This window comes from Streptomyces sp. NPDC059080 (assembly GCF_042739975.1).
Lineage (GTDB): Bacteria > Actinomycetota > Actinomycetes > Streptomycetales > Streptomycetaceae > Streptomyces > Streptomyces benahoarensis.
In genome coordinates this window covers 241,922-292,759 of record NZ_JBHYGX010000002.1, presented here as the reverse complement: position 1 = coordinate 292,759, position 50,838 = coordinate 241,922, and the positions used below count along the sequence as shown (strand labels likewise).

43 protein-coding genes and 4 pseudogenes are annotated in these 50,838 nt (G+C 73.6%); 23 read left to right on the top strand and 24 right to left on the bottom strand.

From position 1 onward, the window contains the following. Nucleotides 1-1,142 (top strand): sensor histidine kinase (locus tag ACFWWQ_RS02385; RefSeq protein ID WP_384588760.1); only part of this gene is annotated, 1,142 nt, incomplete at its 5' end. Between the two features lie 90 nt (nt 1,143-1,232). Here ACFWWQ_RS02385 and ACFWWQ_RS02380 read toward each other — a convergent pair. Then, nucleotides 1,233-1,748 (bottom strand): DUF2231 domain-containing protein, encoded by a 516-nt coding sequence (locus ACFWWQ_RS02380; RefSeq protein ID WP_384588757.1) that lies wholly within the window; start codon nt 1,746-1,748, stop codon nt 1,233-1,235. Between the two features lie 372 nt (nt 1,749-2,120). Here ACFWWQ_RS02380 and ACFWWQ_RS02375 point away from each other — a divergent pair, with 372 nt between their 5' ends. The 3 genes and pseudogenes from ACFWWQ_RS02375 to ACFWWQ_RS02365 form a co-directional block, all read left to right on the top strand. Next, complete coding sequence (locus ACFWWQ_RS02375) at nt 2,121-2,855, top strand: response regulator transcription factor (RefSeq protein WP_384588754.1); 735 nt, start codon at nt 2,121-2,123, stop codon at nt 2,853-2,855. Then, on the top strand, nt 2,852-4,276 hold the full coding sequence (locus ACFWWQ_RS02370; RefSeq protein ID WP_384588751.1) for a sensor histidine kinase: 1,425 nt from the start codon (nt 2,852-2,854) through the stop codon (nt 4,274-4,276). Before ACFWWQ_RS02375 ends, ACFWWQ_RS02370 begins: the two co-directional genes overlap by 4 nt. Nucleotides 4,277-4,771: 495 nt before the next feature. Then, nucleotides 4,772-5,215, top strand: a pseudogene (locus tag ACFWWQ_RS02365) (DedA family protein); the annotation flags it as partial. A gap of 288 nt (nt 5,216-5,503) precedes the next feature. Here ACFWWQ_RS02365 and ACFWWQ_RS02360 read toward each other — a convergent pair. Then, entirely contained in the window at nt 5,504-6,550 is a 1,047-nt protein-coding gene (locus tag ACFWWQ_RS02360) for a zinc-binding dehydrogenase (RefSeq protein ID WP_384588748.1), read from the bottom strand. A gap of 38 nt (nt 6,551-6,588) precedes the next feature. Beyond that, a complete protein-coding gene (locus ACFWWQ_RS02355) occupies nt 6,589-9,807 on the bottom strand; it encodes a bifunctional cytochrome P450/NADPH--P450 reductase (RefSeq protein ID WP_384588745.1) in 3,219 nt (1,072 codons plus the stop codon). Nucleotides 9,808-10,213: 406 nt separating this feature from the next. On the opposite strand from ACFWWQ_RS02355, the gene ACFWWQ_RS02350 reads away from it, so the two are divergent. The 3 genes from ACFWWQ_RS02350 to ACFWWQ_RS02340 all read left to right on the top strand — a co-directional run bounded on the left by ACFWWQ_RS02350 (nt 10,214) and on the right by ACFWWQ_RS02340 (nt 13,324). Beyond that, nucleotides 10,214-11,086 carry a YceI family protein gene (locus ACFWWQ_RS02350; RefSeq protein ID WP_384588741.1) on the top strand — a complete coding sequence of 291 codons (873 nt, stop codon included), beginning with the start codon at nt 10,214-10,216 and terminating at the stop codon, nt 11,084-11,086. A 133-nt stretch (nt 11,087-11,219) separates the two neighbouring features. Continuing rightward, nucleotides 11,220-12,767, top strand: a complete 1,548-nt coding sequence (locus ACFWWQ_RS02345) for an MFS transporter (protein ID WP_384588738.1) — start codon at nt 11,220-11,222, stop codon at nt 12,765-12,767. Beyond that, on the top strand, nt 12,764-13,324 hold the full coding sequence (locus ACFWWQ_RS02340; RefSeq protein ID WP_143939639.1) for a TetR/AcrR family transcriptional regulator: 561 nt from the start codon (nt 12,764-12,766) through the stop codon (nt 13,322-13,324). Before ACFWWQ_RS02345 ends, ACFWWQ_RS02340 begins: the two co-directional genes overlap by 4 nt. A gap of 287 nt (nt 13,325-13,611) precedes the next feature. Here ACFWWQ_RS02340 and ACFWWQ_RS02335 read toward each other — a convergent pair whose 3' ends face one another. After that, nucleotides 13,612-15,123, bottom strand: a complete 1,512-nt coding sequence (locus ACFWWQ_RS02335; RefSeq protein WP_384588734.1) for a glycoside hydrolase family 3 protein — start codon at nt 15,121-15,123, stop codon at nt 13,612-13,614. Between the two features lie 501 nt (nt 15,124-15,624). Here ACFWWQ_RS02335 and ACFWWQ_RS02330 point away from each other — a divergent pair. The 5 genes from ACFWWQ_RS02330 to ACFWWQ_RS02310 are packed head-to-tail and all read left to right on the top strand — an operon-like array spanning nt 15,625 to nt 20,934. Then, nucleotides 15,625-16,686, top strand: coding sequence for a phytanoyl-CoA dioxygenase family protein (locus tag ACFWWQ_RS02330; protein WP_384588731.1), 1,062 nt, complete (start codon nt 15,625-15,627; stop codon nt 16,684-16,686). Next, entirely contained in the window at nt 16,668-17,996 is a 1,329-nt protein-coding gene (locus ACFWWQ_RS02325) for a DUF6271 family protein (protein WP_384588727.1), read from the top strand. Before ACFWWQ_RS02330 ends, ACFWWQ_RS02325 begins: the two co-directional genes overlap by 19 nt. Then, the gene (locus ACFWWQ_RS02320; RefSeq protein ID WP_384588723.1) at nt 17,993-19,201 is read left to right on the top strand and encodes an alanine racemase; all 1,209 of its coding nucleotides are present in this window, start codon (nt 17,993-17,995) and stop codon (nt 19,199-19,201) included. The genes ACFWWQ_RS02325 and ACFWWQ_RS02320 overlap by 4 nt, the downstream gene beginning before the upstream one ends. Next, nucleotides 19,191-19,763 (top strand): GNAT family N-acetyltransferase, encoded by a 573-nt coding sequence (locus ACFWWQ_RS02315; RefSeq protein WP_384588720.1) that lies wholly within the window; start codon nt 19,191-19,193, stop codon nt 19,761-19,763. The genes ACFWWQ_RS02320 and ACFWWQ_RS02315 overlap by 11 nt, the downstream gene beginning before the upstream one ends. A 4-nt stretch (nt 19,764-19,767) precedes the next feature. Beyond that, nucleotides 19,768-20,934, top strand: coding sequence for an MFS transporter (locus tag ACFWWQ_RS02310; protein ID WP_384588717.1), 1,167 nt, complete (start codon nt 19,768-19,770; stop codon nt 20,932-20,934). Between the two features lie 45 nt (nt 20,935-20,979). On the opposite strand, the gene ACFWWQ_RS02305 is transcribed toward ACFWWQ_RS02310, so the two are convergent. Further along, nucleotides 20,980-21,390 carry a DUF5997 family protein gene (locus tag ACFWWQ_RS02305; protein ID WP_384588714.1) on the bottom strand — a complete coding sequence of 137 codons (411 nt, stop codon included), beginning with the start codon at nt 21,388-21,390 and terminating at the stop codon, nt 20,980-20,982. A gap of 59 nt (nt 21,391-21,449) precedes the next feature. Between ACFWWQ_RS02305 and ACFWWQ_RS02300 the strand changes: the two genes are divergently transcribed. Further along, entirely contained in the window at nt 21,450-22,226 is a 777-nt protein-coding gene (locus ACFWWQ_RS02300; protein ID WP_384588711.1) for a LysR substrate-binding domain-containing protein, read from the top strand. Between the two features lie 93 nt (nt 22,227-22,319). On the opposite strand, the gene ACFWWQ_RS02295 is transcribed toward ACFWWQ_RS02300, so the two are convergent. Beyond that, nucleotides 22,320-24,515: an FUSC family protein gene (locus tag ACFWWQ_RS02295; RefSeq protein ID WP_384588868.1), complete on the bottom strand. Its 2,196-nt coding sequence runs from the start codon at nt 24,513-24,515 to the stop codon at nt 22,320-22,322. A gap of 211 nt (nt 24,516-24,726) precedes the next feature. Beyond that, complete coding sequence (locus ACFWWQ_RS02290) at nt 24,727-25,485, bottom strand: DeoR/GlpR family DNA-binding transcription regulator (protein WP_384588708.1); 759 nt, start codon at nt 25,483-25,485, stop codon at nt 24,727-24,729. Between the two features lie 72 nt (nt 25,486-25,557). Here ACFWWQ_RS02290 and ACFWWQ_RS02285 point away from each other — a divergent pair, with 72 nt between their 5' ends. From ACFWWQ_RS02285 to ACFWWQ_RS02275, 3 genes are all read left to right on the top strand, one after another. Beyond that, a complete protein-coding gene (locus ACFWWQ_RS02285; RefSeq protein WP_384588705.1) occupies nt 25,558-26,898 on the top strand; it encodes an MFS transporter in 1,341 nt (446 codons plus the stop codon). A gap of 240 nt (nt 26,899-27,138) precedes the next feature. After that, nucleotides 27,139-28,008: a D-alanyl-D-alanine carboxypeptidase family protein gene (locus ACFWWQ_RS02280; protein WP_384588702.1), complete on the top strand. Its 870-nt coding sequence runs from the start codon at nt 27,139-27,141 to the stop codon at nt 28,006-28,008. 256 nt (nt 28,009-28,264) lie between these two features. Beyond that, entirely contained in the window at nt 28,265-28,792 is a 528-nt protein-coding gene (locus ACFWWQ_RS02275; RefSeq protein ID WP_384588699.1) for a DUF4232 domain-containing protein, read from the top strand. Nucleotides 28,793-28,819: 27 nt separating this feature from the next. On the opposite strand, the pseudogene ACFWWQ_RS02270 reads toward ACFWWQ_RS02275, so the two are convergent. From ACFWWQ_RS02270 to ACFWWQ_RS02260, 3 genes and pseudogenes are all read right to left on the bottom strand, one after another. Then, a pseudogene (locus ACFWWQ_RS02270) lies at nt 28,820-29,056 on the bottom strand (chitinase); the annotation flags it as partial. 41 nt (nt 29,057-29,097) lie between these two features. Next, nucleotides 29,098-29,823 carry a class I SAM-dependent methyltransferase gene (locus ACFWWQ_RS02265; RefSeq protein WP_384588696.1) on the bottom strand — a complete coding sequence of 242 codons (726 nt, stop codon included), beginning with the start codon at nt 29,821-29,823 and terminating at the stop codon, nt 29,098-29,100. A gap of 73 nt (nt 29,824-29,896) precedes the next feature. Beyond that, entirely contained in the window at nt 29,897-30,967 is a 1,071-nt protein-coding gene (locus ACFWWQ_RS02260) for an ATP-dependent DNA ligase (protein ID WP_384588693.1), read from the bottom strand. A 74-nt stretch (nt 30,968-31,041) separates the two neighbouring features. Here ACFWWQ_RS02260 and ligD point away from each other — a divergent pair, with 74 nt between their 5' ends. Then, nucleotides 31,042-32,046 carry a non-homologous end-joining DNA ligase gene (gene ligD / locus ACFWWQ_RS02255; protein ID WP_384588690.1) on the top strand — a complete coding sequence of 335 codons (1,005 nt, stop codon included), beginning with the start codon at nt 31,042-31,044 and terminating at the stop codon, nt 32,044-32,046. A gap of 6 nt (nt 32,047-32,052) precedes the next feature. On the opposite strand, the gene ACFWWQ_RS02250 is transcribed toward ligD, so the two are convergent. The 4 genes from ACFWWQ_RS02250 to ACFWWQ_RS02235 all read right to left on the bottom strand — a co-directional run bounded on the left by ACFWWQ_RS02250 (nt 32,053) and on the right by ACFWWQ_RS02235 (nt 35,923). Further along, nucleotides 32,053-32,238 carry a DUF2087 domain-containing protein gene (locus tag ACFWWQ_RS02250; protein ID WP_384588687.1) on the bottom strand — a complete coding sequence of 62 codons (186 nt, stop codon included), beginning with the start codon at nt 32,236-32,238 and terminating at the stop codon, nt 32,053-32,055. Continuing rightward, complete coding sequence (locus ACFWWQ_RS02245) at nt 32,235-32,714, bottom strand: Lrp/AsnC family transcriptional regulator (protein ID WP_384588684.1); 480 nt, start codon at nt 32,712-32,714, stop codon at nt 32,235-32,237. Before ACFWWQ_RS02245 ends, ACFWWQ_RS02250 begins: the two co-directional genes overlap by 4 nt. Before the next feature lie 90 nt (nt 32,715-32,804). Then, a complete protein-coding gene (locus ACFWWQ_RS02240; protein WP_384588681.1) occupies nt 32,805-34,022 on the bottom strand; it encodes a cytochrome P450 in 1,218 nt (405 codons plus the stop codon). 107 nt (nt 34,023-34,129) lie between these two features. Next, nucleotides 34,130-35,923 (bottom strand): coagulation factor 5/8 type domain-containing protein, encoded by a 1,794-nt coding sequence (locus ACFWWQ_RS02235; RefSeq protein ID WP_384588678.1) that lies wholly within the window; start codon nt 35,921-35,923, stop codon nt 34,130-34,132. A gap of 558 nt (nt 35,924-36,481) precedes the next feature. Between ACFWWQ_RS02235 and ACFWWQ_RS02230 the strand changes: the two genes are divergently transcribed. Both ACFWWQ_RS02230 and ACFWWQ_RS02225 read left to right on the top strand, forming a co-directional pair. Beyond that, nucleotides 36,482-37,990 carry an FUSC family protein gene (locus ACFWWQ_RS02230; RefSeq protein ID WP_384588865.1) on the top strand — a complete coding sequence of 503 codons (1,509 nt, stop codon included), beginning with the start codon at nt 36,482-36,484 and terminating at the stop codon, nt 37,988-37,990. Between the two features lie 128 nt (nt 37,991-38,118). Then, nucleotides 38,119-39,183, top strand: coding sequence for a lactonase family protein (locus ACFWWQ_RS02225; RefSeq protein ID WP_384588675.1), 1,065 nt, complete (start codon nt 38,119-38,121; stop codon nt 39,181-39,183). Nucleotides 39,184-39,192: 9 nt separating this feature from the next. Here the strand turns inward: ACFWWQ_RS02225 and ACFWWQ_RS02220 are convergent, their stop codons facing one another. The 4 genes from ACFWWQ_RS02220 to ACFWWQ_RS02205 all read right to left on the bottom strand — a co-directional run bounded on the left by ACFWWQ_RS02220 (nt 39,193) and on the right by ACFWWQ_RS02205 (nt 42,883). After that, a complete protein-coding gene (locus ACFWWQ_RS02220; protein WP_384588672.1) occupies nt 39,193-39,558 on the bottom strand; it encodes a nuclear transport factor 2 family protein in 366 nt (121 codons plus the stop codon). A gap of 211 nt (nt 39,559-39,769) precedes the next feature. Further along, on the bottom strand, nt 39,770-40,726 hold the full coding sequence (locus ACFWWQ_RS02215; protein ID WP_384588669.1) for a hypothetical protein: 957 nt from the start codon (nt 40,724-40,726) through the stop codon (nt 39,770-39,772). Between the two features lie 179 nt (nt 40,727-40,905). Continuing rightward, nucleotides 40,906-41,913, bottom strand: coding sequence for an N-acetylglucosamine kinase (locus ACFWWQ_RS02210; protein ID WP_384588666.1), 1,008 nt, complete (start codon nt 41,911-41,913; stop codon nt 40,906-40,908). Continuing rightward, complete coding sequence (locus ACFWWQ_RS02205) at nt 41,906-42,883, bottom strand: phospholipid scramblase-related protein (RefSeq protein WP_384588663.1); 978 nt, start codon at nt 42,881-42,883, stop codon at nt 41,906-41,908. Before ACFWWQ_RS02205 ends, ACFWWQ_RS02210 begins: the two co-directional genes overlap by 8 nt. 239 nt (nt 42,884-43,122) lie before the next feature. Here ACFWWQ_RS02205 and ACFWWQ_RS02200 point away from each other — a divergent pair, with 239 nt between their 5' ends. Both ACFWWQ_RS02200 and ACFWWQ_RS02195 read left to right on the top strand, forming a co-directional pair. Continuing rightward, nucleotides 43,123-43,800: a uracil-DNA glycosylase gene (locus ACFWWQ_RS02200; RefSeq protein WP_384588660.1), complete on the top strand. Its 678-nt coding sequence runs from the start codon at nt 43,123-43,125 to the stop codon at nt 43,798-43,800. Between the two features lie 59 nt (nt 43,801-43,859). Beyond that, nucleotides 43,860-43,951 (top strand): annotated as a pseudogene (locus tag ACFWWQ_RS02195) (sulfurtransferase); the annotation flags it as partial. A 44-nt stretch (nt 43,952-43,995) separates the two neighbouring features. Here the strand turns inward: ACFWWQ_RS02195 and ACFWWQ_RS02190 are convergent. Together ACFWWQ_RS02190 and ACFWWQ_RS02185 are read right to left on the bottom strand one after the other, a co-directional pair. Next, nucleotides 43,996-45,081 (bottom strand): WD40/YVTN/BNR-like repeat-containing protein, encoded by a 1,086-nt coding sequence (locus ACFWWQ_RS02190; RefSeq protein WP_384588656.1) that lies wholly within the window; start codon nt 45,079-45,081, stop codon nt 43,996-43,998. Between the two features lie 367 nt (nt 45,082-45,448). Further along, complete coding sequence (locus ACFWWQ_RS02185; protein ID WP_384588653.1) at nt 45,449-46,039, bottom strand: DUF4352 domain-containing protein; 591 nt, start codon at nt 46,037-46,039, stop codon at nt 45,449-45,451. A gap of 379 nt (nt 46,040-46,418) precedes the next feature. Between ACFWWQ_RS02185 and ACFWWQ_RS02180 the strand changes: the two genes are divergently transcribed. After that, the gene (locus ACFWWQ_RS02180; RefSeq protein WP_384588650.1) at nt 46,419-47,135 is read left to right on the top strand and encodes a DNA polymerase ligase N-terminal domain-containing protein; all 717 of its coding nucleotides are present in this window, start codon (nt 46,419-46,421) and stop codon (nt 47,133-47,135) included. A gap of 146 nt (nt 47,136-47,281) precedes the next feature. Here ACFWWQ_RS02180 and ACFWWQ_RS02175 read toward each other — a convergent pair whose 3' ends face one another. The 4 genes and pseudogenes from ACFWWQ_RS02175 to ACFWWQ_RS02160 all read right to left on the bottom strand — a co-directional run bounded on the left by ACFWWQ_RS02175 (nt 47,282) and on the right by ACFWWQ_RS02160 (nt 49,292). Then, nucleotides 47,282-47,752, bottom strand: a complete 471-nt coding sequence (locus ACFWWQ_RS02175) for a DUF5709 domain-containing protein (RefSeq protein ID WP_384588647.1) — start codon at nt 47,750-47,752, stop codon at nt 47,282-47,284. A gap of 45 nt (nt 47,753-47,797) precedes the next feature. Beyond that, a pseudogene (locus ACFWWQ_RS02170) lies at nt 47,798-48,159 on the bottom strand (phosphoribosyltransferase family protein); the annotation flags it as partial. A 24-nt stretch (nt 48,160-48,183) separates the two neighbouring features. Then, nucleotides 48,184-48,600 (bottom strand): DUF2795 domain-containing protein, encoded by a 417-nt coding sequence (locus tag ACFWWQ_RS02165; protein ID WP_384588645.1) that lies wholly within the window; start codon nt 48,598-48,600, stop codon nt 48,184-48,186. A 149-nt stretch (nt 48,601-48,749) separates the two neighbouring features. After that, the gene (locus ACFWWQ_RS02160; RefSeq protein ID WP_384588642.1) at nt 48,750-49,292 is read right to left on the bottom strand and encodes a type 1 glutamine amidotransferase domain-containing protein; all 543 of its coding nucleotides are present in this window, start codon (nt 49,290-49,292) and stop codon (nt 48,750-48,752) included. Between the two features lie 561 nt (nt 49,293-49,853). Between ACFWWQ_RS02160 and ACFWWQ_RS02155 the strand changes: the two genes are divergently transcribed. Beyond that, nucleotides 49,854-50,669: a VOC family protein gene (locus ACFWWQ_RS02155; protein ID WP_384588639.1), complete on the top strand. Its 816-nt coding sequence runs from the start codon at nt 49,854-49,856 to the stop codon at nt 50,667-50,669. The last annotated feature ends 169 nt before the right edge of the window (nt 50,670-50,838 follow it).

Genomic DNA, 50,838 nt, shown 5'->3' with positions numbered 1-50,838 from the left:
TCACCCCCCCCCGCGCGGGGCGCGGCGCGCCCCCCGCGACCATCCCCCTCCCCCACCCGGGGCGGCCGGTGGCCACCGGCCGCTGGTCCGGTGAACCCCTGGTCTCCTCATGTCTCGCCACCGGGCGCGCGGAACAGCTCGCGCCGTACGTGGCGCCCGCCGCGCAGCTCTACGTCTCCGCTCCGGCCCGCACCGCGACCACCTTCTTCGCGCTGTCCCCGGCCAACAAGGCGCGGATCGCCGGGGGCGCGGCGCTGGTGCTGCTGGTGACCGTCGTGGCCACCGTCCTGGCGGGCATCCGGCTGGTGCGTCCGCTGCGCGCGCTGACCGCTGCGGTGCAGCGGCTGACGGACGGCGACGAGTCCGCCCAGGTGCGGGTGGTCGGCGGCGACGAGATCGGCCGGCTGTCGGTCGCCTTCAACACGATGGCCGGACGGCGCGCGGAACTGGAGCGGCTCCGCAAGGCGATGGTCAGCGACGTGGCGCACGAGCTGCGCACGCCGCTGAGCAACATCCGGGGCTGGCTGGAGGCGGCGGAGGACGGCGTCGTCGACAACGACGGGGAGCTGCTGGCCTCCGTGCTGGAGGAGGCCCTGCTGCTCCAGCACATCATCGACGACCTGCGTGATCTGTCGGCGGCCGACGCGGGCGAGCTGCGGTTGTCGAAGGTGCCGGTGCCGGTCGCGGACGTGCTGGCACAGACCGCGCACGCGCACCGTGCCGACGCGGAGGCGAGCGGGGTGCGGCTCACCGTCACCGCCGACGAGGCGGCGCTCGTGGACGCGGACCCGGTCCGGCTGCGGCAGATGACCGGCAATCTGCTCTCCAACGCGATCCGGCACACACCACGCGGCGGCACGGTGACCCTGCGTGCACAGGTGAGGGAGGACTCCGTACGGATCGACGTGGCGGACACGGGAGCGGGCATCGCGCCGGACGAACTCCCGCACGTCTTCGAGCGTTTCTGGCGTGCCGAGAAGTCCCGCAGCAGGCAGACCGGCGGCAGCGGCCTGGGCCTGTCGATCGTGCGCAAACTCGCGGAGGCCCACGGCGGCGCCGTCACGGCACACAGCACGCCGGGCGCGGGCTCCGTCTTCCGGCTCACCCTCCCGCTGCTGCCGGAGGCGGGCGCCGACCGCTGACGGCGACGGGCCCGGCGGCGGCCCGGACGGACCACGGTGCCGTCCGGACCGCCGCCGCAGCGGGCGGCCCGTCACCGCGGTCGGTGCCCGTCAGCCGCGATCGGAGTGGGCGGTGGCGGAGTAGCCGTCGTGCCAGGCGGCTTTGGCGCCGGAGTCGCCGATTCGGTAGACCTGTACGCCCGCGCCGACTCCGATGACGACGGACAGCACCGCGGCGGTGAGGCGCAGGGGGAGGGCCACCGCGCTCGTGGATCCCACCGAGTCGGCGGCGTGGCGGGTGGCGCGGCGGTAGGACCACCACACCGCCGTCGACACCAGGAAGAGCGCGAGGGCCCAGGGGAGCAGTTCGTCACCGAGTGCGGTGTGCGCGCGGACCAGGGGGTCGCGGTCCACGTGTCGCTCCAGCCACTCGCCGGCCTGCGTCGTCAGCGGCACGCTGATCAGGGACACCAGCGCGAGGACCGGCAGCGCGAGTCCGAACCGGCGCATGACCGAGGGGAGGACGGCACAGAGGATCAGCGCGAGGGCGGTGAGGGGTACCAGGACCACGACGACATGCACGAGCAGGATGTGTGCGGGGATGCCGTTGATCAGGTCGAGTCCCACGGGGGCTCCTTCGGGGTGGGTGTTCGAGGCCGGGCAGGAGACGCGCAGGGCCGCTGCGGCGCCCTTGTTGGCGAAGCCGCGGTCGCGCCGGTCAGCATGAGGCGGGGCCCGGCCGAGCGGTGCGGGCGCCGGTGGCGCACCCCACGACTCGCGTGCGGACCCCCCGGCTCGCATCCGGGGTGGTGGTGAACGTGGTGGCCATGGGGCTCCTCTCGGCGGGCGCGCTCCGGCGACGGGTGGCTCAGCCTCACAGCCCCACCTCTGTGAACCTTCTGAAACGGAGCTGCGGGCCGTTCTCAGCGCCGATTCAGAGGAAACTCAGAGGCATGCCTCGCCCCGCCGTGGCCTGCGCCGGGGCATGCTGAAGGAACCATGGACGAGCCGCGTACCCCATCGCCCCTGCACCGCCCTGACGGAGAACCCGTACGGATCCTCGTCGTCGACGACGAGCCCGACGTCACCGACGTCCTGGCCGGAGTGATGACCGGCGAGGGCTGGCAGGTCCGCACCGCCGCGGACGGCGCGACGGCGCTCGCCACCGCCCGTGACTTCCGCCCCGACGCGGTGGTCCTGGACCGGATGCTGCCCGACCTGAACGGGCTGGAGGTCCTGCGGGCCCTGCGACGCGAGGAACCGCGCGTGTGCGTGCTCTTCCTGACCGCCCGCGACGCGGTCGAGGACCGCATCGCCGGCATCACCGCAGGCGGTGACGATTACGTCACCAAGCCCTACAGCCTGGAAGAAGTCCTCGCCCGGCTCCGCGGACTCCTCCGACGGGCCGGTATGACCGCCGATCCGGGAACGAACCGGCTCACCGTCGGGGACCTCACCATGGACGAGGAGGCCAGAGAGGTCAGACGCGGTGAGGCCCGCATCGATCTGTCCCGCACCGAGTTCGAACTTCTGCGCTTCCTCATGCGCAATCCGCGCCGGGTGCTGTCCAAGGCCCAGATCCTCGACCGTGTCTGGGCCTACGACTTCGGCGGCCGCTCCCACATCGTCGAGCTCTACATCAGCTATCTCCGCAAGAAGATCGACGCCGGACGCACCCCGATGATCCACACGGTGCGTGGGGTCGGCTACGTCCTCAAGCCGGAAGCACCGTGAGACGCCTGCTGCCCCGCACCCTGCGCGGCCAGCTCACGGCCGGGCTCGTCACGCTGCTCGCCCTCGCCTGCCTCGTCGTCGGCATCGTCACCGCCCTCGCGCTGCGCGACTTCCTCATGGGGCGCCTGGACGAACAGCTCATCGCCTCCCGCGGCCGGTTCGCCGCCAGCCTGGAACACGAGGCCGCGCCCGACGCCGACAACCGCCCCGACACCCGGGGCCAGGCCGATGCCACCTTCGGCGCCCGCCTCCTGAACGGCACCCTCACCCAGGCGGCCGTCGTCCACGACGCCACCGACCACGCCCTCCCCCTCACCCCCGGGGACCGCCGCGCCCTGGCGGAAGTCCACGCCGACGGACGCGGACACAGCATCCGCCTCTCCGCCCTGGGGTCCTACCGCGTCACCGCCGTCCGAGGCGACGACCAGGACATCCTGATCACCGGCCTGCCCCTGCACCCGGTGGAAGAGACCGTGGAACGCCTCGAAGCAGTCGAAGCCATCCTGTTCGGCGTCGCCATCGTGGCCACCGGCATCGCCGGGGCCCAGTGGGTACGGATCTCCCTGCGGCCCCTCCGGAACGTCACCACCCGCGCTGCGGAAGTGGCCGGACTGCCACTCGCCAGCGGTGAGATCGCCATGCCCGGACCGCTGCCCGACACCGACCCCCGCACCGAGGTCGGCCAGGTCAGCACGGCCCTCAACCACATGCTCGGCCACGTCGAGGACGCCCTCACCCGCCGCCAGGCCGGCGAGGAACGCCTGCGGCACTTCGCCGCCGACGCCAGCCACGAACTGCGCACCCCCGTCGCCAACATCCGCGGCCACGCCGAACTCGCCCTACGCCACCGCGGCCCCGTCCCCGCCGACGTCCGCCACGCCCTGGAGCGCATCGACGGCGAGTCGCAGCGCATGACCCGCCTCGTCGACGACCTGCTGCTCCTCGCCCGCCTGGACGCCGGGCGCCCCCTCGAACACGAGCCGGTCGACCTGACCCTGCTGATCCTGAACGCGACGGACGACGCCCGCGCCGCAGGGCCCGGCCACCACTGGTTCCTCGACCTTCCCGAGGAACCCGTCACCGTGACCGGCGACGCCCACCGCCTCCAGCAGGCCATCGGCAACCTCCTCGCCAACGCCCGCACCCACACCCCGCCCGGCACCGACGTGACCATCGCCCTCATCACCGAGCCGAACGGCGTCGCCGTGCAGGTGAGCGACACCGGTCCCGGCATTCCCGAAGAGGTCCGGCCCGAGGTCTTCGGCCGCTTCGTCCGCGCCGACCACGCCCGCTCCCGCACCACCGGCAGCACCGGTCTGGGCCTCGCCATCGTCCACGCCGTCGCCACCGCCCACGGCGGAACCGCCACCGTCACCAGCGGCCCCGGACACACCACCTTCCGCCTCACACTCCCGAACTGACACCGTCCGGTCTGCCGGCGCACCGATGGATCAAGACCGCGAACAACCACCGTGTGCGGGGACAGCTGACAGGGCTACGTGTGACGCTTCCTCGCAGGCAAGGGCGCCATGACGAACCTCTCCCTCACCCCCGCCGCCCCGCCAACAGCTCGCCGAGCCACGGCGCCTGGCGGCGGTCGGGCGCGTCATCCTAGGGAGGCCAAGGAAGGACCTTTTCAAGACAGGGTCAAGCAACGCTCACGCCACCTTCAAGGTTTGCTGAAGCCTTCCGGATGCGGCGATTCATGGTGCTGGGCGGGCGCGGTGGGGCGTGGCCGACGGGGTGCGGCCCGGGTACGGCTGTTCGCTTACCCTGGCGGTGTCGGATGGCCCTGGTCAGGGTCGTATCGGGAAGCCCGGGTGTGGTGGTGTGCCGCGTCGGGGCCGGTAGCCGGTGCCGCCCCGGCGGGACGCGGCCGGCGGTGAGGGCGGAGCGTCGTGGAGAAGGTCGTGCTCATGGCCGCCGGGCTGTACGTCATCGTTCTGCTGCGGGCCGGAGGGACCTTTGCCGTCGGGTGGCTGGCCGGTGCCGGGGTGCGGCGCGGTCGGCTCGCGGAGCGCATGTCCTCGGCCACGTTCGTGCGGGCGGAGCGGGCGATCCAGCGGTGGGGCGCGCCGGTGGTGGCGGTCTCCTTCCTGACCGTCGGATTCCAGACGGCCGCCAACTTTCTCGCGGGGAGCATGCGTATGCCCCTGCCGCGTTATCTGCCCGCGCTGTTCGTGGGCGGGGCGTGCTGGGCGCTGGTCTACGCGACGGTCGGGATCGGTGCGCTGGAGCTGCTGGCGCGGCTGTTCGCCGAGCGGACGGCGCTCGGGGTGGCCGTGGTCGCCGCCCTGCTCGTCGTGGTGTGTGGCGTGGCGGTGTACCGGCGCAGGAACGCCGGGTCGGCCGGGTCCAGGGCGAGGACGGCGCCGAAGGCGAGGGCGCGGTCGCGGGGGGGGGGCGGCGGGGGCCGCCCGGGGGGTGGGGGTGGTGGGGGGGGGGGTGCCGGGGGGCTGCAGGGGGGGGGGGGCCGGGGGGGCCGGCGCGGCCGACGAAGCCTGAGGGGTTGCGGTAGGGCGCGGACGCCGCGCTGCATCGCCGGGCCGCAGGCCCCAGGAACGGCGTGGGCGCCGCACCGCCGGGCCGCAGGCCCCGGGAATCCAAGGCCCCCGGCCTGTCCCGACCTACGGCACCAAAATCAACACCTACGGCACCAAAATCAACCGAATCGGATCGCCGACCTTCTGCTCCAAGCGGCGAACCGCCTCCGCCGCATCAGCCAGCGGAAGGTGATCGGTGATCGACGGCCCCAGATCGAGGCGCCCCATGGCGGTCAGCCGGATCAGTTGGTCGACGTGTTCGGGCGAGGAACCGTAGTGGCCGCGGATCTGGTTGCAGTTCCAGCTGAAGCGGGTGCCGTCGGTGACGGTGAGCGGGTGCGGGGTGAGGCCGGCGAGGACCATGATGCCGCCGCGACGCAGGACCACTGCCGCCTGGTCGCGGATCGCCGGGACCCCGGCGAAGTCGAAGGCGGCGTCCAGGCCGCGGCCACCGGTGGCGCGCCGTACGGCCGCGGCGAAGTCGGGGTCGGCCGGGTCCAGGGCGAGGTCGGCGCCGAAGGCGAGGGCGCGGTCGCGGGCGCCGGGCAGCGGGTCGACGGCGATGACCGGGGCGGCTCCGGCGAGCCGGGCGAGGCGGATGCCGTGGACGCCCAGGCCGCCCGCGCCCCAGACGCCCACGGCCTGCGCGGGGCGGACCGCGCCGGTGTCCACGAGGGCGGCGTACGGGGTGGAGACGGCGTCGGGGATGATCGCCGCCTGGTCGAAGGGGAGGTGGTCGGGGATCGGGGCGAGGGTGTCCTCGCGGGCGAGGGTGTACCGGGCCCAGCCGCCGTCGTAGTCGACGCCGCGGGTGTGCGGGCTCAGGCACGGGGCGCGGCGCATGGCGCAGTTCGTGCACCGGCCGCAGCTCTGGCCCGCCTGGAGCGCCACCCGCATCCCCGGGGCCCAGTCGCCGAGGAGGCCGGGGCCCAGGGTGTGGATCACCCCGGCGACCTCGTGGCCGAGGGTGACCGTCCCGACGGGGACGAACGGCTTCAGGCTGCCGTCGATGAGGTGCACGTCGGAGAGGCACACCCCGGCGGCCTTGACCTCGATCAGTACCTCTCCCGGACCGGGTTCGGGGACGGGGACCTCTTCGACGCGGAACGTGGTGCTGGGGAGGTGCAGACGTCCGGCGAGCATGGTGTTCACGGCGGGAACCTCCGGGTTTCTGTGGTGGGAGGAACGGCTCAGGCGGCCGCGTAGACGTCTTCGACGTACCGGCCGTCGGCGACCAGTGTGTCGAGCCAGGCGGCGGCTTCGGCGGCGTCCGCGCCGGGGGTGTGGGTGAGGTAGAGGGCGCGGAAGGCGTCGCGTACGCCCGGGGCCATGCGGGCGCCGTCGCCGCAGACGTAGACCGCGGCTCCGGCGTCGAGCAGCTTCCATACGTCGTCGGCTTCGGCGGCGATCCGGTGCTGGACGAAGCGCCGGCCGTCGACCGGTGCGGCGCTGAAGGCCGGGCGCATCCGGACCGCACCGGCCAGTTCGGCGGCGCGCAGTTCCCGGGAGTGCAGGTAGTCGGCGTCGGGGGCGTCGCAGCCGAAGTAGCAGAGCGCCGGGGCGAGTGCGGTGCCGTCCGCGGCGAGGGCGAGCCGGTCGGCGACGGCGCCACGGAAGGGGGCCAGGCCGGTACCGGCCGCGATCATGATCAGCGGGGTGTCCGCGTCGTGCCGGATCCGGAAGACCTCCCGGCACGGCTGGATCCGGGCGTACACGGTGTCGCCGGGGCGCACGGTGTGCAGATACCCCGAGCCGGTGCCGCGGTAGGTGCCCCGGCCCGAGCGGGCGGGCGCCTGGAGCAGCGAGACCATCAGGTCGACGTGGTGCGGGTCGCCGGTGGGCGAGGACGAGACGGAGTAGTGGCGCGGCCGGATCGGCTCCAGCAGTTCCAGCAGCACCGGCCAGGTCAGCTCCGCCGCCAGCGCCGGGCTGTCCTCGATGACGTCCAGCAGCCCGCGGTGGTCGGCGGCGCGCGCCTCGGCGTCCTCCGCCAGCGCCTCCAGGGCCTTCCGCTCGGGCGGGCAGGGGTTGAGCCCGGCGAGGACGGTCAGCTGCCCGGCGGTCGGGCGGTCCTGCAACTCGACGTGGCGGGTGAGGAGTTGGCGTACGGTGACCGGCCGGTCGATCGCGAGGCCGTCGCGGCGCGGGCGGTGGGCGGTGATCCGCAGCACGGCGTCCGGGTTCACCCGCAGGACCCGGACGGCCCGCTCGACCAGCTCCGGGTCGTTGGCCGGGAGCACCGTCAGATGGTCCGCGGTGCGGTACGTCTGCCCGTCGGGCAGCGCGAGGCGGACGTGGCGCTTGGCGCGCGGGTGGTCGGGGTGGGTGAGGCTGCCGGTCTCGGTGACCGTCATCGGGACCATGCCGTGCCGGGCGGCCAGCGCGTCCAGCGGACCGCCGGTGACCTCGGTGACGGTGTAGGCGGGGCCCTCCGGCGCGGCGGCGGGGGAGGCGCCGGCGGTGGCCGGATCGCCGTACGCGCCGAGCAGGGCGGTGCGCAGGGCGCCGGTGAACGCGGTGACCGCGCCGTTCAGGTCGCCCGAGGCGTCCGCCTCCGCGCGCTCCAGCAGCCGGGTGCCGCCGAGAGCGGCCAGCCGGTCGTCGATGAGGGTGGGGACGCGCTGGTAGGTGGCGGACCAGTTGCGGTCGCCGACGCCGAGGACGGCGTAGGTGACACCGTCGGCGGCGTCGGGCCCGGCGGTCTCCAGCCAGCGGACGAACTCCGCGGCGTCGTCCGTGGGGCGGCCGTTGTACGAGGCGGCGACGATGACGACGGGCCGGTCGGTGGGCAGGGCGCCGGTGTGGGCGTCGAGCGGGGCGATCGCCGTGGCACAGCCGGTGTCGGTGGCGGCGTCGGCCAGCCGGGCGGCGAAGTCGCGGCAGGTCCCGTAGTTGGAGCCGTGCAGCAGCAGCACTCCGGTGTCCTGCCGTACCCGGGTGGGCAGGGTGCCGCCGTCGGCCGGGGCGTCCTTCTCGCGCACGGCGCCGGTGGGCAGCGTGGCGCGGTGCGCGGCGCGGTCGGCCGGGGTGCGCGGGGCGAGGCCGAGGGTGAAGCCCTCCGGCTTGATGGTGAGCGCCTGCTTGAGGTCCATCGTGTAGTCGGCGTGGTCGAGCAGCCGGTAACGGTGGACCAGCATGGCGAGCAGCATGGTGGCCTCGTGCAGCGCGAACTGCCGCCCGATGCAGGCGCGTTCGCCGGTGCCGAACGGTTTGAAGGCGTGCGGGGAGCGGGCCGCCTCCGCCTCGGGGGAGAAGCGCGAGGGGTCGAACAGCTCGGGGTTGTCGCCCCAGACCGGGTCCCGGTGCAGCATCGGCGTCAGCACCGTCGCCCACTGCCCGGCCCGCAGCGGTACGCCGCCCACCTCGGTGTCGGTGAGCGCCTGCCGGGCGAAGCTGGGGGCGGGCGGGTACATCCGCAGCGTCTCGTTGAGGACCTGGCGGGTGTGGTGCAGGCGGCCGATGTCCTCGAACGTCGGCTCCGGGTCGGGCACGTCGCCCCACAGCTCGTCCACCTCGCGCTGCACCAGCCGCAGCGCGGACGGGTGCTTGAGCAGGTTGTACAGCGCGAAGGACAGGGTGCCCGAGGTGGTTTCGTGCCCGGCGATGAGGAAGGTGATGACCTGGTCGCGGATGTTGGCCAGGTCGAGGCTGGTGCCGTCCGAGGGGTGGGTGACGCCGAGCATCAGCCCCAGCAGATCCTTGCCGTCGGGTGCCGGTGCGCCCGGGGCGGTGCGCGCCGCGATGACCTCGTCCACCACCGACGCCAGATAGGCCGCGTCGGCGCGGAACGCCGCGTCGGTGCGGGTGTGGTCGAGCTCCGGGTCGCGGCTGAGCTTCGTCATCGCCCAGTGCAGACAGCGCACCAGCGCCTCGACGAAGGGGTGCGGCTCGTCCCGGTCGAAGGACCCGAAGTCGAAGCCGAATCCGGTGAGTCCGATGGTGTCCAGCGTCATCCGGGTCATGTCGTCGGGTACGTCGACGGGGGCGCCGTCCGCGCACCGGCGGTCCCAGGCGCCGATCAGCCGGCGGGCGACCCGCAGCATGACCGGGTGGTAGGTCCGCATCGAGCCGAGCGCGAAGGCGGGCATCAGGATGTCGTGCGCCTTGGTCCAGTTGGGCTCGTCGTTGTACGCGGTGAACAGTCCGTCATGGGTGAACTCCCGGACGTTCTCCAGCGCCGGTCCGATCGCCTTGCCGAAGCGCCGCTCGTCGGACAGCTCGGTGACCAGGTCCAGGCTGCTGACGAACAGGGTGTCCCGGCCGTGCTGCCGCTGGACGAAGGCCGGACCGTGCTGCCGGGCCAGGGCCATGGTCCGCAGCAGAGGGGTGCGGGCCGGGGTGTGGGAGATGTCGACGACGGGGATGCCGCCGAGGTCGTCGGGGTGCGGTGGGAGCACAGTCGCGGACATTGAGGCGAACCGCCTTCCGTGAAGCAGGGAGACCGGAACGACCCGCGGGGATCGGTTCCAGCGGTCGTCTCCAGCCTCGCCGTTGGGCGGGGCGCGGCCCGCCAGTGCCCTGCACGATCGTGTAGTGCCCCGGTGTGCACGGGGGTTGCGGAAGTGCCCGGGATGTGGCACGCGGCGGAGTGGGCGGGCGTCCGGGACGGTGGAACGGGGCGGTGGGATCCCGGTGGAGGCGAGGTGCGAGAAAGGTCACCTTTGGGGGGCTCGTGACAGGTCGGTACCGTTTCGCCAGGGCGTCAATGACAGGATAGAAGCGGAAGAGAAGGGAATCCGCGCTATTTGTGCTTCCCTTCCCGTTTTCCGCTCCCGTCCCCCTGCCGGAGCGCACACCCGATAGGCCCGTCCTGCCATGCCGCTCGCCTTCCTCCACCGTCTGCGTGACCGAATGCCGCACCGCCCTGCCTCGCCCCTTCCCGGTGGGGCGGGCGCGTTGGATCTGCGGGTGGACGATCCCGTCGGACTGCCGATGGCGGGCGTGACGGTCTCGGTCCGCAACCTCGGCGCCCAGGAGGTGACGCAGGGGCGGACCGACCCCAACGGGCGGCTGACGGTGACGCTGCGGCCCGGTACGTACCGGCTCGTGGTGACGTCCGACGGCTTCCGCCCGGTGCGGTGCGAGGCCGAGGTGGTGGCGGGCGAACGGACCGCGCCGCGCCCGATCGCCCTGGAGCCCGCCCCGGCGCTGCCGCTGCCCGCCGCCGGGCAGTGGCGGATCGACCCCGACCACAGCGCCATCCGCTTCACCGCCCGGCACATCGGGCTCGCCGAGATCCACGGCCGGTTCAACCGCTTCGAGGGCGGACTGTGGATCGGCGAACGGATGGCGGACTCGCGGGTCGAGGTGGCCATCGAGGCGGCGAGCATCGACACCGGGGTGCGGATGCGGGACGAGCATCTGCGGTCGGCGGAGTTCCTGGACGTGGCGCGGTTCCCGTATCTGCAATTCACAGGGGAGCGGTTCGTGCACAAGGGCGGCGGCCGCTGGGCGGTGCAGGGCGTGCTGCATCTGCACGGCGTCAGTCGCACGGTGCAGCTCGACACCCGCTACCTCGGGATCGGTACGGGCATCGCGGGCGAGACCCGCACCGCCTGCCAGGCCGTCACCGAGCTGCACCGTGAGGACTTCACCCTCGACTGGCGCAAGATGCTGGCCAAGGGCATCGCCGCGATCGGCGCGACGATCCGCGTGGAGCTGGACATCCAGGCGATCCGGCCCGAGTAGCGGCCCGCGGACGCGAGGGCGGAGGCGCACGGTTGCCCACCGTGCGCCGCCGCCCTTTTCCGCGTCGTCCCGGTCCGTGTCCTGCCTCACTCCCGAGGCCGGTGGCGGCCGGAATCACACATGTCATCGTACGATGACATCAGTCGCTGACATCGCGGCGTCGCCGAAACAGGAGGAACTGGCCGTGGAGCCCGCCCGAACAAGGTCCCCGTGGCAGGAGCGGGCGCTGGTGCCCGTGCTGGTGTCGGTCGGGATGCTGGTGGCGATCATCAGCAGCCTGGGCGCGCCGCTGATCCCGACCATCGCGCGGGTCGACCATGTCTCGCTGGAGCTGGCCCAGTGGTCCCTGACGGTGACGATGCTGGTGGGCGCGGTCGTCACGCCGTTGATGGGGCGGCTGGGGGACGGGCCGCACCGGCGCCGGGTGATCCTCGGCGGGCTGGTGCTGACGCTCTCCGGCAGCCTGCTGGCGGCGCTGCCGACGGGCTTCACCGGGCTGCTGGCCGGGCGGGCGCTGCAAGGCGTCGGCATCGCCCTCACCCCGCTGACCATGGCCACCGCCCGTGACGCGCTGCCGCCCGAGCGGGCCCGGCACACGGTGGCGACCCTCTCCCTGACCGCCGCCGCCGGGGTGGGCCTCGGCTACCCGCTCACCGGCTTCCTCGCCCGGTATCTGGGCCTCCACGCCGGATTCTGGTTCGCCGCCCTCGCCTCGGCGCTGGCGCTGGCGGCCCTCGTCGTCGTCCTTCCGCCGTCGCCGCGCAGGGCGCAGCATCCGCTGGACATCACCGGGGCGCTGCTGCTGGCCGCGGGCATGGCCGGGCTGCTCCTGACCACCACCGCGGGCGGCCGCTGGGGCTGGACCTCGCCGCGCCTGATCGGGCTGGCCGGGGCATCCGTGGCGCTGCTCGCCTGGTGGGTGGTGCACGAGCTGCGCACCCCGCACCCGCTCGTCGACATCCGCCTCGTCCGCGACCGGCAGGTACTCGCCGCCGACCTCACCGCGGTGCTCTCCGGCGTCGGGATGTACGTGATGCTGTCGATGGTGCCGCAGTACGTGCAGACGCCGCGGTCCGCGGGGTACGGGTTCGGCGCCTCGGTGGTGATCGCCGGGCTGATCCTCACGCCGTTCTCGGTGGCCAGCATGGTCTCCGGGCGGTTGGTGCGGCTGGCCTCCCGCTCCGTCCCGCCGGGCCGGATGCTGCCGCTGGGCTGTCTGATCTGCCTGGGCGGGACGGCGTTGTTCACCTGTGTGCGGGGCGGGTTGTGGGAGGCGTTCGTCGCCATGGGGCTCATCGGGCTGGGCGCCGGGGTCACCGTGTCCGTGATGCCCGCCCTCATCGTGGGGGCGGTTCCGGCGCACGAGACCAGCAGCGCGTTGAGCTTCAACCAGGTGGTGAAGTACATCGGTTACTCCTCCGGCAGCGCATTCACCGCGGCGGTGCTCGCGGCCCACCCCGGGACCGGCGGGCTGCCCGCCGAGAGCGGCTACCGGGTGGCCGGGCTCGCCGGGTGCGGGGTCTGGGTGGTCACCGCGCTCGTCGGCTATCTGCTGGTGCGCGTCCGGTCCGGGCGGACGGCATCCGGCTCCCTGGGGGCGGCGCCGGTCGCCGCGACGCATAAAGTGGCGGTGACGGAGGGTGAGCCCGCGGGGCGGGAGGATGTGGAGGCACGGCGGTGACCGGCACTCAGGAGGCGCGCCGCAGGGATTCCGCGCGCAGCCGCGAGGCGCTGCTGCGCGCGGCGAGCGAACTCTTCTCGGAGCGCGGCTTCGACCGCACCACGACCCGTGACATCGGCCGCCGCGCGGGCGTGGACCCGGCGCTCATCGCCCGGTACTTCGGTGGCAAGACACAGCTCTACCTCGCCGCGGTCGAGGCCGAACGGGGCGACGCTCCGGTCAGCGACCTCCTCGCGCCGGACCGGCTGCGCCAGGTCCTCGAAGGTGCCGCCCGCCGGGGCCTCGTCCCCATCCTCCAGGTCGGCGTCCAGCCGCTGAGCGACCCGGAGGCGGACGCGGCGGCCCGTGCCGCGCTGCACGACCGGCTCGTCGAGCCGCTGCACCGCCGGTTCGTGGCGGAGGGCCGGGCGCAGCCCCGGCTGCGCGCCGAGATCGTGGTCGCCGCGGTCATCGGCATCGTGCTGGGCCGCAGCTCCGGCGCCTTCGAGGAGTTGGGCGAGGTGGCGTCGGACGATCTGGCGGCGCTGCTCCAGGAGACGCTGCGGGGCGGCGAGTAGGAGCGCGCGGCCCGGTACGCGGACGCGCCGCGGCCCCGGTCCCCGCGGGGAGGTGTATGGGCTGGACGCCGACATCCTGCGGGCCCCGGGCGACGGGGCACCGGTCGTCGTCCCCCGCGCGGGCACACCGCTGCCGACGTCCGCAACCGGCCGGCTGACGGCGCCTGCCGTGCGGTACGGGGCGGCGGACGCGCCACCGCCCCGTACCCCCGCCGGGCCGCGCCCGGCCAGGTCGCGTCCCGCGGTTCGGGAGCCCGGGACCGGCCGCGCTCCGGCCGGACGCCGGGTCAGCGGGGACCGGCCAGGACCTCCGCCGCGGCGACGCCGGAGGCGGCCGTCGCACCGTACGTGAACAGCCGGACCGCCCCGGGCACGTCCGGCCCGGGCAGCCCCATCTCCACCACGACCGCGTCGGGCCGCGCCGTGACGAGAGTGGCGAGCGCATCGGCCATCCAGCCGTGCCGCGCGGCGTCGCGCACCACCACGACCAGCGGGCGCCCCGTGGCCGGGGCCAGCGCCTGCTCCTCCAGCACGCCCGGGCGGCCGGTCACCTCCTGACGGGGGATCCGCACGGACGTGGTGCCGGGCAGCCGCTCGCGCAGCGGCGCGCCGACGCCCCACGGTGTCTCGTCGCCGACCGCGAGGTTGGTGGACGGCACCAGCTCCACCACATGCGCCGGTGCGGCCAGCGGCAGGACACCGTCGCCCGCGCCACTGACCCGCAGGGCGCGCCGCGCGGCGACGAAACCGATGTCGCGGCGGACCGGGTCGGCGGGCACCGAGCGGCGCAGCCCGGCCGACCAGCGGGCGAACTCGCCGACCCGGTCCGCCGCCTCGGCCAGCCGCTCCTCCGGCAGTGTGCCCGCGGAGGCGGCGGCGATCAGCGCGCCGACCAGGAGTTCCGCGGTGTCCTCCCCGGCGTTCTCCCCGCCGACGCAGAGCGCGTCGGCGCCCGCGGCGACGGCCCGCACCGCGGCGCCGTCGATCCCGTAGAGGCCGGTGACCGCGCCCATCTCGATGGCGTCGGTGACGATCAGCCCGTCGAAGCCCAGCTCCCCGCGGAGCAGATCGACGAGGATGCGGCGGCTGAGGGTGGCGGGCAGTTCCCGGTCGTAGGCGGGGACCAGGAGGTGGCCGCTCATCACCGCGCGGACGCCCGCGTCCAGAGCGGCGCGGAACGGCGGCAGCGCCTGCGCCGCGATCTCGTCGGCGGCGGCGTCGTAACTGGGCAGCCCGTGGTGGGAGTCGACGGCGACGTCGCCGTGGCCGGGGAAGTGCTTGGCGCACGCGGCGACCCCGGCCGACTGGAGCCCGCGGACCCAGGAGGAGGCGTGCCGGGAGACGACCTTGGCGTCGACGCCGAACGACCGGACGCCGATGATGGGGTTGTCGGGGTTGGAGTTGACGTCGACGCTGGGCGCGTAGTCCAGGCTCACCCCGGCGGCGTGCAGCTGACGGCCCAGGTCCCGTGCGACGGCCTCGGTCAGCTCGGTGTCGTCGACGGCGCCGAGCGCGAAGTTGCCCGGCCGGGTGGCGCCGGTCGCCGCCTCCAGGCGGGTGACGTCACCGGCCTCCTCGTCGATGGCGATGATCAACTCGGGGTTCTCCGCGCGTAGTTGCGCCGCGAGCTGCGCCACCTGCTCCACGCCGGTGATGTTCCGGGCGAACAGCACCACGGAAGTGAGCCCCTCGCCGATGGCGCGCAGGATCCACGGGGGCGCCACGGTGCCGGTGAACCCGGGCTGGAGGACGGAGAGGGCGAGCCGCCGCAGTTCCTTGCTGTGCATGGTGGAGGACATCGACCGGCCTTCCGGGTAGTGCCGACACATCGCCACGGTGTTCATTGGTACAGGCCAATGGATATTGGCCTGTACCAATTACCGCTGTCAAGGGGCCCCCGCCGCACCTGCCGGCTACCGCCTCGCCGTCCGCCGCCCGCCGCGCCCCCCGCCATGCCTCCCGCGTCTCTCGCTCCGCATGCCAACGGCCTTGAAAAGCGTGGAGATTGACGCTGCGTTGAATACCGGACCACTGTTGACACGCGTCGTGGTCTAGTCCATTTTGGTGTGACGCGAGTGAAGCAAGGGGCGTTTGTGACCCGCCCTGGGCAGCGCGGCACACCCGCCGCCGCTGCCGGGGAGGGCCGCCCTCCTCCCGGTACGGGGCGCCGCGCGGCGCCCCACCGCCACCGACGCGCCCGTCCGGAACCTCCCGCATCCGCTGCCCGCCCCACCGGGCCCGCTGCGGCGTACCCGGGAAACGGCCCCGGCCACCGGACCTTCGAGCCTTGGAGTGCACATATGCCGGTCCCCGACCACCTGCACCGAGCACCCTCCGGCGTCCCCTACTTCAGCGCGGACGCCGACACCTACCTGGCCCGCACCCCGCTGCGCGACCTCGCCAAGACCCGCCCGCTGCGGGTCCTGTCCGAAGCGGACTTCGCCCACTGGCAGACCTACGGTCACGTCGTTGTCAAAGAGGCGATCCCCGCCGCGTCGGCGGCCGGACTCCTCGCCTTCGCCTGGGAGTTCCAGGGCCTCGACCCCGCCCGACCCGACACCTGGTACCGCGACCGCCCCTACCGCTCCGACCTCGACCGGGAACTGCACATCTACGGCTTCGTCGAGGCGTACCACCACCATCTCCTCTGGGACAGCCGGCAGGCGCAGCGGGTCTACGACGCGTTCGTCGACGTCTGGGACTGCGAAGAGCTCTGGGTGACGCTGGACCGCCTCAACCTCAACCCGCCCAATGTCAAAAACCGCGACCGTGCGCTGATCCCCGCCACCGACCGCGGATTCGACATCACGCTCCACTGGGACATCGACACCTCCCTCGGCATCCTGCCGCAGCGCGTCCAGGGAATCATCGCCCTCAACGACACCGACCCCGCATCCGGCGGATTCCAGTGCGCCCCGGAACTCTTCCGCGACTTCGACCGATGGAAAGCCCTCCAGCCACCGGACCGCGACCCCATCCGGCCCCGCATCGACCCCGCCGAAATCCCCGTTGTCCGCCCCGAACTGCGCGCCGGTGACCTGCTGATCTGGAACGGCGCACTCGCCCATGGCGTCGCCCCGAACACCTCCGCCGACGGCGTCCGCGCGGTGCAATACCTCTCGATGATGCCGGCCCTCGAATCCCACGAGGAATTGCGCCGCTCCCGTATCGCTTCCTGGCGCCATCTCCGTACCCCGGAATGGAACGCGACGCTGCTCGGCGACGCCGTACGGCACGAATCCCTCCGTTACGGCCGGGCCGCGCTCCATCCGCTCGGCGCCAGACTGCTGGGCCTCGAATCCTGGAACGGACATCCCACCGCACAGCCGACCGGAGACGGGGCATGGACCGCATCTGTCTGACCCTTCCCACCAACCGGGAATGCACCGCCACCCTCACCGCCCTCGGCGAGGAAGCCGCCTACGCGGCCGACCACTTCGGCGTCGAGGCCGATCTGCTGATCCTCGACTCCGCCGCCGCCCCGGACCGCGCCCGCCACGCCCGCGCGGCCCACGCCGCCGCGAGGGAGCACGTCACCGTCCACCACCTCGACGAAGCCGCCCAACGCGACTTCCTGCGCCGCGTCATCGACGGCGCCGGGCTGCCCAAACCCGACCTGATGCTCGACCTGATGCTCCCGGACCGGCTCTCCTACGGCGCCTGCACCAACCGAGCCTTCCTCCTCGCCGCCGCCCTCGGCTGCCGCTCCGTCCACCGCCGCGACTCCGACAGCCGCTATCAGACCCACCACGGCGAACCCGTTTACCCGATCCACCATGAACTGCTCTCCCTCGGAAAGCGCGCCCGCGACGCCGCCGACGCCGTCACCGAGAATTCCCTCGACGCCCACCACGCCGGCAAACCCGTCGTCATGGCCGGCGCCTCCTTCGTCGGCGAACTCTCCGTCGACATCGGGGAAATCCGCGCGGCCGACCCCGACGTCTACCGGGACATCGTCGGACTCTGGGCCCCCGAACACTGGTCCGCCGAAGAGAAAAGGGAACTGGCGGACGTCTCTTTCCTCGGCGCCGGAACCGATCCCTTCACCGGCGACCATTCGACACTTGCCCTCGTCGACCCCCTGCACGTCGACATGTGCAACATCGGATTCCACCGCATTCAGGAAGACGTCCCGCTGCCCCCGGCCACCGACACCATCGGCAGCGACTATTTCCTCTTCCACCTCGCCCGCAGCGCCACCCTCCCCGGCGTGCTGCACAACCGCCATATCGTCAACTACTACACCGGGGAGCGCCGCACCGACGCCGGATTCCTGGCCTATCAGACCCGGTTCGTGAAATTCCTCCTCTCCATGCTCCACCTCCACCACCTCTACGAGCGGATGGCCCACGCCGGGCCCGCGCTGCTCGACGGCGACGACCGGGTACGCGCCGCCGACATCGCCCTCTTCGCCCGGGAGAGCGCCCGCCTCGACCCGGCGGAGAATCTGCGACGGCTCACCGTCCTCGACCGCTCCTACCGCCGTCTCGGCGGCCGCTACGCGGACTTCGCCGACCGCCTCGCCACACAGCGCGCCCGTTTGCTCGACGAAGCCCGGCGCGACATCGAGGACTTCGCGCTGCTCACCGAGGCATGGCAGCGCCTCGTCGCGGCGAGCGCGGCGACCGCCGTGCACCCCGCCGCCCACCGCCCGGACCGAGGGCGCCGATGAACGGCCCCGGCGCCCGGCTGCGTACCGCCCTCGCCGCCACCGACGACGACCGCCTCCTCCTCGATCTCACCGGCATCGAGGAGAGCTACGACGCGCTGAAGCGCGAACTCCCGGGCATCCACGTCCGGTTCGCCATGAAGGCGTGCCCCGCCGACGAGGTCCTCGCCCACCTCGCCCGGCGCGGCGCGGGCGTCGACGCGGCGAGCCCCCGCGAGATCACCCAGGCCCTCGCCGCCGGTGTCCCGCCCGGCCGAATCCACTACGGCAACACCGTCAAATCCGACCGGGACCTCGCCCACGCCCACCGGCTGGGCATCACCGACTTCGCCACCGACAGCACCGAGGACGTCGCGGCCCTCGCCGCGCACGCCCCCGGCGCCCGCGTCTTCTGCCGCCTCGCCACCGACGGCGACGGCGCCCTCTGGGGCCTCACCGGCAAGAACGGCTGCTCCGCCGACGACGCCGTCCACGTCCTGGAATCCGCCCGGCACGCCGGACTGACCCCCGCCGGGCTCTCCGTCCACGTCGGGTCGCAGCAGATGACCGCCGACGCCTGGCGCACCGCCCTCGACCGCCTCGGCACCGTCCTCGCCGCCCTGCGACGGCGCGGTATCACCCTCGACCACCTCAACCTCGGCGGCGGACTGCCCGCCCTCGGCTACCGCGACCGGCACGGCAGGGACCTCGACCCGCCGCTCGACAAGATCCTCGCGGTTCTCCGCGAGGGCATGCGGCGCCTCGCCGACGACGCCGGTCACCCGCTGGACTTCCGTATCGAACCGGGCCGCCACCTCGTCGCCGACCACGGTGCCATCCGCGCCCACGTCAGCCGCCTCGCCACCCGCCGCGCCCCCGACGGCACGCCCCGCCCCTGGCTCTATCTCAGCTGCGGCAAGTTCAACGGCCTCTACGAGATGGACGCCGTGCAGTACCGCCTGGTCTTCCCCACCCGGCCGGACAGCCGCACCGTGCCCGCCGTCGTCGCCGGGCCGACCTGCGACAGCGACGACGCGTTCTCGCCCGACCACCTCGTCCCCGTCCCCGCGGACGCCGCCTCCGGCGACCCCGTCTGGATTCTCTCCAGCGGCGCCTACGCCCTCAGCTACCTGACCCGCGAGTTCAACGGCTTCGCCCCGCTCCCGTACAGCTGCGTCACCGACGACGGCCCCACCGCATCCGAAAGGGATCCGGCAGATGAGTCCTGACCTGCGGATACGGCAGCTCGCCGACGGCGACTGGGACGCCCTCACCGCCCTGGAGGCGGCCACCTACGCCCCCCTCGGCCTCTCCGAGGGCCGCGCCGCCCTCCAGTCCCGGGCCCGCGTCTCCCCGGCGACCTGTTTCGTCGCCGAGAGCGGCGAGCGGCTTGCGGGCTATCTGCTGGCCCTGCCCTACCCACCCCACGCCCACCCGCGGCTCACCCGCGCCGAGCAACGCCCCTTCGTCTCCCGCAACCTCCACCTCCACGACCTCGCCATCGCCCCGCCGCAGCGCCGCCGTGGCCTGGCCCGGCTGCTGCTGCACCACCTGACGGCCACCGCCACCGCGCACGGCTACGAACAGATCTCGCTGATCGCCGTCGGCGGAAGCCACCCCTTCTGGACGGCCCGCGGCTTCGCCCCCGACCACCGGGCCGCCGCCCCCGGCCCCGACTACGGGCCGGACGCCGTCAGCATGGTCCGCCCCCTGCCCGCGCGCGCCGGACGCGCCACCGGAGTGCGGCGCCCCGTACGCCACCGCCCCGCCGCGCCCCACGAAGTGAGCTGATCGCGTGTTCCGACTCGACGACCCGTTCCGCCGCGCCCTGTGCGCCATCGCCGCGCTCTTCTGCTGCCTCGGCTTCCAGTACGCCACCTGGACCGCGCGGCTACCGCAGCTCAAGCACGACCTCGGGCTGAGCGCCGCCGAGGTCGGGCTGCTGCTGATGGCCGCCGGGGTGGGCGCCGCGGCGTCGTTCCCGCTGGTCGCGGCCCTGATGCGGCGCCTGGGCTCGCACCGTCTCGCACCGCTGGCAGCCCTCGGCCTGGCGGCGGCGCTCCTCGCGCTGGCCGCCGCGCCGAACTACCCGGTCGCCCTGGCGGTCATGTGCGTCGACGGGGTCCTGGTGGGCTGCCTGAACGTCGCGATGAACGCCCAGGGTGCTGCCCTGGAAGCCGCGCACGAGCGCACCGCCATGGCCCGGCTGCACGCGGTCTTCAGCGGCGGCTCCCTGGCCGCGGCGCTGCTGGCCTCCGCCACCCACGCGATCACCCCGTCCGTGGCCACGCACTTCGCCGTCGCCGCCGTACTGCTGGTCGCGCTGGTCGCCTTCGCGGCGCCGCGGCTGCTGCGGGAGGAGCCGCCCCCGGCGGCCGACGAGAAGGAGAGGACGGAGCGGCCCCGCGGCGGCTGGCGCCTGCCGACGGCCGTGACGCTGTGGATGTGCTGCGCGATGGTGTTCGGCACCCTCACGGAGGGCGTCATGAACGACTGGTCCGCGCTCTACCTGACGGACGTGACGCACGCCGCCGCGGAGATCGCGCCGCTCGGCATCGCCGTCGTCTCCGGAATGATGGTGGTGGCGCGGCTCTTCGCCGACGGCTGGCGCAGCCGCTTCGGCGACGGCCGCGTCGTATGCGTCGGCGCCGCCCTCGCGGGCGCCGGGCTCGCCCTGGCGCTGCTGAGCGGCGGCGTCGCCCCGGCACTGCTCGGCTTCGCCTGCGTCGGCCTGGGCGTCGCCGCGGTCACCCCGTGCGTCTACGTCGCCGCGGCGCGGCAGGGCTCGGACGCCCTCACCCTCGTCGCCGCCATGGGCACCACCGGGCTGCTCGCCGGCCCGCCGCTCATCGGCTTCCTGGCGGGCGCCGCAGGGTTGGTCTGGGGGATGTCCGCCGTCGCCGCCTCGGCGCTGGTGGTCGCGGTGTGCGCCACCCGCATCCGCTGGCCGCGGCCCGCCTGAGCGGACGCGTCGCCGGGCGGCGGGGCCCGGCGACGCGGCGGGGGCTCAGGACTGTGCGTCCTTGGCTTCCTTCTTCGCCTGCTCCGCCGCCTGCTTCTCCTTGATGCGCACGGTTTCCTTGCGCACCTCGGCCTGGGTGGCGCGCTCGCGCACCAGCCACTCCGGCTGCTCCTGCTTCAGCGCGTCGATCTGCTCGGTGGTCAGCGGCTCGGTGACGCCGCCCCGGGCGAGGCCCGCGATGGAGACGCCGAGCTTCGCCGCCACCACCGGACGCGGGTGCGGGCCGTCGCGGCGCAGGTCCGCCAGCCACTGCGGCGGCTCGGCCTGCAGCGCGTTCAGCTCCGCGCGGGAGACGACGCCCTCCTGGAACGCGGCGGGCGTGGCCTCGAGGTACACGCCCAGCTTCTTGGCCGCCGTCGCGGGCTTCATGGTCTGGGTGGTCTGCTGGGACTTCATGAGGTCAAGGGTATCGAGCGCCGGGGCGGCCGCCGACCACGACCGGATACCCTTGCGGCGTGACAGGCTCGGAAGTATCCCCGTCGTTCCGCCTCGTGTACGTCCCCGGCGTGATCCCCGGTAAATGGGTGCGGATCTGGCAGGAGCGGCTGCCGGACGTCCCCCTCACCCTCGTACCGGTGTCCGCCGCCGACGCCCCCGCGGCGCTGCGCGCCCGCGACGCGGAGGCGGGCTTCGTCCGGCTGCCCGTCGACGACGACCTCCACGCCATCCCGCTCTACACCGAGACGACCGTCGTCGTGGTCCCCAAGGATCATCTGCTCACCGCGGCCGAGGAGGTCACCACGGCCGATCTGGCCGACGAGACGGTGCTGCACCCCCTCGACGACACCCTCGGCTGGGAGACACCGCCCGGCGAGGCGGCGTTCACGCGCCCGGAGACCACCGCGGACGCCGTCGAGCTGGTCGCCGCCGGTATCGGGCTGCTCGCCGTCCCGCAGTCCCTCGCCCGCCTCCACCACCGCCGCGACCTCACCTACCGCCCGCTCACCGACGCCCCGGTCTCCCGCATCGCGCTGTCCTGGCCCAAGGAGGACCCGGCCGAACTGGTCGAGGACCTCATCGGCATCGTCCGCGGCCGCACCGTCAACAGCACCCGCGGCCGCCCCGCCGCCCGGACCGCCGAGCACCCCACGTCCGGCACGCGGAAGGGGCAGGACGGCTCCGCTCGCAAGAGCGGCGACACGGGCCGGGGCCGCGGCGCCGCCAAGGGCCGCACCGCACGCTCCGGCGGCGCGAAGAGCACCCGCCGCGGGGCGCCCCGGCGCCGGCCGTAGCCGTACGGGAGCGCCCGGGGCGGAACCGGTACACGGCAGGACGGGCCCGGTCGGAGCGGCACCACTCCGACCGGGCCCGTCCCGTACGCCTCCTCAGTCCCGCGCGCCCGTCGTCTGCGGCTCCGTCCCGTCGTCGACCGGTACGCCCAGGGGCCGGGCGAGGCCCACCACGCCCTCGTCGACACGCTGGAGATGGCGCAGCACGCGGGAGGCCACCGAACCGGTCGGCGGGGTGCGGCTGCCCTCCTCCTTCAGGATCGCGGCGATGCTGGCACCGGCCCCGACCTTCGCGTCGGTCGGCTCGTCACGGACGTGGGCGGCGACCACTTCGATGTTGCGGGCGATCCGCTGCCCGGCCCGGCCCAGCCGCGGGTCGGCGGCGACGTTCCGGCTGTCCGGCACCAGCTCGGCGGTGGCCGCCAGCGACCGGGCGTGGAACGCGGAGGTCTCCAGCAGCGCCACCAGATAGCGCGCGGTACGGCGCCGCCCGCGCAGCGGGGTGATCGGATGCGTCAGCGGTTTGGTGGACGCCCGCAGGTCGTCCAGCGCGGTGTCCAGGTCCCGGGCCCGGCCCAGCAGGTCCGATGCGGGCCCGCCGCAGAGCTGTTCCACCGCCGCCGACACCACGTCGCCGAGCCGGTCCAGGACGGTGCCCAGCAGTTCGTCGGTGCGGCGGTCGGTGTGCACCGGCAGCACCACCATCGCGGCGATGATGCCGCAGACCGCCCCCAGCGCCGTCTCCTCGATGCGCAGCACCAGGACGTCGGGGCTGTAGGTGTGCAGCAGCGTGTAGAGCATCCCCAGCATCGCCGTGACGAAGAACGACATCAGGGCGTACGACAGGGGAGCGGTGAAGAACATCGCGAAGATGAAGAGCAGCACGAGCGCGAACGCGATCCAGGTGTGGTCGCCGACCAGACCGGCCAGCACCACACCGGCGACCACGCCGACGACCGTGCCGAGCACCCGGCGGTAGCCCTTCACCAGGATCTCGCCGGTGGACGCGGTGTTGAGGAAGACCACCCAGCAGGTCAGCACCGCCCAGTACCAGCGCTGGGTGGAGAGGAACTCACCGCCGACCATGGCCAGCACCGAGCCGACCGCCACCTGGCACGCGGCGCGGGTGGTGGGCCGCTGCCATCCCGTCCGGTCCTCCTCCGGCTCCCCCTCGGCACCGGCGAGCGCCACGTCCTCCGCGTCGAACTCCTCACGGGAACGGGTCGTCGCCGGGGAGTCGTTGGACTCGTCCTGCGGCCCGTCGAGCGCCAGGCGCAGACCCAGCACCGCGCGGGCGACCTCACCGAGACCGCGGAAGACGTCCTGGACGGCGGTCGAGGCGCGCGGCAGCTTGTCCTCGTCGCGGTAGCCCAGCAGACGGTTGCGGACGTGGGCGACGGCGGTGCCGCGGTCGGCGGACGTGGGGTGGGTGACGAGGTGGTGCAGGGCGTTGAGGTCACGGCGGAGGGTGGCGGTGACCTTGTCGTCCGCGGCGATGAGGTCGGTGCCCGACGTCGCCACCGTCGCGTCCGGCAGATGCAGCGTCAGGGTGTTGGCGCGCTCCGCGCTGCGGGCGTTGAGCAGCAGAACGCCCAGCCGCTCGGTGGCGATCTCGGCGTCCGCGATACGCCGCTCCAGCAGCGCCGCGGTGGCGGTGTCCCGGGTGCCCTCCTCCAGCCGGTCCTGGATCATCAGGGCGGCCTCGTGCAGCCGGGCGGTGCGCTCGCGCAGATCGGCGACGACACCGTCCAGCTCCTCGGGCCCGGCGTCCAGCAGCTCCAGCTGACTGGCCACCAGCTGCGCCAGCCGCGCCCGGAACGCGTCGCGCAGCCGCCGCAGGATGCGCTGCGGCGTCTCCGGTACGACGGCGAACCGGACGACGGCGCTGCACGCGAAGGCGAGGACCAGCGTCAGGCAGAGCATCGGCAGCCCGTCCACGGACGAGCCGACGAAGAGCGAGACGAAGTAGATCTGGAAGCCGATGAGCCCCAGCGCGGTGCCGCGGTCGCCGAAGCGGCGGCAGTAGACCGCGCCGAAGATCAGCAGGATGAAGAACGCGTCACCCGCAACGATGCGGGAGTTGAGGAGTGCGCTGAGCGACACCGCCGCCAGCGCCACGGGCAGGCCCAGCGCCAGCGTCACCGCCTGATCGCGGACCTGCTTCTCCTTGATGGCGAAGGTGGCGACCATCGCCGTCATCGCCCCCGCGACGGTGTGCGTCATGTCGGTGCGGAGCACCGTGAGCACCGTGAGGGTCAGCGCGATGGCCGCGACCGTGCGCAGCCCCGCCATCAGCCGCAGCAACCCGGGGTCGGATGCCGCGAATCGGTCCCAGACGCCGGCCGCGCCCCGCCGTATCCCTGCGCTCACGCTGACGAACTCTCCCCACCTCTGCCCTGACCTGCGGATGCCTCAGCATGGCATGCGGACCCCGGGCCGGACAGAGGCGGTGGCTCGCGCGCACCCGGCGAGGAAGTTTCCGGCCGGGCGGCCCGTACGAGGGTCAGACGCGCAGCACGCGCACCCCCGCCCCGTCCAGCGCCTCGGTCTCCTCCCGCGGCGCGCGGGCATCGGTGACGACGGTGTGGAGCGCGTCGGCGGGCGCCACGGTCGCGAGGGCGGTACGGGAGAGCTTCGGCGCCGGGGCGACGGCGATGACGCGGCGGGCGGCGGCGAGCGCCGCACGTTTGACGGCCGCGTCGTCCAGGTCGTACGCGGTCAGACCGTCGGCGGCGGTCAGCCCGCAGCAGCCGAGGACGGCGGTGTCGAAGCGGACGGCGGCCAGCGAGGCGAGGGTGAGCGGGCCGGTCAGCGACAGTTCGCCGGGGCGCGGCCGTCCGCCGGGCAGCAGCAGCGTCAGCAGGGGAGCGGCGGCCAGCGCGTTCGCGGCGTGCAGGGAGAGCGGCATCACCGTCAGCCGCCGCGGCTCCAGCGCGCGGGCCACCTCCAGACAGGTCGTCCCGGCATCCAGGACGACGGACTCGCCGTCGGCCAGCAGCCCGGCGACCTCGGCGGCGATCCGCCGCTTGGCCTCCTGCCCCTCCCGGGCCCGCAGCGCGAAGGGCGGCTCCTCGCCGCGGAGCAGCAGGCTGCGGGCGCCGCCGCGGTAGCGCTCCAGGACGCCGTCGGCGGCGAGGAGTTCCAGGTCGCGGCGGATGGTCATCTCGGACGCGCCGGTGAGCGCGGCGAGTTCGGCGACGCCGAGCCGCCCCGCCTCGCGCAGCGCGTCGATGATCCGCTGATGCCGTTCGGTGTTTCCCACCCCGCAATTGAACATCTGTGATGTGCGAAAGGCAATCTTACGAACGGAATACTTGTGCGGTACGTTCCCGGCATGGACGACCGACCGCGCCCCGCCGACGACCGACCGTTCCCTGCCGCAGCGTCACCACCACGCGCCGCCCGCCTGGCCACCTTCGCCTTCTTCGCCCTGAACGGCTTCCTCATGGGGATGTGGATCGTTCACCTCCCCGCGGTCGAACACCGCACCGGCGTCGACCACGCCGTCCTCGGCCGTCTGCTGCTGCTCCTGGGCGCGGGCGCCTTCGCCGGGATGCGGCTCGTCGGCCCGCTCGCCGACCGGTTCGGCGCCCGCCGCATCGTCCCGTCCGGCGCGGCGCTCTGCGCGACGGCGCTGGTGCTGCCCGGTCTGGCCACCGACGGCTGGACGCTGGGCGCGGCGCTCCTCGTCCTCGGGTTCGGCAACGGCGCGCTGGACGTCGGGATGAACGTCCACGCCGTGCAGGTCGAACGCGCCTACCGGCGGCCCGTCATGTCCGCCTTCCATGCCACCTTCTCGCTCGGCGGCGTCCTCGCGGCGCTGGCCGGTGCCCCCGCGCTCGGCCGGGGCTGGCCGCCCGCCGCGACGCTCGCCGCCGCCGGACTCCTGGGCCTGGCCGCCACCGCCTGCGCGGCACCCGCGCTGCTCCGCCGGGAGCCGGAGCCGGAGCCCGAGCCGGAGCCGGAGCCGGAGCCGGAGCCCGAGCCCGAGCCGGGCCCGGACGCGGCCGGTCGCCCCGCCGACGGCCGGCCCGCCACCGGCCCGGAGCCCGCTCCCCGGCGCGGGCGGCGCACCTCCACCCGGGTCCGCGCGCTCGCCGGACTCGCGCTGCTGCTGATGCTCTGCGAGGGCGTCGCCAACGACTGGAGCGTGCTGCATCTGCGGGACATCCTCGGCGCCCCCGCCGCGACCGCCGCGCTCGCGTACGGCTGCTTCTCCACCGCGATGACCGCGGGCCGCCTTCTCACCGACCGGGTGGCGGCCCGGCACGGCCCGGTCGATGTCCTGCGGTACGGCGCGGCGGTGGCGGGCACCGGGCTGACGGTGGCGGCGCTCTCTCCCTGGGTGCCGCTGGCGCTGATCGGCTGGGCGGTGTCCGGCATCGGACTCTCCGGCTGCGTACCGCAGTTGTTCAGCGCCGCCGGGCACGCCGACCGGGACGCCGCCGGGGCCAACGTCTCCCGCGTCGCCGGCCTCGGCTACCTCGGCATGCTCGCCGGACCCGCCGTCATCGGCCCGCTCACCCGTGTCCTGCCGCTGAACCTCACCTTCTTCCTGCCGGTGGCGTTCTGCGCGGTCGCGGTCTGCGCGGCCGGGGTGCTGCGGCCGCCGCCCGCCGCGCCCGTACGGGAGGGACGCGCCGCCCGGCCGTCGGCCCGCGACACGGCTTGCTGACGGAGCATCAGCTGACCGGGTCACCTTTCCCGTATGACGGACTCCGTGCCCCCGCCCGGTACCCGGGGCGGGGAACGGCGTTCATCCCCCGTGCACCCCAGGAATTCACGCATGGTAAAGAATGCATCAGGGCGTGCATCCATACAGTCGTATTGCGTGTCCCCAGAGTGAGCGGTCCTCCCATGTGGCCGCACCGCAAGGGTATTTGGAGTACAAATCTTGAAAATTAGTATCAAAGGTATGCGGCGGTCCGGCGCGGCAGTCGTCACCGCCGGTGCCGTCCTGTCCGCCGGTGTGCTCGCCGCACCGGCGCAGGCGGCCACCCCCACGGCGCCGTCGATCGTCGCCAAGGGCGGCTTCGTGATGAACAACGGCACGGGCCAGGCGCTCTACACCAAGGCCGCCGACACCCGTCGCTCCACCGGTTCCACCACCAAGATCATGACCGCTCGGGTGGTGCTGGGTCAGAAGGGCCTCAATCTCGACTCCAAGGTCACGATCCAGAAGGCGTACAGCGACTACATCGTCCGCAACAGCGCCTCCTCGGCTCACCTGATCGTCGGTGACAAGGTCACCGTCCGTCAGTTGCTGTACGGTCTGCTGCTGCCGTCCGGCTGCGACGCGGCGTACGCCCTTGCCGACAAGTTCGGCAGCGGCTCCACCCGGGCCGCCCGGGTGAAGTCGTTCATCGGCAAGATGAATGCCACGGCCAAGAGCCTGGGCCTGAAGAACACGCACTTCGACTCGTTCGACGGCATCAGCAACGGCTCGAACTATTCGTCGCCCCGCGACCTGTCCAAGATCGCCAGCAGTGCGCTGAGGTACTCCACGTTCCGTACGGTCGTGAAGACCAAGGCGACGAAGCAGACGGTCACCACCAAGAGCGGTGGCTACCGCTACATGTCGTGGCAGAACACCAACAACCTGCTGAGCAGCTACTCCGGCGCCATCGGTGTCAAGACCGGCTCCGGTCCGCAGGCCAAGTACTGCCTCGTCTTCGCCGCCACGCGTGGAGGCAAGACCGTCGTCGGCACCGTCCTGACGTCCTCGTCGGTCGCCAACCGCACGGCGGACGCCACGAAGCTGATGGACTACGGCTTCAAGAAGTAACCGCTCCCTCCGCCCGGGGCGCCTGACCGGACGGATCAAGGGCCCGCCCATGACCACAAGTCACGGGCGGGCCCTTTGCGTTGGGGTAGCCGATTGTCAACGCGCCGACGTTAGCGGGGCGTTAGTCGATCTTTAGGGAGCACCGCCAGACTCGCCCCGCAGGGTAGACGAGCGGGGCGCCGGTTCGCCGATATCGTCGCCCGCCCCGCCTGCTTCTTCCCTCGAACCACCCACGAAACAACAGGAGTTGATGTACATGCGTGGTCTGCGTATCGCGGCCTTCGCCTCGGCCGCCGTCGCCGTGGCAGCCGTCACGGGTGCGGGTGTCGCCTCGGCGTCCCCGGCCGGCGCGACCGCCACCGCCGCCTGCGCCCCGGGCACCCTGAAGGTCTCCCAGGCGCCTCTGCCCGAGGGGTCCGCCGGGATGAACCACGCGGGGTTCTTCCTGGTCGCCGAGAACACCGGCAGGACCGCCTGCACCTTCCAGGGCTACCCGGGCCTCGCCCTGGAGGGCAAGGGCCACCAGGCGCTCAGGACCGTCGTGCACCACGGCAGCACCTACTACGCCAAGGACCCGGGCGTCCACGAGGTCACCCTCAAGCCGGGCAAGGCCGCCTACGCCAATCTTGAGTGGACCCACAGCGGTGCGAACGCCGCGAAGGCCAAGTACCTCCAGGTCTCCCCGACCGGCAGCAACGCCCACGGCGTCATATCCCTCGACGACGCCGTCGACAACCACAAGCTCAACGTGACCGCCTGGGCGGCCAAGAAGCCGACCCCCTGAGCATCGACCCACGCGGCGGATCCCGGCTCAACGCCCCTGGAGCGCCTTGGCGTTGTCACCGAAGGTCCAGCCCTTGGAACCGTCCCAGTTGACCGACCAGGTCATCAGGCCCTTGAGGCCGTTGGCGTAGTGCTGCCATGCCTGGGACACCTGACCGGGCGCCATGTAACCTCCTCCGGCGCCCGGTTGGGCCGGCAGCCCCGGGACCTGCTTGTCGTAGGGCACCTTGACGGTCGTGCCCTGCACCACCAGACCTCTCGTCAAGAGGTCTGGACCAAAGGGGAGGGGGCTCGCCCGGCCCGCGGTCAGTCCCGGCGCGCCACCACCAGCCGGCACCGCGGACTGCCGTCCGGCCGCGTCCCCAGCTCCGGCAGCGCCCGCAGCCCGACCGCGAACCCGGCCCGCTCCAGCGCCGCACGGACCCCGCCCAGCCGGAACGGCCGGTAGTACATGACGAACGGCGGCCGCCACACCGCGTTGCGCACCCGCATCGCCCCGTCGAACGCCCACAGCGTCCAGTACAGCGCCGAACCGGGCCGCGCCGGCGCCACGACGGGGAAGACGAACCGGCCGCCCGGCCGCAACACGCCCCGCACCTGCGCGAACAACCCCGGCCACTCCCGCGGCAGGAAATGCCCGAACGCGCCGAAACTCACCGCCAGATCGAAGGCCGGGGCGAAGGGCAGCGCCCGCGCATCGCCGCGTACCCACTCCGTCCGGGGCCGGTCGCCCTCGCCGAGCGCCGCCCGGCCCACCGCGAGCATTCCGGCGCTGACATCCACCCCCACCACGCGCCGCCCGCAGACCCGCCGGAGCACCTCCACCCCGGCGCCGGTGCCGCAGCAGACATCGAGCCCGTCCTCGAAGGGACCGAGCGCCGCCAGCGCCGCCGCCGTCGCGTCCAGCACCGCGGGCGGCGTACGGAACGGCGTGTGGTCGAACGTGGGGGCCAGCAGGTCGTACCCCCGCTCGACGGAGGACAGCGCCTGCACGGCCAGTTCGCGGAGCGTGGGGCCTTGAGGGGTGAACATGGCGGATCAGCATACGGGCGGGACGCGACGACCCGGGCCCGTTGGGCTGCGCCCGGCTGTCCGCGCCGGTCCGTCACCGCCCCTCGCGCCCCAGCACCTCCCCGAGGTCGTACCGCACCGGCTCCGCCAGCTGCGCGTACGTGCAGCTCTCCGGTGCGCGGTCCGGGCGCCAGCGGCGGAACTGGGCGGTGTGCCGGAAACGGTCGCCCTGCATGTGGTCGTACGCCACCTCCAGCACCCGCTCGGGGCGCAGCGGCAGCCACGACAGGTCCTTGCCGCCGGTCCACCGGCTCGGGCCGCCCGGCAGCCGTCCGGACGCCTGCGCCTCCTCGCTGGTCCACGCCTGCCACGGATGACCGGCCACCGACGCCATCAGCAGCGGCTCCAGCTCCGTCATCAGTTCCTGCCGCCGCCGCATCGGGAACGACGCGCAAACCCCGACGTGCTGGAGCCGCCCGGCGTCGTCGTACAGGCCCAGCAGCAGCGAGCCGACCACCGGTCCGCTCTTGTGATGCCGCACCCCGGCCACCACGCAGTCGGCGGTCCGCTCGTGCTTGACCTTGGTCATCACCCGTTCGCCGGGCCGGTACGGCAGCTGCGGCGGCTTGGCGACGATGCCGTCGAGACCGGCGCCCTCGAACCGCTCGAACCACTCCCGCGCCAGCTCCGTGTCGTCGGTCGCCGGCGCCGTGAAGACCGGCGCCGCCGCCGCCCGCAACGCCGCGACCAGCGCGGTGCGCCGCGCGTGCTGCGGCTCGGGCATCAGCGCCTCGTCGCCGAGCGCCAGCACGTCGAACGCCACGAAGCTCGCCGGGGTCACCTCGGCGAGATGCCGCACCCGGGACTCCGCAGGATGGATCCGCTCCAGCAGCGCATCGAAGTCCAGCCGCCGCTCGCGCGCGATGACGATCTCCCCGTCCAGCACGCACCGCCGCGGCACCTGCGCCCGCAGCGCCTCGACGACCTCCGGGAAGTAGCGGGTCAGCGGTTTGCCGGAGCGGCTGCCCAGCTCGATCTCGTCGCCGTCACGGAAGACGATCGCCCGGAAGCCGTCCCACTTCGCCTCGTACAGGAGGCCCGGCGGGATGGTCGCGGCGCTCTTGGCGAGCATCGGTTTCACGGGCGGCATCACCGGAAGGTCCATGCACCGGATTGTCCGGGGAAGCACGGCCCGCCGCCCGCCGGGCGGCCCCGCCGCGACGGGCCTAGCGTGGGCCCATGGCAGACGCACTGGAGCTGACGGCGGGCGGACGGACGGTCCGGGTGACCCACCCGGACAAGGTCTACTTCCCCGAGCGCGGCTTCACCAAGGGCGATGTCGCCCGCTACTACCTCGCCGTCGCCGACGGCATGCTGCGCGCCCTGCGCGACCGCCCGACCACCCTGCAACGCCACCCGGACGGCGTGACCGGTGAGTCCTTCTTCCAGAAGCGCGCGCCCAAGAACCTCCCCGACTGGATCCCCACCGGCCGGATCGCCTTCCCCAGCGGCCGGTACGCCGACGAGATCTGCCCCACCGAACCCGCCGCCGTCCTGTGGGCCGCCAACCTCGGCTGCCTCACCTTCCACCCGTGGCCGGTGCGGCGCACCGACACCGAGCACCCCGACGAACTCCGCATCGACCTCGACCCGCAGCCCGGCACCGACTACGCGGACGCGGTACGCGCCGCCCTCGAACTCCGCGACGTCCTCGCCGGGCTGGGCCTGACCGGCTGGCCCAAGACCTCCGGCGGCCGCGGTCTGCACGTCTTCGTGCCGATCGCCCCCGAGTGGGACTTCACGCAGGTGCGGCGCGCGGCCATCGCCCTCGCCCGGGAGCTGGAGCGCCGCGCCCCCGACCGCATCACCACCGCCTGGTGGAAGGAGGAGCGCGGCGCCAGGATCTTCGTCGACTACAACCAGACCGCCCGCGACCGCACCATCGCCAGCGCCTACTCCGTACGCCCCTCCGCACGCGCCCCGGTCTCCGCGCCGCTGCGCTGGGAGGAGGTCCCCGACGCCGTCCCCGAGGACTTCGACCTCGCCACCATGCCGGACCGGTTCGCCGCACTCGGCGATCTGCGCGCCGCCATGGACGACGAGGCGTTCCGGCTGGACGAGGCGCTGGAGCTGGCCGCCCGCGACGAGCGCGACCACGGCCTCGGCGACCTGCCCTATCCGCCCGAGCACCCGAAGGTGAAGGGCGAACCCAAGCGCGTCCAGCCGAGCCGGGCCCGGAAGTGACGCCCGTCAGCCGGTGGCGCACCGGTAGCTGCCGTCCCGGGTGCGGGAGCGCAGTCCGCCGGTGACGGGATGACGGCGCAGCGCCGAGCAGCCGTCGTGCACGGTCGACAGCGCCTCGTCGACCTCGCGTTCGCTGGAGGAGCGGTCCGTTGCGAAGAGCGTCGCGTACCCGGCATCCCGCCCCGTTCTCACCGCCCCCGGTCCGCCCCGCCGACGTCCTGGACCAGCGGCAGCATCCGGTGCGGCACCCGCTCCCGCAGCGCCACCTCGGTGCGGGTGCGTACCACGCCCGGCAGGCTGATCAGCCGTTGGATGACGTCCTCCAGATGCGCCGCGTCCCGGGCCACCACCCGCGCCAGCAGATCGCCGCCGCCGGTCGTCGAGAACGCCTCGATGATCTGCGGCACCTCCGCCAACGCGTCGGCGACCTCCTCCAGATGCCCCTGCGTGACCTCGATGTGGACGAACGCCAGCACCGGGTGGTCCAGCGCGGCGGGGGAGAGCCGCGGCGCGTACCCGGTGATCACGCCGTCGCGCTCCAGCCGGTCCAGCCGCGCCTGAACGGTCCCGCGGGCCACGCCCAGCAGCCGTGCGTACTCCCGCACACTGGTCCGTGGCGCCTCCAGCAACAGCCCCAGAATCTTCGCGTCCAAGGCGTCCACGGCCATGCTTCCGGGCCTTTCCAGGGGCGGGATCTGTCCGGGGGACTGTAGCAATGGCCGCTCGCCCCGGGCGCCCGACGGCTGGCGGTGGTGCGCTCACCCGGCCGTGAAGCGCACCCGCAGCTCTTCGGGGCCGCGGGCGAAGACCCCGGACTCCGGCGGCGCGGTGCCGTCCGCGAAGCGCATCTCCCCGAACGCGTCGAGGAGTTGGTTGACACCGGTCTCCACCTCCGCCTTCGCCAGCAGCGCCCCCACGCAGAAGTGCCGCCCGAGCCCGAATGCCACATGGCCGGCGGCGGCGCTGAACGCTGTGGACGCCGTCAGGTCGGTGCGGAAGATGTCGAAGGTGTCGGGGTCGGCGTAGTGCCGTTCGTCGCGGTGGGCGCTGCCGATGAGGCAGGTGACGGTCGCGCCTGCCGGGATCGTCCCGCCGTCGACCGTGACGTCCGCCGACGGCTGCCGCATGATCATCTGGAGCGGCGGGGAGTACCGCAGCGTCTCCGCGAACGCCATCGGCGCCAGGCTCCGGTCGGCGCGGACCGCCGCGAGCTGCGCGGGGTGGGCCAGCAGATTGCGGACGGTCAAGGCGATCGCCTTGTCCGTCGTCTCGCCGCCCGCCGACAGCAGCAGACTCACGAACGCGGTGATGTCCCGGTCGCTCATCCGGGTCCCCTCGACCTCCGCCGCACACAGCTCCGACAGCAGATCGTCGCCGGGCGCCGCCCGCCGCTGCCGGATGACCGGCCGCAGATACGCCGCGAGTCCGTCGCGGGCCGCGAGTCCGGCGGCGGCGACCTCCGGGGCCTGCGCGAGGTTGGTGAGGAAGCCGACGACCGCGCCGTACCAGCCGTGGAAGAGATCGTGGTCGGCGCGGTCCAGGCCCAGCATGTCGACGATGACGTTGATCGGTAGCCGGGTGGCGAACTGCGCCACCAGATCGGCCTCCTCGGAGTCCCGGAACGCGTCGAGCAGTTCGCGGCTGTTCCGCTCGATCAGCGGCTGGAACCGCTCCCGCAGCGCCCGCCCCCGGAAGGCGGGCGCCACCAGGGCCCGGCGCACGGCGTGTTCGGCGCCGCTCATCTGCGGCAGAGTGCGGCCGCCGTGCGCCGGCTCCAGCTGCCAGCTGTAGTTGTCGCTGGTGAACACCGGGTCCTTGAACGCCCGCGCCACGTCCGCGTACCGGGAGAGGAGGTAGCTGTCCGTGCCCGCGTGGTGGTGGAGCGGATAGTGGTCCCGCAGGACGCGGTAGGCCGGGTAGGGGGCGGCCGCGAACTCCGGCGAGAGGATGTCGGGCGGCGGCGGAACGGTCGTCACAGACTCAACCTCGGCTTTTCTGAACGGAGTTGGCGCTTCCATGCGGGACGCTAAGCCACCGCACCCCGCCCGTCCAGAGGCCCGCCCGTCGCGCGCCCGGCCTCGGCTCAGGGGAAGGAGACCACCGTGGACGGCACCGTCGTATCGCCCGACGTCGGCCCGCCGGTGCCGTTGACGACGTGCTCGTACTGGCCCTTGCCGCCCAGCGACACCACCAGCAGCCCGTGCAGCTTGACGCCCGGCGCCTCGGGCACGGCGAACCCGTGGTCCTGCCGGATCGACGGGTCCACCTGGTAGAAGCAGTAGCTGCCCAGGCCCCAGCCCTCGTGCTCGGTCACCGCGTCATCCACGAGATACGCGGCGAAGCCCTTGGTGTCGCCGTCCTGGACCGCCGCCTGGTTCGGCGCGTCGTACGCCTTCTCGTTCTGGAAGAAGACGGTGCGGCCCCGTTCGCCGCGCCAGTGGACGTCGTACTTGCGGAAGTGCTCGACGAACAGGCCGGTCGCCAGCACCCCGTCGCCGTTGACGCGTACGCCGTAATCGGCGCGGTTGACGTCCCAGCCCACGCCCTCGCCGTGGTCGGCGCGCCACACCCAGGCATGGTCGATGACCGTGTCGTGGCTGTTGATCACGATCGCGCAGGTCACCTTGCCGGGTCCGGCGCCGCCGACGCGGACGAACACGTCCTGCACCGTGGTCGGATTCGCCGCATGAGCGGCCGACGCGCCCTCGGGGCCGACCTCCAGCAGGGTGGGGGAGTTCTCCGGCCCGGCGTCGAGCAGCAGCCCGGCGAGCCGCACCCCGTCGACGTCGGCGACCTTCAGCGCCGTCACGCCGTTCTGCGGTATCAGCGTGGCGTATCCCAGGCCCAGCACGACGGTGTCGGCGCGGTTGACCTCGACGGGCCGGTCGAGGTGGTAGACGCCGGGCGTCAGCAGCAGATGGAGCCCCTGGCCGAGGGCGGCGTTGAGGGTCGCCGCGTCCGCGTCCGGCTTCGCCACGTAGAACTGATCGAGCGGCAGCGAGGTGCCCCGGGGCGTGCCGTTGCCCCAGCTGGTGCCGCGCGCGTCGGTCCGCTTCTCGGGCACGAACACCTTGTACGCGTCACCGTCGAGGTACAGGAACGGCTTCTCGCGGGAGACCGGGGTGTGGTCCAGCGTGGTGAACGGCGGATCGGGGAAGCTCTGCGCCGGGGCGCCCTCGACGCCGGAGAACACCATGTTCCACACGGCGCCCTGCCAGCCACCGAGGGCACTGTCGCGGGTGTACCACTGCTGCTGCGACCGCGGTTCGACCGTGCCGTCGACGCGGCAGTCGGCGAGATAGCCGCCGCTGGCCCAGCCGTCCCCGTCGGGCGCGAGGTTCAGCCCGCCCTTGACGTGCATCCGCCGGAACGGCGCCGCCTGCGCGACCGCCCACCGGTTGGTGCCGCTCACCGGCTTCAGCGCGAGGTTCTCCGCCGAACGCCAGAAGTTCTGGGTGGCGTTGCCGTCGAACCAGCCGGCGTCGACGGTGACGTCGCCGTTGATCGTGGTGTCGTCGGGCGACAGGCCGAGCCCCGCGATCGAGGTGTAGAAACCGAGCTGCGCGTTGAGCCCGTCGTAGGTGCCCGGCTTGAAGAACAGCGCGTGGCGACCGGTGCCGAACTGCGCCTTCTCCTGCTTGCGGAAGATCTCGTCGAGCTTGTCCTGGATACCGGGCGTGGCCGGGTCGAAGACGAGGACGTTCTCGCCGAGATCGCCGCCGCCGGGCAGCGGACCGGCGCCGCGCGAGGCGGCCGGGGGCGTGGCGGCGCAGGCGGTGGACGGCAGACCGGCCAGCGGCAGCGCGGCGGCCATCGACGCCAGCACGGCACGGCGGGGCGGACCGGAGGCGCGCTCCGGTGTGGGGGGAGTGGGCATGCAGCCCTCCTGATTCAGGGAGTGAACACATGAGGTGCGGGGGAGCGCTCTCTCGCCCGCAGCATGGTCATGGTGTGTGGACGGACCGTCAACCCTTCTGCCCGGAACGGGCGTTCCCATTCCGGGGTGTCCTGTGGCTGGCCTGCGGGGTTGCGGCTTCTCTGCGGGAGCTGAGCGGGGGCGTGTTCCGCTGGCTGTGTTCAGGAGGTGTTGAGGGCGGGGCGCCCCGGGGCCGCGCCGCCGTGCCGCCGTGCCCGTTTCCGTGCCTGCGGGGCCCGTTCCCGTCCGGTGCGGGCTCCGGTTTCCCGGCCTATAGGGGCTCCGGCCCGCCCCTTGCCCCCGACGCGGCCGTTGGCCCCTTCCGGAACCGTATATTCCTCTTCTTGCTGTACCAATGGCCCAGCAAAAACGACATCTGTTGAACCACTGGGCATCGGATGCTGAGATGGATCTGTCGATGGCGCTGCGGAACCCCGCGGCGCCTTTTTCATGCGCGCACGGCCACCCGGCCGCGCCCGCGCACCCGACGCGTACGGAGAGGAAGCGGTGCTGAAGAGGATGACGCTGCTGATGAGGAGGGTGTGGGCGCCGGACCCGGGGTGGCTGCGGCTGCGCGCCGCCACCCGGGCCGTGCTCGGCATCGGCCTGGCGACCACCGCCTCCGGCCTGGCCGTCCCCACCCTCACCGGGGCCATCGCCGGGGGACTCGCCGCGCTGCTGGCGCTCTTCACCGTCGCCGACCCCACGGTCCGCGGCCAGGCCGTCACCACGGCGCTGCTGCCCGTCGTCGGCCTGCCCGTCCTGGCCCTCGCGGCGGGGCTGCACGGGCATCCCCTCGGGCGCGACGCGGCGTTCCTCGCCGTCGTCGGCGCCGGGGCGTACGCCCGCCGCTGGGGCCCGCGCGGCCATGCCCTCGGGATCTTCGCGTTCATGATGTTCTTCATGGCGCAGTTCCTGCACGCCGAGCCCGGCCGGCTGCCGCCGCTCATCGTGGCCGTGCTCGTCGCCGTCGCCGTGGCCGCCGCGGTCCGCTTCGGCGCCTGGTGCTACGAACGGGGCCTGCGACCGGCCCCCGCGCCGACCCCGCCGCCGCCCGGCCGCGGACTGGCCCGCGCCACCACCCGGCAGGCCGTCCAGGCGACCGTGGCCTGCACCGCCGCGCTCGCCGTCGGCCAGGCCGTCTCCGCCGACCGCTGGTACTGGGCCGTCGCCACCGTCTGGTGGATCTTCGTGAACACCGCGTCCTGCGGAGAGACCCTGGTCCGCGGCTTCCGCCGGGTCCTGGGCACCGTCACCGGCATCGCCGCCGGACTCCTCGTCGCCGTCCCGCTGCACGGCGCCCCCGCCCCCACCGCCGCCCTCGTCGCCGTCTGCGTCTTCGGCCTCTTCTCCACGGCGCCCCTCTCGTACACGTACATGATGTTCTTCGTGACCGTTCTGGCCGGACTGCTCTACGGCCTCCTCGGCGTCCTCCACCCCGGGCTGCTCGCGCTGCGGCTCGCCGAGACCGGCGTCGGCGCCCTCGCCACCGCCGTGGCCGTCGTCCTCGTCCTGCCCGTCACCACCCACGCCACCACCAACGCCTGGATCCGGCGCGCCGTGCGCTGCGTCCACGAGTGCACCGCGCAGGCCGTCGCCCGCCTCGGCGGCGCGCCCGACGGGGACCCGGCCGGGCGGACCGGCGAACTGGAAGCCCTCCTCGGCAAGGTCCGCCTCGCCCTCGCGCCGCTGGTGCACCCCCTCAACCCGTTCCGCCACCGCAAGGCCCGCGCCCGCCAGGTCCTCGCCCTGCTGGACGCCTGCGCCCACGACGTCGCCGCCCTCGCGGCGCTCGCCCCCGCCGGGCGGACCGACGGCGCGCACGGTGCCCACCTCGCCGACGCCTGGCGCCGCGTCGAGGCGGCCGTCGAGACCCTGACCGGCCGCCACACCGCACCGGTGCCCATGCCCGCCCCGCCCGCCGCCGGGGACGGCCCGCTCCTCCACCTCCACGGCCTGGAGCAGAAACTCGCCGCCCTCGCCGCCCCACTGGCCAGCCCGCCCCGCGCCCCGCTCGCCGAGGTCTGACCCCACCGGGGGTACGGCTCCGCGCCCCCGCCCGACAATCCCGCCCCCGCCGCCGCCCCGGCTGTTAGCGTCGCCGTGCCCCGCCCCGTGCGGGGGCGGCGGGCGACCGGACGAGAGGCGGCACAGCGGTGACCACGGAGCAGGGCCTGCGGGCCTACATCGGATCGTTCACGCAGCACGGCGGCGCGGGCATCACCACCGCCGCCCTCGACCCGGAGACCGGCGCGCTCACCCCGCTGCACTCCACCGCGGAGGTCGCCAACCCGTCCTTCCTCGCCCCGAGCCGTGACCGCAGGCGCCTCTACGCGGTCAGTGAGACCGGCCACGGTGCGGCCGCCGTCTTCACCCTCACCCCCGACGGCCCGGAACTTCTCGCCCCGCCCGTCCCGGTGGGCGGAGCGAGCCCCACCCACCTCGCCCTGACCGCCGGTCACCTCGTCACCGCCAACTACACCTCCGGCAGCGTCAGCGCGCTCCCCATCGGGCCCGACGGCACCCTCGGCGGGCCCGCCGCCGTCCTCGCCCACCACGGCAGCGGCCCGGACCCCGAGCGCCAGAAGACCCCGCACGCCCACTCCGTGTACGCCGCGCCCGGCGGCACCCGGCTGCTCACCGCCGACCTCGGCACCGACTCGGTCCGCAGCTGCAGCCTCGACCCCCTCACCGGCACGACGCAGATCCGCGACGAGGTCCGGCTCCGCCCCGGTAGCGGCCCCCGCCACCTCGCCTTCCACCCGGGCGGCGGCCACGTCTACGTCGTCAACGAGCTGGCACCGGCGCTCACCCGCTGCCGCTGGGACGCCGAACACGGCACCCTGACGCCCCTGGGGGAGACCCCGCTGTTCGCGGACGGCGACGGCGCGCCCGGCGACCAGGCGGCCGACGCCGGCTACGCGTCCACCGCGGTCGTTTCCCCGGACGGCCGGTTCCTGTGGACCGCGGTCCGGGGCCGCGACCGCATCTGCGTCCACGCCCTCGACGCCTCCGGCGCGGAGCTCACCCCCGTCACCAGCGTGCCCTGCGGCGGCAGCTGGCCCCGCGACCTGGCGATGCACCCCACCGGCCGGTTCCTCTACGCCGCCAACGAACGCTCCGGCGACATCACCTGGTTCACCGTCGACCACGCCACCGGCGTTCCCACCCGCACCGGTTCGACGCCGGCGCCCGCGGCCTCCTGCGTCGTCTTCGCCTGAGACGCCCGCTCAGCCCGGCGGGAAGCTGCCGCCGAAGTACACCTGCGTCTCGGCGATCCGCCCGTCCCGCACGGTCAGCACCTCGACGTTGCGGTGGTGCCCGCCGCTGGTCAGCTCGTACGCGTACCGGACGAACACCTCCCCGGCACCGCCCGCCGGCACGGTGTCGAGGAGTGCGTACGCGCGAAACCGGTCGGCGGTCGGGAAGCAGCGGGTGAGGAACGCGTCCTTGCCGAGGTGGTCGTCCTGCGGGCTGGTGAAGACGAAGTCGTCGGCGAGCAACCGCTCCATGGCGGGGCGGTCCTGCGCGAGGTAGGCGGCGAACACGGCACGGACGACGTCGACGGCGGAATCCGGCGCTTCGGTGGCGGACATCGGCACTTCCCTCCGGTGCGGCCCGGCCGTCCGACCGGCGGGCCGGTGTCTTTCCGGCGACCGTATCCCCGGTGGTGCGCGCCTTCCCGCGTGTCGGGCCTCTTCCGCCACGGGCCGCGTCTGCCGCCGGGCAGTGCGAAGGGCCGCCCCGCACGAAGCGGAACGGCCCTTACGGTTCCGGGTGGCCGGGCGGCCGCCCGGAAAACGCGGCTCAGTGCGCCGGTGCGTACTGCGGCCCCCCGGCGGGCCGCAGCGTGATGCCCACCTTCGCGGCGTAGTTCGACAGCACCAGGCGGCCGACCGCCCCGTAGGCGCCCAGCGCCTCCGCCGACGCGCAACCCGCCTCGGCCGCGGCCGCCCCCAGCAGCCCGTCGGAGATCTCCGGGCCGATCAGGTACGGCGCGAGCGCCAGCTGCCGCGAACCGGACGTCCGCAGCTGCTCCGCGGTGCGGGAGATCGCCCCGTCCGCGTCCAGCGCGGCGGCCAGCACCGGCACCGCCAGCCGGGCCGACAGCAGCATGCCGGTGATCCCCGCGGCCTGCACGGCCTCCTCGCCGCCCACGGTGGCCAGGATGATGCCGTCCGCCGCCGTGGCGACGGTGAACAGGCGCGCCCGGTCGGCGCGGGCCAGCCCCGCCTCGGACAGCCGTACGTGCAGCGCCTCGGCGAGCAGCGGGTGCGGGCCGAGGACATCCGTCAGTTCGGCGCCGGAACCGCTGTTCATCATCGCCTGGCGTATCCGCCGCAGCAGCGCGCTGTCGGGACCGGCCAGCAGCGGCACGACCACCGCGGCCGGACCGGCGGCCGCGCCGTCGCCCTGCGCGGCACGCGCCTTGTGCTCGGCACCGGCCTGCGCCAGCACCGCGTCCAGCGCCGGGAACTCCTGGCCGTCGCCGTCCACGTAACCGATCCGGGCGTCGAGGCCGGGCAGCTCGGAACGCGCGATGCTGCAGACCTCCTCCGCCAGGGAGCGGGCGGCGGGTGTGGGGGTGCCGGGCACGGCCAGCACCAGGGCGGGTGCGTCCTGGGGTGCGGCGACCGGATCCGGCTTGCGGTGTCGGCCGGACTGCCGGGGACGCGGCATTCGTACGGGCAGGCCGGGCGCCGAGCTCGGAGAATCATCGTCAAAGCGGGGCGAGCCAGGTGCGGGCCCAGTGGGGGAACTCATGGCGCCGCATGCTAACGCCTCGTACCGGCACACTGCCGGGGGAGGGTTCGGTCGGGAGGTATCCGTCCCGATTTATCCCGCGCGTCACGGTGGCCCGCCGGGAGGCCGTCCGGAACGGCGGACACACGTCGGGACAACGGCCCACCTGCGGCGGCCCGCCCCCGGGTGGCGCGTACCGCTCACCTCCCGTGGTGGACGAGCCGGAGCAGCGCGCCGTCCACCGGCAGCCGCACCGTGTCGGTGGCCAGCGCGGCGGCGAGGCGCAGCGCCCCGTCGAGCGGGCCGCCGTCCGGCTCCGCGCACACCGCGTCCGGCAGCCGCGCCGCCAGCCCGGCCCGCACCGGCGCCCGCAGTACCTCGCCCAGCCGGAACAGCCCGCCGGTCAGCGCGACGGTCCGCCCCGGCCCGGGCGGACAGGCGGCCGCCGCCGTGTCCGCGATCTGCTCCGCGGCCTCGCGGACGATGCCCGCCGCGACCGTGTCACCGGCCGCCTCACGCGCCACGTACGGCGCGAACGACGCCAGCACCGCGGGCCGGTCCGCCCGCGGATACAGCTGCCCCGGCAGGCCGCTGACCGGCCCGAACCGTTCCTCGGCGGCCCGCAGCAGCGCCGGGGAGCCGCCGGGCCGCCCGTCGTGCGCCCGCAGCGCCGCCTCCAGGCCCGCCCGGCCGATCCATGCCCCGCCCCCGCAGTCGCCGAGCAGATGGCCCCAGCCGTCCGCCCGCCGCCAGCCGTCCCCGGACGCCGGGTCCGCGCCGAGCGCGACCAGACCCGTACCGGCCGCGACGACGACGCCCGGCCGCTGCCCCAGCGCACCCGCGTACCCGGTCACCGCGTCCGTGGCCAGCGCCAGGTCACACACCCCGAAGGCGTCGGCCAGCGCCCGCGGCAGCGCGGCCCGCAGGTCCGGCCCGAGCGTCGCCATCCCGGCGGCGCCGACACAGACCGCCGCGAAGCCGGAAACCCCCGCCGTCTGCCGCAACTTCTCGGCGGCGGGCAGCAGTTGGTCCAGCAGGTGCCGCGCGTCGATACCGCGCTCCCCGGTGCGCACCGGAGTGTCCGACGCGTAGGTGGTCTCCGGCCGGGCGTGCGGCGCGGCGACCGGTGCGACGGCGAGGCGCAGCCCCGAACCGCCCGAGTCGACGCCCAGGACGGCCGGGCCCGCCGTACGCGACGGCTCAGCCAAGGCCGCGGGAGTCCTGCTTGAGCGCGGTGTCGACGGTCAGCGCCGTGGCGACGACGAGGCTCAGCAGGGGGTCGGGCAGCTGCCGGTGGATCTGCAGGACGTAATTGTCGGCCGTGGTGAACATCGTCTTCGCCAGGCCCTCCCACGTCTTGGTGATCCGGGCGACCTCGGTGTCGGCGTGGTCGACGATGGCGAAGTTCCAGGCCCGCCAGTTCTCGGCCTTGATGGCGCCGATCTGCTGGCCGTTGACCATCATCCCGAAGTTGATCTTGCCGATGGCGTTCTGCTGGACGATCTCGCCGACCGGCTGCCCGTCCGGACGCGCCACCAGCACCTTCGACTTGATGAACTTGGCCGGTCGCGTCAGCACCAGCTGCGGCTGCCCGTACGCATCCCGGATCTCCAGCTTGTGCGTCATGTACTGGTCCAGGCTGGACACCACCCGCAGCACCTTCTTCGCAGTGCTCTGCCCGACTTGGACGACCGTGCCGAGGGCGTTGCCGTTCTGGTCGAAGACGCCGTACTCGTTGGTGACCTCGATCAGCTTCACCTTCTGGTTCACCACCAGCACCGGCTCGGTGAACAGCGTGCCGCCGCCCGGACCCGTCGGGGCGATGCCCGCCTGCTGCTGGACCTGCCGGGCCGCGTCGGGGTTGCCGGGCGCCGCCCCCGCCGTGGGATATCCGGGCTGCCCGTAGGGGGCCTGCTGCGCCCCGTACGGCGCCCCCGGCCCAGCGGGCATCTGCTGCGGCGCTCCGGTCCCGACCGGGGCTGCCTGCGGCTGCTGCGAGGGTGTCTGCTGCGGCGGAACCTGCTGCTGGGGGGCGTGCCGGGCCGGAGCCTGGCCCTGAGCCTGCTGCGGGGCGGCGTGCGTGTGCTCGGTCCAGCGGGCGCCATCCCACCAGCGCAGTTGGCGGGGAGCCCCCTGCGGGTCCGCATACCAGCCCGCAGGGATGTTCGCATGTGTCATGGCGGCACAGTACCGGCCGCCGGGACACCGCCGGGCCCTGGACCAGCCGGGCCCTGGACCAGCCGGGCCCTGGACCATGGGCCCGGGTACCGCCCGGCCGGAACGGCGAGGACCCGGCCAGGCCGTGGGCGCGACGGGCGCCTCCCGCCACTGGTCGCACCCACGGTCTCCGTCCGCGGCGCCCGGGCCCGCCGCGGACGGAACGGGTCCCGGGCGTTGGGCCGGTAGGGTGAGGTGCTGTGGCAGCACGACCTTTGAACGCACTTGTGGAACCCGGCTGGGCGGAGGCGCTGCGCCCCGTCGCCGGACGTATCGCCGAGATGGGCGACTTCCTCCGTCAGGAGATCGCCGCCGGGCGGACCTACCTGCCCGCGGGCGCCAACGTCCTGCGCGCCTTCCAGCAGCCGTTCGACGACGTACGGGTGCTGATCGTCGGTCAGGACCCCTATCCGACGCCGGGCATGGCGATCGGGCTGAGCTTCGCGGTCGCGCCCGAGGTGCAGCGGCTGCCGGGGAGCCTGGAGAACATCTTCCGCGAGCTCCACTCCGACCTCGGCCTGCCGCGCCCCTCCAACGGCGATCTGACCCCGTGGACCCGCCAGGGTGTCCTCCTCCTCAACAGGGCGCTGACCACCGCGCCCCGTAAGCCCGGCGCGCACCGCGGCAAGGGCTGGGAAGAAGTGACGGAGCAGGCCATCCGTGCCCTCGCCGCCCGTGGCAAACCGCTGGTGCCCGTCCTGTGGGGCCGCGACGCCCGCAACCTGCGCCCCTTCCTCGACGCGTACCCGGCGATCGAATCGGCCCACCCGTCCCCGATGTCCGCCGACCGCGGCTTCTTCGGTTCACGGCCCTTCAGCCGCACCAATGAGCTCCTCGTCCGCCAGGGGGCCGAGCCGGTGGACTGGCGATTGCCGTGAGCTGAGGGGCGGGTTGCCCGTAGGCGGTCGCCGCTCCGGCGCTGCGCGGGCCTGGACCTGCCGGTACGGCTCCGGAGCCGTACCGGGGCTGCGCGGCGGCCATATGCCGGGCTCCGTGAACCTGCCCTTCGGCGACCTCCAGTGCGACGGCCTTTTCCGTCGCCCGTCCCGCCGCGCCGAAGGAGCGCCGCGTCCTCAGGCCACCGCCGATGCCCGTACGCACAGCACATCCGGCAGATGGGAGGCGAGCTGCTGCCAGCTGCCGCCGTCGTCGGCGCTGGCGTACACCTCGCCGTTGCGGTTGCCGAAGTAGACGCCCGCGGGGTCGGTGTCGTCCACGCAGAGGGCGTCGCGGAGCACGGTGCCGTAGTGGTCCTCCTCCGGCAGGCCGTGGGAGAGCGGCTCCCAGGAGGCCCCGGCGTCGGAGGTCCGGAAGACCCGGCACCGGTGATCGGCCGGAACGCGGTCCGCGTCGGCGGTGATGGGGAACAGATAGGCGGTGTCGGCGCGGTGCGGGTGGGCGGCCACCGCGAAGCCGAAGTCGGTGGGGAGCCCCGCGCCGATGTCCGTCCACCGGGCGCCCGCGTCGTCGCTGCGGTAGACGCCCCAGTGGTTCTGGAGGTACAGCCGGTCGCGGTTGACGGCGTCCTGCGCGATCTTGTGGACGCACTGGCCGAACTCGGGGTGCTCGTCCGGCAGGAACGACGCCTTGACGCCGGTGTTCGACGGCTCCCAGCTGGCGCCGCCGTCGGCGCTGCGGAACACCCCGGCGGCCGACACCGCGACCGTCACCGCGTCCGCGTCGCGCGGGTCGGTGATCACGGTGTGCACCGCGAGACCACCGCCACCGGGCACCCACCGCTCCCGGCTCGGATGCTCCCACAACGCTCTGACCATCTCGAACGTCTCGCCGCGGTCCTCGGAACGGAACAGCCCGCCCGGCTCCGTACCGGCGTAGACCACATCGGGCGCGGCGGGCCCGGCCGGATGCAGCTGCCACACCCGCTCCAGTGAAGTGCCGGTGTACTCCGGGTACGTGACCGCGGGCCGCGCGGGCTCGTGCCACGTCTTCCCGAGATCGTCGGTGTGGAAGACGGACGGTCCCCAGTGCGCACTGTCGGCGCCCACCAGCACCCGTGGTGTCTCCCGGCGGGTGTCGATCCCGATGGAGTACACCGCCTGTGCGGGGAAATGGGGGCCGCCCAGCTCCCAGCCGCCGTGCCTCCTGCGGCCGACGAAAAGTCCTTTGCGTGTGCCCACAGTGAGCAGCACCTCGGTCATGACCGGAACACCTCCGCGACGCCGTCGTCTCAGATGCCGCCAGTCTGCACCCGACCACTGACAACGGCGCCTCGGCACGCCATCGTCCCAAGTCACACGGCTCGTCGGGACGCGGCGACCGTGCACCGGACCCCCGCCGAACCGACCGCGTGGAGCCCGTACGCGCAACGGGGGGGGGGGGGGGCGGGGGCGGGTCGCGGGGGCGGGCGCGGGCGCCGGGGGGGCGGGGGGGGGCGCGGCGCGCCCCCCCCCCCCCCCCCCGGCGCGCGCCCGCGCCCCCCCCCCCCCCGCCGCCGCCCCCCCCCCCGCCCGCGCCCCCCCCCCCCCCCCCTCGGCCGGGCCTCGGGGGCCCTGTCCGGGTCCGGGATCAGTCCGCCGGTACCTCGAACGAGAGGGAGACGGGGCCGGAGCCGTCGTAGTAGCGGAGGATGCCACCCGCCCCGGGGATGTCCAGGACGACATCGCCCGTGACGCTCTGCCCCGGGTGGAACGTCGCGTCGAGGTTCTGCCCGGAGCCGGACTTCTCGGTGGTGGTGATGTTCCTCTCCGGGCTCTGGCCGTCGGTCCACTTCAGCCGCTGCGGGTGGAAGGCGCCGTCCTTGTCACCGGTGTTCTTCACGGTGAACGTGAGGACGAGGTACTGGTGCTGGGGCGGCTTGGTGGCCTTGATCTCCGACGCTTGGACCGCCCGGACGTCCTTGAACGTGACCGACATCTGCGTCCGCGTCCCCGAGGCGCTGTCGACGGCCTGGTACGTCCCCCGGTCGCCGATGGTGACGGGGGTCTTCCCGGACTTCCCCGCCGGCTGCTCGGCGATGTCGCCGCTCGGGGCCTCCGGCGACTTCCCCGATGCCGCGGGGGCCTTGGAGTCGTCGCCCGAGGACGAACAGCTCGTCGTCAGACCGGCGGTGAGGAGGGCGCACGCGATGAGCGTGGCGACACGGATGGATGGGCGCATGGCGTACCCCGACGTTCATGGCGGGCCGACCTGCCCGCGATTGAGCGTCAGATTACGTCATGAAGGTGACAGTGATCACGCGGGGAACGGCGGGCGGAACCACAGCCTCCGCCCGCCGCCGTGCGGCGCCCGTGACCAGGTCGGGCGGGCCGGTGACACGGGTGGGGGCCGTGGATCTCGCCACACCCGTCCGGTCTGAGCGCCGGGGAGGGCCGGGCCTCCGCCGCAACGCCGGGGCGCCCGCCCTGACCCGCTGGCGCGCGCCGCAGGCCCGTACTGCGCCGCGGTGGCCGCGCCGTCCATGGGGCGCAAACATGGGCGTGCGGGGCGCGCGAGCCCCGCGAACGCGCCGGTGCGGCAGAGGGACGAAGGGACGGACGTGAACGGCGACGACGCGACGCACGGCCGGGGCGGACGGAACGCCCCGCACGCCCCCTCCGAGGCGAGTGGCGCCGCCCAGGGGGACCCCGACCGGCTCGCCGTCTACCGGGGCAAACGGCATTTCGACCGCACCGAGGAACCGCGCGGCGAGCCGAGCGCCCCCGGGGACGCGCCCTGCTTCGTCGTGCAGATTCATGACGCCCGCCGAATGCACTTCGACTTCCGGCTGGAGGTCGACGGCGTACTCAAGTCGTGGTCCGTGCCCAAGGGGCCGTCCGCCGATCCGCGCGACAAGCGTCTCGCGGTCCCCACCGAGGACCATCCGCTGGACTACCGGGAGTTCGAGGGCGTCATCGCCCGGGGCGAGTACGGCGCGGGCACCGTCATCGTCTGGGACCAGGGCACCTACCGGCCCCTTCCGGGCAAGCGCCGGGATCACGTGGGCGGCGCGGCCAGCTTCGCCGAGGCGCTGGAGCGGGGCCATGCCTCCTTCTGGCTCGACGGGACCAAGCTGCACGGTGGCTACGCCCTCACCCGGTTCCGTACCGGCGAGGAGGCGGGCGACCGGGAATCCTGGCTGCTGGTCAAGGAGAACGACGACCGTGCGGCCGCCCACGGCGCCCCCGACCCGCTGCGCGCCCGCTCCGTCCGCAGCGGCCGCACCCTCAGGCAGGTGGCCGCCGATGCCCGGGACGACCCGCCGCGCGGTTCCTGAAACACCGCCGGTCCGGTGGCAGTGGCCCTGAAGCCGCATGCGGTGGCCGTGGCCTGAAGCCGCATGCAGTGGCCATCCGGCTGTTCCCGGGGCGGGTGAGCGCTGTCAGCGCCCGATGTACCGCCGCACGGCCGGTGGTCCGCCCCTCACCCCGCCGGGGCCTCCTCGCCGCTCTCCGGGCACAGGTGCACCGCCGCTTCCTCGGCGGACGCCGCCCCGCCGTCGATGCCGACGTCGTGTGCGACGACGTCGTTGCGGTGCCGCGGAAACCCCTCGTCGGCGGTCATCAGCCGCCCGGCGCGCTCCCCGCCGACCTGGTCGTCCACCGGCTCCCCGTCGCCGTCCACCTGGTCCCCGATGCCGTCCCCGTCCGGTGGCCACACCTCCGGAACCTCTTCCGAGAGCCGCTGTTCCAGGGATTCGCCGTCGAACTGCTCCCGCGCCGTGGTGCCGCGGTTCACCGCGAGCGGACGCTCGGGCGGCGAATATCCCTCGTCCAGAATCTGGTCGAGATCCGGTTCACCGAGAGCGTCCTCCATATCCAGGTCATCGGGATTGTCCTGCGGATCGGAAGCGGACGGCTGATAGACCTCGTCCCCCATCGCATTGTCGGGCATGTCCGCTCTCCTTCTCCGGATACGAGGGTTTCTCACCCTGCTTTCTCACACTGCGGTGCCGGATCCACGCAGAATACTGATGACTTCTGCGTCCCGCACCTGGTCGAAATCGAGATACCACTCGCCCACGCCATGGAAATTCCGTGGCTGGTGGACACACTCCACATCGTCCGCCTCCTCGCGCAGAGCCGCAGCCGCAGCGGCGCCCCGACCGGAACCGCCAGCACCAGCCGCGCCGGCTCCAGCCGCCGCAGATACCGCAGCGCGGCGCGCGCCGTCACGCCCGTCGCCAGCCCGTCGTCGACCAGCAGCACCGCAGGCGGGTCCTCACCGACCAGCGCCCCCACTCCGACCTCGGGCCGCCCCGGCACCCCGATCTTGCGCGCCACCAGCACGTCCAGCGGTGCCCCCCGTATCGGCCCGGTTCGCGGTCAGCCCCGCCGCCTTTCCGTGCCAAGGCCGAGGGACTGCGCGATGCTCTGCATATTCGGATACGTACCCTCCGGTGGCAGCTTTTCGGCGAGGGACACCAAACGGTCCGGAGCGTTGTCCCGGCGCAACTTGTCGACCACCGACGGTTTGTCCGCCGGATAGATGCTCCGGCCGAGATGCCGCGCGAGTTCGGACCGGATGCCGACGTCCTCCTCGGTCATACCCTGCGGTGTACCCCCGCGAAATACCCTGTCGGGCGCCTGCGCCACCTCCGGCTGATCCTCGCCCGCGGGCTGGAGTTCCCTTTCCTCCGCGGCGCGCAGCGACCGGTCGGTCGTCATCTCCGCCCGCAATTCCTTCTTCATCATCTCGTCCCGCGCGGGCCCGATCTTGTCCGCACCGTGCTCCATGACCATGTCTTCCTCCAGGTGACGGCGTTCAGGGGGCAGGTGACGGGGAACGGAACCCCACCGGACCCGCCCCCTGAACGGCAGTCCGTTCCGACCGCCGCGCGCCTTCCGCGACGACGGGTGAAAACCACCCCGAGAGCTCCTTCCGGGGAAATTCACCGCCCGCCATCGTCCAATTCATTGACCAGCGTCGCGCAGAACGCCTTCAGATCGTCCGGTTTACGGCTGGTGACCAACGTGTTCGGGCCGCTGGTGCAGATCTTCACCCTCTCATCGACCCAGGAACCGCCCGCATTGCGGATATCCGTCGCCAGACTCGGCCACGATGTAAGGGTGCGTCCCCGCACCACATCCGCCTCGATCAGCGTCCACGGTGCATGACAGATCGCCGCGACCGGCTTTCCGGCGTCGAAGAATCCACGAGCGAAAGCGACAGCCCGCTCATCCAGTCGCAACGCATCCGGATTCGCCACTCCACCCGGCAACACCAGCGCGCCGTAATCCTCCACCTGTGCCTCGTCCAACGTGCGATTCACGGTGAACGAGTCGGCCTTGTCCAGATGATGGAAAGCCTGCACCGACCCACTCGACGGCGATACCAGATGCGGCACCGCACCGGCATCCACCACCGCCTGCCACGGCTCCGTCAACTCGACCTGCTCCACGCCCTCGGAGGCCACCAGAAACGCGATCTGCATGTCGTCCGCCCTCTCGTCGCGATGTCGCCGAATGCATCGAATGCCAGTGCCGGATTCCTTGAGATTCCCGCCCCGCCCCGATTCCCCTTCCCGCCCCCGCGTTTCTTCCGAATGTGCATTCCCGAGGTCTCGGTTCCCGTCAAGGTGCGCGGTGCATGCGGTGTATACGGCTCACCGCATCGAGCCCCGAAAACCCGGAAGGGACGGCCGTCCCGCGCCGCACCCCCCGCCGCACCGGGCGCCCGAGCCAGGCCCGCGCGCCCCCTGTCACCTGGACGCGCCCGGGCCTCCTCCATCGCACTCCGGATACGACGAGATCGCATCCCGACGACGGACGCGCCCGCCCTCCCCGGGGCGGATGCCCCGCCCGGCCGTGCGGGCGCGCCGGGCACCCGCCGGGGGCGTACCGTCGGAGACAGGCCGCTCGCCCTGGGGTGAACACGGCCGCCCGGCCACGTGCCCGGGCCACGGTCGCCACCGCACGCCCGCACCGTTTCCGAGTGCACCACGCCGACCCGGCGGAGTGCTCACCGCGTGGTCCGTGAAAGGGAGATGTCCACCATGTCGGCCGCTGAGCACCGCGCATCCGCCATCGGCGCGCGCACCGCCCCCACCCACGGCGCGCCCTGCTGGGTCAACCTGATGACTCGCGATCTGCGCTCCACCCAGGACTTCTACACCGAGGTTCTCGGCTGGAAGTTCCGGCAGGGCAGCCTCGGTGACGAGTTCTGCGTGGCCCTGGACGACGGCCGTCCCGTCGCCGGTATCGCCCAGCTCACCCAGCGCCTGCGCGGCACCACGGCATGGACCCCGTACTTCGCGGTCGACAGCGCCGACGACGTCGCCGCCCGCATCCGCGAACGCGGCGCCACCGTCGCCGTCGGCCCCCTCGAATTCGGCGCCGGACGCGCCGCCCTGGCGTCCGACCGCGACGGCGCCGTCTTCGGCCTCTGGGAGGGCCAGACCCTGCGCTGGGCGGTCGGCCGCGCCAATGCCCCCGCCTGCCTGGAACTCCGTACCCGCGACGCCTTTGCCGCCGCCATCTTCTACGCCGAGATCTTCGACTGGGCCACCCAGCGCCCCGGCGGCTGCGACGTCACCTACGAGGACGAGCAGGTCATCGTCCGCCAGGACCGGCGCATCGTCGCCGCGCTCCGGGGTGGCGGCGTGGAGGAGGCCCCCGATCCGCACCTGCGCCCCCGGTGGCACGTCCACTTCCAGGTACGCGACCTGCCCTCCGTCATCTCCGCGGCCGTCGCCGCCGGCGGAACCGTCATGTCCCCGGCACCCCAAACCGGGCGCCCCGGTGGACGCTCCATGATCTGCGACCCCCACGGCGCCCTCTTCACGGTCACGGACGCCCCCGAGAACGACTGATTTCCCGTCACCGCACTCCGTACGGGACGGCCTCCTTCCGGACGGGAACCCTCTTCCCATTTGGCGCGCCCGTACCGGAAAGCGGCTGTGCCCGCCCCCCTCGGCACCGTGATGAATCACCCACGGTCACCACCCGGCCCCACGGCGGCGTGGCCGCCCGGCGGCCAGC

Coding starts and splice junctions, on each gene's coding strand:
- ACFWWQ_RS02375 (WP_384588754.1), top strand. CDS start 2,121: ATGGACGAGCCGCGTACCCCATCGCCCCTGCACCGCCCTGACGGAGAA.
- ACFWWQ_RS02355 (WP_384588745.1), bottom strand. CDS start 9,807: ATGTCCGCGACTGTGCTCCCACCGCACCCCGACGACCTCGGCGGCATC.
- ACFWWQ_RS02350 (WP_384588741.1), top strand. CDS start 10,214: ATGCCGCTCGCCTTCCTCCACCGTCTGCGTGACCGAATGCCGCACCGC.
- ACFWWQ_RS02345 (WP_384588738.1), top strand. CDS start 11,220: ATGACATCAGTCGCTGACATCGCGGCGTCGCCGAAACAGGAGGAACTG.
- ACFWWQ_RS02335 (WP_384588734.1), bottom strand. CDS start 15,123: ATGTCCTCCACCATGCACAGCAAGGAACTGCGGCGGCTCGCCCTCTCC.
- ACFWWQ_RS02330 (WP_384588731.1), top strand. CDS start 15,625: ATGCCGGTCCCCGACCACCTGCACCGAGCACCCTCCGGCGTCCCCTAC.
- ACFWWQ_RS02325 (WP_384588727.1), top strand. CDS start 16,668: ATGGACCGCATCTGTCTGACCCTTCCCACCAACCGGGAATGCACCGCC.
- ACFWWQ_RS02320 (WP_384588723.1), top strand. CDS start 17,993: ATGAACGGCCCCGGCGCCCGGCTGCGTACCGCCCTCGCCGCCACCGAC.
- ACFWWQ_RS02315 (WP_384588720.1), top strand. CDS start 19,191: ATGAGTCCTGACCTGCGGATACGGCAGCTCGCCGACGGCGACTGGGAC.
- ACFWWQ_RS02305 (WP_384588714.1), bottom strand. CDS start 21,390: ATGAAGTCCCAGCAGACCACCCAGACCATGAAGCCCGCGACGGCGGCC.
- ACFWWQ_RS02295 (WP_384588868.1), bottom strand. CDS start 24,515: ATGGCGGGGCTGCGCACGGTCGCGGCCATCGCGCTGACCCTCACGGTG.
- ACFWWQ_RS02285 (WP_384588705.1), top strand. CDS start 25,558: ATGGACGACCGACCGCGCCCCGCCGACGACCGACCGTTCCCTGCCGCA.
- ACFWWQ_RS02280 (WP_384588702.1), top strand. CDS start 27,139: ATGCGGCGGTCCGGCGCGGCAGTCGTCACCGCCGGTGCCGTCCTGTCC.
- ACFWWQ_RS02275 (WP_384588699.1), top strand. CDS start 28,265: ATGCGTGGTCTGCGTATCGCGGCCTTCGCCTCGGCCGCCGTCGCCGTG.
- ACFWWQ_RS02265 (WP_384588696.1), bottom strand. CDS start 29,823: ATGTTCACCCCTCAAGGCCCCACGCTCCGCGAACTGGCCGTGCAGGCG.
- ACFWWQ_RS02260 (WP_384588693.1), bottom strand. CDS start 30,967: ATGGACCTTCCGGTGATGCCGCCCGTGAAACCGATGCTCGCCAAGAGC.
- ligD (WP_384588690.1), top strand. CDS start 31,042: ATGGCAGACGCACTGGAGCTGACGGCGGGCGGACGGACGGTCCGGGTG.
- ACFWWQ_RS02245 (WP_384588684.1), bottom strand. CDS start 32,714: ATGGCCGTGGACGCCTTGGACGCGAAGATTCTGGGGCTGTTGCTGGAG.
- ACFWWQ_RS02235 (WP_384588678.1), bottom strand. CDS start 35,923: ATGCCCACTCCCCCCACACCGGAGCGCGCCTCCGGTCCGCCCCGCCGT.
- ACFWWQ_RS02230 (WP_384588865.1), top strand. CDS start 36,482: ATGACGCTGCTGATGAGGAGGGTGTGGGCGCCGGACCCGGGGTGGCTG.
- ACFWWQ_RS02220 (WP_384588672.1), bottom strand. CDS start 39,558: ATGTCCGCCACCGAAGCGCCGGATTCCGCCGTCGACGTCGTCCGTGCC.
- ACFWWQ_RS02215 (WP_384588669.1), bottom strand. CDS start 40,726: ATGAGTTCCCCCACTGGGCCCGCACCTGGCTCGCCCCGCTTTGACGAT.
- ACFWWQ_RS02205 (WP_384588663.1), bottom strand. CDS start 42,883: ATGACACATGCGAACATCCCTGCGGGCTGGTATGCGGACCCGCAGGGG.
- ACFWWQ_RS02190 (WP_384588656.1), bottom strand. CDS start 45,081: ATGACCGAGGTGCTGCTCACTGTGGGCACACGCAAAGGACTTTTCGTC.
- ACFWWQ_RS02185 (WP_384588653.1), bottom strand. CDS start 46,039: ATGCGCCCATCCATCCGTGTCGCCACGCTCATCGCGTGCGCCCTCCTC.
- ACFWWQ_RS02175 (WP_384588647.1), bottom strand. CDS start 47,752: ATGCCCGACAATGCGATGGGGGACGAGGTCTATCAGCCGTCCGCTTCC.
- ACFWWQ_RS02165 (WP_384588645.1), bottom strand. CDS start 48,600: ATGGTCATGGAGCACGGTGCGGACAAGATCGGGCCCGCGCGGGACGAG.
- ACFWWQ_RS02160 (WP_384588642.1), bottom strand. CDS start 49,292: ATGCAGATCGCGTTTCTGGTGGCCTCCGAGGGCGTGGAGCAGGTCGAG.
- ACFWWQ_RS02155 (WP_384588639.1), top strand. CDS start 49,854: ATGTCGGCCGCTGAGCACCGCGCATCCGCCATCGGCGCGCGCACCGCC.